The sequence below is a fragment of the Paenibacillus sp. 1_12 genome (genome assembly GCF_900114475.1).
Classification (GTDB): Bacteria; Bacillota; Bacilli; order Paenibacillales; family NBRC-103111; genus Paenibacillus_S.
On record NZ_FOTE01000016.1, the window covers coordinates 1 to 57,671 of the forward strand.

A 57,671-nucleotide genomic window follows, 5' to 3' on the forward strand; every position below is an offset into this window, starting at 1 on the left:
TCTCCGTACTCACTGGTTACTCTCTTCTTACTCTTTCCATTACGGCTGTTTGATGTTGTTTTGTTCTCTACTTCATGCTTTTGGTAGCCTAAATGCGTATCCATTTCCGCTTCCAGCATCTCTTGAATCGTCTCGGCAAATAGATTCTTTAATGCGTTTTGGGCATCTTGAGCTGTTACCAACTTATTTTCCTTGATAAATTCGCGGAGCTGCTGCTTTGTCCATAATCCCATGTGTTCTCCCCAACCTTTCCTATACTTCCATTTTAATAGGTTTAGGAGTTTACACAAACTATTTTACAGACTCTTTTTATTGAACTAAGGGAGCTTAGTTAAATAAGGGAGAACTATAATAAGAAAACTCACCATTATTGCGGCGAGTTTTGTTTTTTTATATATGCCAATAACAAATTCAAAACACGGTACACCTTGTTAGCACCTTATTCGCAGTTATGGTCATTCCATTGCACTTTTCATTGCCATGTACATATTTTCTACGTGCTTGTCAACATCATCCCGCGACATGCGTAAGCGATCCACGGAAGTACCATATCCAATTTCCTTTTTACCCTCTTCTAGTCCTTTGTAAATTCCATCTGCGAAGGCATCTAGTGGTTCTCCATGCACATGCAACCCCGCTCCACCTAAATCTGTATTCACTGCTGGAGGAGCAACTTCAATTACTTCTACAGACGTTTCAGACAGTTGATGTCTTAGACTCATTGTAAATGAATGAATCGCCGCTTTTGTTGCTGAATATATCGGAGCAATCACAAACGGTGTAAAAGCTAACCCGGATATCACGTTAATGATAGCAGCCTCTTCTTTTGTTGCAAAATATGGAGCGAACAGCATAGAGAGATGGAAAGGTGCTTCAATGTTGGTTGTGATTTCTTTACAAAAATAACTCCAATTGTTTTTCGCATCGGCTTTAAACACATTAAAGCGTTGTTGAATCCCTGCATTATTAACTAATACATTCACTATTGCAATGCAAATCATGTTTGATGATTTCCATTTCGCGCTGCACAATAGCCGGATCGAATACATCGAGAGACGATGATTGTTGGCCTCGAGTGAACGTCCCTACATCATAATTAACGCCTTTACAGTATTAGCCCAACTCTTATAGAGCCTGGATAAATAATTTGCCATGCAGACGCTCTTCGGGATAAAATATGAGCATTAGTTGGACAGCGTATACTGCACCGTCCAAAAAGCAGTATGGGATTATTAAAAGGTCGGTAGGTTATTATCGTATCACAGCAAGGTCCGGTTTGAGTAATTTAACGGGGAGTCGATGCCATGAGAGGGATACATTTAAGCATTAAAAACAAATTGATCATTTATTTCCTGATCTCTATTCTTTTGCCAACAACAATTATTTCGATTATTTTTTATACCCGATCTTCTGAAATCATCACAGATAAGATCAATTTATCGATTGTCAAAAACTTAAGCTCCGTGGAGTCCATTCTGCTGCAAAAGCTGGATTCGATCAATGATTTTTCCGTATTGATGGCGCTTAACCCTGAGCTGCAGCATATTATAAGCTCACCTCAGCCGGACAATGCGGATGGTATTATTGATGAGATTGTGAAACTGGACCGAATATTGGATAGCTATTATTTGTCAGATTTTTCGGCATTGACGAAGACAGCGCTCTATCCCAAATTATTTGTAGTAAACCGACCTCAGTATAAAGACGTAAATATTACAGATAAGGTTTTTGACATCAGCGCTGTAGAGAATCAAAAATGGTATTCGCAGCTTCCGAATCAGTTGACGATTGTTGGGATCGATCACATCACGATGTTTGGGAAAAAGATTCAAACGATGAAGATAGCCAAGAAATTAGTAGCGCTAAGAGCTGCTGATATGGCACCGTATGCAGCGCTGTTGACTACTGATATCGACGCAAACTTTTTCGTTGACCTGTTAAAAAATTATAAAATTACACCTGGAAGCTCAATATCATTGCTTAATGCTGATGGAGATGTGCTTCTTAGCAGTGATGTATCCTCTCACGGCCCCCACTCGGTTAAGGATTCGGAAGTGATCCGAAAGCTGGTAAAAGACATGCATGACCAAGCTGAACAATCTCATATGGATCACATAGATGGTAAACCGATGCTCATCTCAACTAATTATATCGTACCGCTGAAGTGGACAATTCTTTCCTTAACACCATTGAATGAAGTTAATATTGAACAAAAAAAACTGAACCAAATCATGGTTTTCGTCATTGTGATCTGTATGTTATTTGCCTTACTTACGGCGTTGGTCCTTTCAGGCAATATATCCAAGCCCATACTGGCCTTGGTAAAATCGATGTCTACCATTGAGCACGGTAATTTTGATATTAAACTAAGATATCGCAAGAAGGATGAGTTCGGTATTTTGTTTGAACAATACAAGCAGATGATGGAGAAGATCAAAGATCTGGTCGAAAGATTGTATGTGAGCGAGGTGAGTAAGAAGGAAGCGGAATTACAAGCTAAGGACGCGGAGCTGAAGGCCTTACAGGCGCAGATTAATCCGCACTTTTTGTACAATGCCTTGGATTCAATTAATTTATATGCAATGAGATACAATGTTCCTAATATTAGTGATATGGTTAGTTCGTTATCCAACTTTTTTAGGTATGGTCTTAGCAAAGGGAAGAGCATTATCACGCTTAATGATGAAAAAAAGCATGTGGAGAGCTATCTGGAAATTCAAAAAATGCGTTTTGGCGGCAAGCTGAACTATACTTTGGACTTTCCCAATGATATTCTGCAATGTCTGACAGTTAAATTAATTTTACAACCACTGGTTGAAAATTCAATTATACATGGTATTCAAAAGGTGGATGGTGAGGGCTGGATACGTTTAAGCGTCGTCAAGCAGGGGGAGAAGCTGCAAATCAGTATTTCCGATAACGGTGCAGGCGCTAATGTGGAAGAGATGCATGAAATGCTGGACTTTGAAAGCCATACGTCCAAATCGTTTGGTACGAGAAATGTAAACGAGCGGATTAAACGACTATTTGGGATGAAATATGGTGTGCGTTTTTATATCAATGAGGACGGCGGTTTAACGTCGGTAGTAGAAATTCCAATTTTATGGACAATGGAGGGTTACCATGTTGAGGATGGTATTAGCTGATGATGATTTTATTGTAAGAGAAACCTTGAGGGAGGTTATTCCCTGGGAGGAATACGGAATTACGATTGTAGGAGAAGCCGAGCATGGACAGCAAGCTTTTGATCTGTGCAGTGAATTAGCTCCCGATATTTTGTTTACGGATATCAAGATGCCTTTTATGGATGGCTTGGAAGTGGCTATGAATTTGAAGGAAGCAGGCAGCAGAACCAAAATTATCATTATAAGCGGCATCCAGGATTTTAATTATGCCAAAACCGCATTGGAAATTAACGCTGAAGGCTATATTCTCAAACCGATCAAGATCAATGATATTCGTGAGGTGATCACGAAGGTTGTAAGCAATATCGATATGGAACGTAACATGCACCACAAGATTGAACAGCTCAAGCAGCAGTTGAATGGAAATTCCAGACTCATGAAAGAAAAGTTTTTAAGGGATTTGCTGTTAGGCATTACCTTTAATGGACAGGAGATCCGAGATAAGCTGGATTACTTTCAATTACCGCTGCAAGCCGATAACTGCTTGATGGTTGCCGTTATGCAAATGGACAACTATTTGAAGCAAATAGAAAACAAGAAAGAAGCAGAGAAACAGCTAATGAGTTTTTCCATTCAAAATATTACAGACGAGATCTTTCGGAATTATGATGCTGGTATCGTTCATTGCTTGAATGAGAACGAGTTTGTGCTAATCTTCAATGAAAAGTCGCAGCACGACGATAAACATATCCAAATCTGTGAGGAAATTATCCAGTCCTTATTTAAATATTTGAAAATCTCCGTCTCTATTGGAACCGGCAATCAGGTGGGAAGCATTGACCGCGTGTACGGTTCTTATAAAAATGCGGTTCATGCTGTGCAGCATAAATTTTATACGGGCCTGCGCTCCATCATTCGCATTGAAGACATTACCAATCCGTGGCATGCCAATCGTGAGCTGGATTCCATGGATTATACGAACTTGTTCGAAGCGGAGAACCGATTAATCGGCTTTATGATGCTCGGTGATACGAATGGCGGTTTACAGCTGCTTGATACGATTTTTAATGGGTTTCTGAACTCCGATGTGGAGTCTATCCGAGGCTTTTGCATGGAATTAATCAGTGGAACCTACCGAAAAGTATATGAAATGGGCGAGGATTTGGAGCGAATTCTTCCTAACCGCAATCTGGTTCTGTTTAATATATTAAAGGCAGAACATATCCAGGAAATGAAGCTGCTCATGACCTCAATTTTTGTTGAGGCAGCCAATTATTACACACACAAGTATAACCAGAAGCATCTGGATCTTGTGAACAAAATCAAAGCTATTATTAAAAGGCAGTATACGCAAAACTTGAGTCTATCGGAAATCGCTGATGAGGTTTTTATGTCGGTTACTTATATTTGTTCGGTTTTCAAAAGAGAAACGGGTGAGACAATCAATGAGTATTTGAACCAGGTCAGGATGGAGGAAGCAGGACGTTTATTAAAAACAACCAAAATGAAAATATGGGAAATCGCAGAAGGGCTCGGCTACGATAACCACAATTACTTTAGTACGGCATTTAAGAAATATACGGGACTCCAACCCCAGCAATACCGGAATGAGCATAAGTAATTAGAGTAGTCCTTAAGATATTAGAGTCTTTATCATAAGTTAATGCACTGACTTTAGAGCATCATTCCATTATGATCAATAGTGTAATCACAGCTTATTGTCTAAGCGCTTACACAAGGCTGGATTATCTATAAATAGAATAGGGCGGTGTTAGAATGGGCTTGAACATGGGCAAATGGACAGGCATGGTATTAATGACAGCCATGGGTACGACGTTGCTGGCAGGCTGCAGCTCCACTCCAGAGAAAACTACAGGAGCATCGGGTGTTACTGGCACACCGGATAACAAAGTAGTGACGATACGCTTGTGGCACAACGATAAGAGCGAATTTATGAAACGCAAAATGGATGAATTTAACGCTACGATTGGCAAAGAGCAGGGAATCAACCTGGAGTTTCGCGCGATGGGTAATGATTATGCGGATGCCCTGAAGGTTGCGTTGGCCGCAGATCAGGGACCTGAGCTGTATAAGTTCGTGGGAACGGTTAAGGACCCGTTCATCAATGCAGGCTGGATGCTTCCGCTTGAGGATTTTGCCAAAGCTCCTGAGTTTCTAAAGGACTATAAAGATATGATTATTCCGGAATATAACACGTACAAAGGGAAAACCTATTCGGTTCCATTCGTAGTGATTACGACCAAAATGCTATATAACAAGCGGTTATTTGAAAAAGCGGGTATCAAAGAAGTTCCGCAAACCTGGGATGAGGTTGTTTCGGCTGCGAAAAAAATTACAGCTGCAGGTGAAGGTAAGGAATATGGCTTTGGTACACATCTCAAGGATGTAGGCGCGATGGGCGGCAAATGGTCGAATGCCGTGATGTTCGCTCCATCGGTTGGACATATGGGATACGACTTCCAGAAGGGTCAATACCGATTTATCGATTTCAAACCGATTCTGGAAAAGATTGTTCAGATGAAGCAGGATAAGAGCATTTTTCCAGGAGCTGAGGGGATGGCGATTGATAATTTGCGAGCTCAGTTTGCTGAGGGACGAATTGGTATGATGATGGGCGCGAGCTGGGAAGTCACTAACTTAACTGACGCCTTAAAGCCAAAGGATGATTGGGGCGTTGCGCATGTACCGGTGTTGGACACAGCTAAGCGCTATAAAGAATATGCCCAAATCGGCGATTATCTGGTCTTTGGAGCAGCTGCCAAAAAAAATCCGGAAAAAAGCTTTATTGTTTATGAATATGTACACAGCAAGAAGTTCCAAAGGGATATGCACGAAGAAGGCGTAGATTTTATGGCAAATGCCAAAGCAATCGAAGGAGCAAAAACACCTGATAAGAAGGGTTGGAAGGAGTTTTCTGATTTAAGCACCTCCTATTTTACCAAAACACCACCGGATGGAGCGATCAAGCTGGAGGGTGATACGTATCAGAATACGATTGGCAAGATTTTATCAGGCTCCGTAACGGATATCGGTAAAGAACTGGAAGGTCTTGACAAACGATACAACGACGCTTTGACGCGGGCGATCAAGGAAGGTTTTGATCTCGGTCCATTCAAGGACGGAGCTTGGGACACCAGATTGAAACCATGACAGATGTTTGGCAGGAAAGGAGCAGCTTATGAAGACCGCAACACTGAAATACCGCCAAAAGGATGAGCATTCCATCGTGGGCAGGATGCTCGGTAAAGATTCGTTTCAAGCTTATCTGATGCTGCTGCCGATGCTGATCGGGTTTGCATTCTTTACAATTTATCCCATGCTATGGCTGATGAAATGGGCATTTTATGATTATGATGGCATAACGACGGCCAAATTCATCGGAATAGATAATTTTATAAGAGCTTTTACACGAGATCCCAAATATTGGGAGGCGCTGCTAAATACATTCATAATAGTTTTTGCCAAACTAGCGATTGAATTTCCGTTGGCCTTGTTCCTGGCGGTGCTGCTTAATAAAGGGACGCGAATCAATTCGATGTTTCGTACCGCTTTCTTTATGCCGACGATTATTAGTACAGCGGTCATCGGTCTGATTTTCTTCCTCATGTTCGAGCCTTACCAAGGTATCGTGAACCAGGTGTTTATCAAAACTGGACTCATGGACACCTCGATTGAATGGTTTGGTACGAAGGCACTTGCTAACACCATCATTGTCATTGCCAGTGTTTGGCACAATTTCGGAATTAATATGGTGTTTTTTCTAATGGGTATGCAGACGATACCTAACGAATTGTATGAATGTGCTGAAATCGATGGGGTAACCCGGTGGCAAAAGTTCATCTATATTACGCTGCCGATGCTGGCGCCTATCATGAAAGTCTTATTGATGCTGGCGATCATTGGAAGTATGAAGATGGCCGACTTGGTACTCGTACTTACGAACGGACAGCCTGGGGGACAGACGGAAGTGGTCATGACCTATGTATTCAAATACTTCTTCTCCTACGGAGTATCCGATTCGATGAATCAGTTCGGTTATGCGTCTTCGCTTTCAGTCATTACGGCCATGGTGCTTGCTGTGATAACCGGATTATATTATAAGCTGACCAAAAATGATTAAACCGTTTATTAGGAACCGAGGAGGTGCAATTGCTTCACATGAATAACCATAAGGCCATCTCTTCCACGATACTGTATACGGGGCTAAGTATACTCTTTGTTCTGACGTTATTTCCTATTTTGTATACGATGCTCTCATCCTTCAAGACCAACCTGGAGGTGATGTCCTCGGGCAGTTTGCTTCCAACCAGCTTCAGTGTTAAAAACTATGTCGATGCTTGGAAGCTGGGACATTTCGATTTGTATACGTGGAATAGTATTTATATGACATTTTTCATTGTAGTGGGCACTATTGTAACTTCGACCATGGGTGGATATGTGTTTTCCAGAGGGAAATTTCCCGGTAAAAATTTGATTTTTGTCATTCTCGTATCTACGATGTTCATTTCTGCAGGTACCCTGTATCTGTATCCACAGCTGATCGTTGCCAAATTATTCCATCTCAACACTTCGCTGTGGGGAGTTATCATTATTAACATATTGGGCTTTAACATTACTCAGCTGTACATTGCCCGCAAATATATCGATACGATTTCTCCGGAAATTGATGAAGCAGCCAAGATGGACGGATGCAGTTTTTTCAGAATATTTTGGAATATGATATTTCCTCTGATCAAGCCTTTGATTGCAACGATTGGCCTATTATCCTTCATGAATGCATGGAACGATTATTTGCTTCCTATGGTATTCACAATTGGCAACCCGAATAATTCGCCACTTGTGGTCGGTGTCGTTGCACTTAAGAGTCGAGGAGAAACGGTAAGCTCGTGGAATTTGATGCTGGCTGGAACGACCATGTCGATCATCCCTATGCTGGTCGTATATTTGTTCTTGAATCGTTTCTTTATAGCAGGATTGACGAGTGGAGCTATTAAAGGCTAGTAAACCATACAATAATGATAGAAATGGGAGGAAAAATATAATGGCAGCAACAATAACAGGGATTATTCCCGCACTGGTGACACCCTTCGACAAGTATGGCAATTTGGTAAAGAATTCAGCTGAAAAGCTGTTGGAAAAGTATGTAGAGGAACGCGCAGATGGCCTATACATGCTGGGTTACACAGGCGAAGGCAGGCTGATGTCGGTAGCTGAGAGAAAAGAGTGGACAGAGATCGTGCTTGGTATCAATAACGGAAGGATACCGGTTATTGTACATGTCGGCTATTCCAATGAAGAAGAAGCCCTGGATTTAACCCGCCATGCAACAGAAGCAGGAGCATTTGCTGTGTCTTCGGTACCTTTATCCAACTCAGCTACGCTGCAGGAAAATGTGTTGTATTTTAAAAACCTCGCTGAAGCTTCCGATCTTCCTTTTTATATTTACTGGAATCAGGAGATTATTGATAATGAGACAGGAAAACGTGCAACTGCGCTGAAGCTTGTGGAAACGATGTCACAGGTCAGGAATTTTGCCGGTATTAAATATACGGACAGCAACTTCTACTACTTGGAGCGCATCAGAAAATATATGCCGGAGCTGAATCTGCTGACCGGTGTCGATACAATGGTTCAAGCAGGAGCGCTGTTAGGTGCCGATGGAGCGATAGGTGCGCTGCAAAGTGTGACCTGCGGACATATGCGCGTTATGTGGGATGAATACAAGGCAGGTAATCTGGAAAAAGCACAAAAGCTGCAAATACAGGCAAACAACGTTTATGAAATGCTGGATCGTCCAGATGTTGGCGTGATTCCTGGTATTAAAGTGATTATGGAGCACGAAGGAATTCCTGGCTTGCCTAAATTGCCAACACCACCGCTTACTGATCCTGTTATTATTAAGCAATTATTAGACGTGTATGAAAGCAATATAGTAAATAAAGTGACAGCCAACTCGTAATTCGATGCTGGAGTTTCGTATCGATTATATATCAGCAGCAGGAGGAATTTATGAAGCCGCAACCGTTAGCACATTGGGGATTGAACACGAGCAGACTCGTATTTGGATGTATGGGATTGGGCGGGGATTGGACTAATGGGCCTATCACCAATGAACATGTACATCAAGCTGAACAAGTAACCGAGGCCGCTTTAGAAGCAGGCATTAGCATGTTTGACCATGCAGACATTTATCGGAGTGGCAAGGCTGAGCTCGTATTCGGGCAAATGCTGAAAGCTCGTCCTTCCTTACGGGATAACATGATTATTCAGTCCAAATGCGGCATTCGCTTCGCGGACGGTGATGTTCCGGGACGTTATGATTTTTCAAAACAATATATTCAGAATTCCGTTGATGGAATTTTGAAGCGTCTCGGAATCGAGACCTTGGATATACTGCTGCTGCACCGTCCAGATCCGTTGATGGATCCAGACGAAGTCGCCGAAGTGATCGAATTCTTGTATACGTCAGGTAAAGTTAAACGATTTGGTGTATCCAACATGAGCGAAGGGCAAATTCGTTTCCTACAGCAGGCTTCTTCACAACCGTTCATCATCAATCAACTCGAAATAAGCCTTGGGCATCTGCACTTCCTTGATCAGGGGGTTCACATCAATCAGGAAGCTGGAACCAGCGTCAATTTCACTGATGGATTGTTGGAGCATTGCCATACAGAGCACATTCAGGTTCAAGCCTGGAGTCCGCTGGCCAAGGGTATATTTTCCGGGCAGCCTGTAGACGGAGCGTCGGAAGCTGTTCGTCAAACCGCAGCGTTAGTGGCAAAGCTAGCACAGCAGAAGGAAACGTCACAGGAGGCGATTGTACTTGGCTGGCTCATGAGGCATCCATCTCGAATCCAGCCTGTCATCGGTACAACTAACTTGCAGAGGATTCTTGCCTGCCGTGATGCCGAACGTCAAGCAGAACTGATGACACGGGAAGAATGGTATCAGCTCTATGTCAGTGCCCGTGGTGTAAAATTACCTTAATAAGAGAGGAACTAACTATGAATATCACTAAAGGTGTATGGCCGACAATGGTTACTCCATTCAAGGCAACCAAACAAATAGATTACGATGGGTTGGAGCGGTTGATCGAATGGTATATAGCGAAAGGCGTACATGGATTGTTTGCTGTGTGCCTATCCAGCGAAATGTATCATCTCTCGTTAGCCGAACGTGTGCAGCTAGCGAGGTTTGTGAAGGAACAAGCAGGTAGTAGAGTACCGGTTGTCGCATCAGGCCATATTTCTTATTCGATAGAGGACCAAATCGAGGAAATCAAACAAATATCGGCTACGGGTGTGGATGCCTTCGTATTAAATGTGAATCGTTTGGCTACCGCCTATGAATCTGAAGAGGTTTTTAAACAAAATGTCGAAACCATCCTGACTAACGTGCCACATATTAAGTTTGGACTTTACGAATGCCCGGTTCCATACAAACGCTCCTTAACACCCGAATTACTGAAATGGTGTGCGGATACGAACCGATTTTATTTCCTGAAGGATACTGAAGGTGTTCCAGCGCATATGAAAGCCAAGCTGGAGGCTGTGAAAGGCTCACAGCTGCAAATCTTTAATGCAGAATCGGCAACACTATTAAGTTCCTTAGAGCAAGGTGCATCAGGTTATAGTGGAATTATGGCCAACTTCCATCCTGATTTATATGTCAGACTGTTTGATCTTTACGCAACGAATCCGGAGCAAGCAAAACGATTGCAAAATTATATCGGAATGTCCTCCGCCATGGGACGTGTGCTCTATCCGGCAGGCACCAAATATTATCTGCAATTGGAAGGCTTGGAAATTTTAATGGATGGACGTACGATCAGTAAGGAACTTTTTAATGTATATATGAAGCAGGAGATTGAACAATTAAGATTGTCAGATAATGAATTGCGAAATCAGATTAAATCGCTATCACAATGAATGCAAAATGTTCTTGAGCCGGTTCATACCTTTGGGTATGACTGGCTCTATTTGTCTAGAGGGGAAATTTGAGAATATTTACAAATAATTAACAATATGAACTGGCAAATTCACTTCTGCTTTGACATATTCAATGATAAAATATATGAATTAATCGAATGAGCAGCTTCGAATTAAGAGGAGCAATCAGCCTATTGAAGCTATGGGGTATAGTCTGAACTTGGGAAGGATGGGTATGTTATCAGAGTAGATACGCCCGAGATTGCATAAATGCAAGGTTAGGTTCGAAAATCAAACAAAAAGCTATTCAAAAATAATCATTCAAAAGAAGGTTGTGGACAGTGCAACAAATACTAATGAAACTCACAACGAAACAGAAAAAAGGGCTTTTCGTATGTGCTATGCTTATTCTGGGTGTATACATAGTACTAACAATTTATTTCGGCTTGTTTATGTCAAATGCTCGGGAACAATCGTCTATCAATCACAAAAACCGTATGGACGCCACTCGGGTTGAGACTAAATATCCTCCACAAAAATCTGGGTTTAATGAGGTAAAGCTTGGCTCTTACGTGGAAAACATACGTAATGCTACCATTGCTGATTCGTCATTTTCTGCTGATCTCTACATATGGTTCGCATGGGAAGGCAACAAAGATCTTAATCCAGGCGAGACGTTCCAAGTTATAGGCGGTAGAATGGATTCAAAGGAGCTTTCAAGTGAGCATCATTTAGATGACGGCAGGAATTACCAACGCTATAAAATTACTGTTACCATGGATAAGGTTTACGATACAAAGCGTTTCTCACTTGAAGATCATATGCTTAATATTTATATTGAAGATAAAAAAAATGACGGCGCTGTGATCAACTATGTTGTGGATAAAAATTCAGCCATTAGCTCCAGAGTCAACATTCCCGGTTATCGTGTCACTAATTTTCAAGAAGTGGTTAAACCGCACGAGTACAAATCCACTTTCAGTTCTCCCAACGCAAACGGTTTAAACCGGGTATTCTCTCAATATGCGATAGCCATTTCAATTAATAGAACCGACTGGGGCTTTTATTTAAAAATATTTATGCCGTACTTGTTATCTGTTGCCTTGGGTTTAATTGTGTTATGGACCAAATCCAACCTTATCGACGCAAGAACCGGCCTAGGCGGTGCTTCATTCTTTGGCGTAGTTGCCAACGCCTATGTTGTAAGTTCTTACGTTCCGCCCAATGGAGGCACATTCGGACTCCTGGATGTTCTTACTATAACATCATTAGTTTCAGTCTTTTTAATCGTGGCAGCATCCATTTTGTCTTATAACCTATATACCAAACAAGAAAAGCATGAATTATCGATAGCATTAGATAAAGTAGTGTTTTTCTGCATTGCATTTGGCTATTTATTGTTATCCATTGTTCTACCCTTCTGTGCATATTCAAATGTTTAACTTATTTGTGCTTGCGGATATTTTGGATTTCTAGGAATCAGAGTCCTCCAACCATCAAAAAAGGCCAACCGGGTCATATCGTCGGTTGGCTTTTTACTATTATTTTGCTCATTTTGAATAACCTCTTAATCGTGATCGTTATAAAGCTGGGATTTTAGTCGAATGCAACCGTAATCGATATTTTGTTTACAAGTGTTTCGATGTCGATCATATGAATAGGATCAGCTGTCACGGCCATCGTTAGTATGCTTGATGAGACTAAGTGATCGTTAGCTTTTCACTACTTTTGTTACGTAATTTATGTACTAAGATAAGCACTACCGGGATGATAACTGCAATCGTTAGATCCCAGAAAGGCCAATACTTAAGTAAGGTTTGATTGTAATATGCAATATTGGGGGCAATTTCGTAGGAGATTCCGAATAACAAAAAGAGCATGGGCCATGTCACGACATGTTGGTCCTTAAGCTTAAACAATTGAGCCGTCCCCAAGGAAAACGAATAACTATAAAGCACTGATTTGAAAAATCCGGATAACATCCATATGACAGCTTGAATAGCCTCAATACGCTCTAAAAAATGGCCAATGCTGATTTTCTTGGCGAGTGCGTAAGCTGGATACATTTGATGAGAGGTTAAGTAATCTCCCAGAACTAATAGACAGGCGAGTACAATCGTCAGGATTGCGACTCCCCCCAATACAGAAGCGATAAGCCAGTCTCTACGCATATGCGAGCTGCGCTTAACACTTGGTAGAACCATGAGAAAGAAGCATAATTCAGCATACGGATACATAGCCACATAAAGCGTACCATTAATGACAGGTTTGATGCCTTCTGCAAGAACAGGCATTAAGTTTATAGAATGAAATTTTGGAACAAGAAAAACAATTAACAGCACAAATGACAAGACGAACCATGGAAAAACAATTTCAGCTGCTCTGCCAATCGTTTCAATTCCATTATGAACACCCCAAATCAGAATCAAGATCAATAGGAGAATGACAGCCTTGAGTGGCGTATTCGGTAATAACTGCGTTGTCATGAAATCACCGATTTCTCTAATCATCGCTGATGTATTAAGAAGATAGTGAATAAGCAAAATGATGGAAACGAATGTGCCCACCCAACTGCCCAGCAAGAGTCTTGCATATTGAATGACAGTTAAATCGGGATAAAGCGTACTTACGTAAAAAAAGAGAGACATAATCAGTAAACCTATGGAAAGTCCAAGCAGTGCACATATCCACCCATCCTGCTTGGCGGCTGTGGCGGTGATGGATGGAAGAATGAGAATAGAATCTCCGATGACGGAGAAAATGACCAAAATAGCCATTTGTTGAACGCTAATTTTTCCATTGGTAAACATATCATCACCTATTTGGCTGTAAATGTATTGAAAAACCAGTCAGATACTGGTTTGTAAATGACCTTCAAATAGATCAAAGGATCGGACAAGCTGATCAAAAGCATGGGCAAGATACATATGGCAGCTCCAGCAACAAGGAGTGATACATTGACGATTGCTTCTTTATACCATCCCTTTTTGAGTAACGATGGCACTTTTATTACACCAATAACAATGGCCAATGCTACAACGACAAGACTGCCAATCATACTGCCACTTCCCTCTTAACGCATAATATCTTTAATGAAGGAATCTGATGTTGATCCGTTATTCCAGAGACGAACCTCCGACTTGTAATTCACTTTCACATGGGAAAATTCTTCATCCCATTTTGAAGATAATTTTTTCCAGTATTGGGGTTGATACTGGTAAATCGTATGACCGAAACCAAAAACGTCGGTTTTAAATTTGGTTTGCATCACATGTACGCATTCTTTCATCTGCTCAACAAACTTTTTTTCCAATTTATCTTGCAGCATGAAGTAGGTGGAGGGATCTTTTAAATCTAATTCACAAGCCACTTCGGCTATGTTCGCTTGGCTCTTCATGTGGATATCTATCACGGGCTCTCCGTTCTCGATGCGGCTTTTCACCTTCGTGTGGGAGCGTACCGTTTCAATGACAATATTGCCGCCGTCGGGACAATGGAGGAGACTAGCCGTGCTTTTCATTTTGTCCATGATATAATTATAGCCCTTGCTCTGAGGCTCATTTAGCCAACCCACAAGCCGATCTTTTTTGAATAAGGCCAATCCAGAAAATGTAAGTTTAACACTCGGATCGATTTCTTCGATATTTTCTTTTCTTCCACCTTTATCAGAGTTACCCTTAATCATGACCCCTGTTAAAACAGGATTGCTAGCTTCTGTAACAAGTTGGCTAATGAGCTCATCAAGAGTGAAGGTCGTCGTAGGCGCCCACATTTTGGATGATGTTTCCAGGGAAGAGAATAGGTTCATACTCGGAATCTTCTCCATGGGGGTTAGTACACGAAGTACGTTATCTGCATTCGTGTTCTTAGCGATAAGCACATAGAAGTCGGTACGCATCTCTGGATCACGAGAGAGCAGGTCCAGTACTTTACCAATCCCTTCGCGAGCAAGCTCCTCACTCAGAATAAGCACACGAATGTGAGAGCCGTATATCAATCTAGGACTCGTATCCGTTATTTTACGAAGTGCCTGATATACAGTAGGCGCGGTTGCTTGATATAGATTAACAGGGGATCTGCCAGAGGAAGATGTTTTTGAGGCCGCCACCTCGCTTGGATCAACAACTTGAACAGAGACGCGGTATTGGTCACCTTCTTTATCGATGGCTGTACCTAGCTCAATAGCAAGTGTATTCAGTTCACGGCGGTTCCAACAGCCCGATAACATCAGGGTCAACACCCCACCGATCAAGCAAACGATCCATATTCGACTCATAGCAGGCCTTCCCTCATTAGGTTTCAGACTTTGGTTTCTGTCGGTACTTATTTTTAGTGTTAATACAATGAGGTCTTGTGAACATCATAGGCCATGGAAGCCTGAATAATGTATCTTTTTGATCTTTGATATTAAGCGGGGCAAATGAACTCATATACGGAAAACTAAATGAACGCAATTTACACAGATGCAGAATAAGTCCGATAACACCAATCATAATGCCATATACACCAAACGAAGCCGCAAGTGCCATGAATACAAAACGGAGCATTCGCACTGTAATGGACATGCTGCTCGCTGGAATTACATAGCTTGAGATCGCTGTGATCGATACGATAATGACCATCACTGCGGAGATTATACCTGCCTGTACGGCCGATTGCCCAATAACGAGCGTGCCAACGATGGAGACCGCCTGTCCAACCGTACGTGGCATCCTCACTCCGGCTTCTCGCAAAATCTCATAGGTGATTTCCATCAACATGGCCTCTATAAATGCAGGAAATGGAACGCCTTCACGTTGAGCCGCTAAGTTGATCAGAAGGTTTGTCGGCAGCATTTCTTGGTGGAAGGTTGAGATTGCAATATAAAACGAAGGAGCAAACATGGTTATGAAAAATGAAATATAACGCAAAAGTCGTAGAAGGGTGGCGATATCAAAACGTTGGTAATAATCTTCTGAAGATTGGAAAAAGTGAACAAATAAAGCGGGAACAAGCAGCACGAACGGTGTACCATCGACGAGAATAGCTACTCTTCCTTCGAGTAGTCCTGCAGCTATCGTATCAGGACGTTCGCTGTTAAATACTGTAGCAAACGGTGTTAAAGTACGATCTTGAATAAATTCCTCAATGTACCCACTTTCCAAAATACCATCAATATCGATTTGGTTTAGCCGTATTCGCACTTCATTTACAATCGTATCACTAGCTATATTCTGGATGTACATCATGGATACTTGCGTCTTGGTCACCCGACCTATCTTCTGGGACTCAAGCCAAAGGTTAGGATTTCTAATCTTTCGCCTGATGAGGGAAGTATTCGTACGGATATTCTCAGTGAACGATTCCATGGGTCCACGGACGACAGATTGGGTCTGAGGTTCGCTGACGCTTCTTTCTTCTTGGCCCTGTACGCCAATGCGAATCCCTTCCGCGTAACCATCGACAAGGATGATCGCATCACCTAACAGAAGCTGCGTGAGCAAGGTTTCCAAAGTAGTGACAACAGCAGTATCACTAGCGGTCAGTACCTCATCCTTCAAATAGTGCAACTTGTTTTCTTGGGACTCAAAGAGAACTACAGAATCGCTTTGTTTCTGACGCATGATCGGATTGGTAATCATATCATGCAAAAAATGGCTATCAACCATGCCTTCCATGTAAAATAGTGTCAGCTTCAAACCATCGAACATAGTCATATCTTTGATTATTAAATCCAAGCTGTAACCTAGGGCTTGGCACACCGAAGCGCGATTGATGTCTAACTGCGTTTGTAAGGAAACATCATACTCTGTTGTTTGAGATGCAATAGCCATGATATTTCCTCCAATTCCATCTATTCCTAAAGGTATTTTATCCATTCTTTGCGACAATATGCAGAAGTAATGCTTCGGATTTAGTTGTTAAACATTACAATCAAAGCCGCCAAATAGATGGCCGGATCGAGTAGCTACTCATAAATCTTCATCTTAGTCCTTGTCTTGCTTGCGGCTGCGCCGAATTAGAGAAATTACGATGATCAGAAGAAGAGGAAAAACATAGGCGATATTATTGATTAATGGCCAAGTTATATTCACGATTTCTTCAAGTGCAGCTTCTTTGGTATAGGTGGTGAGAGATAGAAGTAGGCAGACAAAAGCAACAGGAAGGACCAGCAGTCGTTCATTCTCCAATCTAAGCATTTGCGCCAAAACTCGCATGAGAATAAACAATAGGATGGCGGCCTTGAAATAAAAGCCTACAATGAGCGAGATGCCGATAATGGATTCGATCCTTTCAATAATTTCCTGAATGAAGATTAAACGTGCAAGCTGGTATAACGAATATTTGAGGTCGCCGGATAGTGGCCCCAGTACCATAATGCTGAATATGATCGAGGCCAACAGAGTCATTGCATTGACAATGATCGCCAGATACAGGTGCTTACCTACTTTTGGTGTGTCCTTTTTCCGAATGTAAGGCAAAATCATGGCAAAAACCACAAGTTCAGAATAAGGAAATCCATAAGCAATGTATGCAGCATTAAGGATAGGTCCGATCCCATCTGGCATGACAGGAAGGAGGTATTCCGGATGATATAGGTTGCCAACCAGCAACCAAATCACAACGATGAATCCAAACATTAGAGCTAATAAGACACTAGCCATACGTGCCATTACTTCAATTCCAGCAAGGGCTGTCAAAGCTATCGTCACAAAAAACAGAGTGCTTATTGCGTAAGTGGGTGTTTCTTTTAACATCGTGCTTTTAAAGAAGGTTACGATCTCAATTACTATACCTGCTACATTCCAGAACATGACAGCGGTGAATGGAATGAGCAATAGAGTGGTCAATGTGTTCCCCAACATTAAACGACTGCATTCAATAAGTGATTGACCCGGAAATTGTCGATATAGATAAAGAATGCCAGCAAGCAGGAGAATTCCCATTGCAAAAGCGATCAGAAGAGAAATCCATGCGCCATTGCCAGCAATGTTAGTAAGAGGTGCAGGAATGATAACGATGGAAGCACCAGTTAAGAAGAAGAGAAATAGCATACTCATCTGCACAGAGCTAACACTTTCTTGTTTACTCATGGGTTCCTCCCGATTCAAGGTTCTTTATGAGGACTTTGCAGGGTTAAGCCAATGGACGATTTGCTTAGCTGGTTCGGTAAGTAAATTGAAGAGGGTGTCAAGATTAGGCCAATGCTTAGCGGTAACGAATAAAAAACCGAGATAGAGAATACACACCAGCATCGCTGCATAGACAATCCGATCACGGGGACATGCGCTCTTGAACTTTGGAATGTCGGAAATAAGCATTGCGGTAGCAATAATCAAGGTACAAACTAATTTAGCAGACATGGCTATTTCTCCTTTGTGCCAAATGGAGTTCCTACGTTCATGCCGGTACTCAATACTTCAGTATCAACCTCAACATGAAACCGACTTTGGGCAAATCGCTTGTCCCACGTAGGCTCCAAGCGTTTCCAGAGCTTTGAATTTTTTCTGTAAATCTGATTTCCGATTCCGATGATATCCAGCTTCTGCCGCTTGAATATCCCTATCGCATGTAGAATTTCTTGTTCGACCTGTTCGCTGATTCTATCTTCATAGCGCTCTATTTCTTTTTTTGATTCTAAACGGGAGCATCGTAGTTCTCCTACAGTTCCTTTGATTTCAATCTTTACATTGATCGTCGTCTCATTTTCAGTTACATTGGGAATTATTTTACTGTTAAAAGAGAGTACTTCCAGTGATTCTTTGTTATGAACCTGACCATCTGCACTCCCTACACAAGGGAATTCAAGTATCCCATAATTGTATTTATCGGTCAGCATGATTAACGCTTCTGTGTCCTTATCCTTAAGTATGTCGACCAGTTTACCTTCTTTGATAATCGCGACTCCAGATACAACCGCTTCACTGGGCGAGATGCCTTTATGAATATAAGGAATGGCTGAGGTTTTGGAGGGGCTCTTTAATTGAATAGCTAGCTCATACAATGGGATGCTAGAGGTTTTGGCGGAATAAAGGGCACCGTTGGTCTCCATTTTTTTGAATTGCTGACCAATGGTTTGCTCAATAAAAGGTTGGATTTTTAAAAAATCGCTGGCTGATCCTTCTGTAACTAAGGGGAGAACCGTTCCACGAGGTTCGTGATCTCTTGAGAAATAATCAAGGACTTCCCTTATGTTTTGGGTTCTGGCCAACTGTTCTCCGAGCAGAATAACGCGCATATGATCCCACTTGGGCTTGCGTCCGAACTTCATGGGGATGTCCCGAATGGCTTCAAACATGGTTTCCCCGCTCGTTTGAATATTGATGCCCTTCTTTGCAGAGTTATCCCCACCTTCCATTCCCATTTTGCTTGAAGGATTGTAGAAATGGGTTGTTAAATGGAATAGATTGTCCTTGGTCATGTCAATGGCGACCGCTTGGACATATCCGTATTCATCCAGTTCATTATTATCCCAGCAACCGGTGATCAGAGCAAGGAACAGGAAGGAAAAGATAATGGAGGCAATTGGCTTCACTGCATCTTCTTCCCCTCTGAGGTCTTTTTGTTCAAATGTCGATTCCGAGGTGAATGAAGCAGCATCCGTCGTGGTAAGACGATTAATGCATCCCGCAACCGATTGATGTCCAGTGGCGTTATACTAGCCAGGTAAGGCTGCCCCAATGAGCGTAAGGTTGCTAAATGGAGGTATATCAGGATGAAGCCAATCATGATGCCAAGTCCTCCAAATGTTGCTGCAAGAATCATTAATGGAAACCGCATGATTCTAATCGCTATTGCCATGTTGTATTGAGGCAATGCAAAGGAAGCAATACCCGTTAAGGCAACGACAATGACCATAACTGGGGAAGCAATCTGGGATTGAATGGCCGCCTGCCCGATGACCAATGCCCCTACAATACTCACGGCGGAGCCAATGGGGCGGGGCAAACGAACTCCCGCTTCCCTCAGCAATTCAAAAAAAAACTCCATGATGAGCGCCTCCACCAAAGCAGGGAAGGGAATTCCCTCCCGTGTGTTCAATATGGCTAGAAGTAAGACAGTCGGGATAAGCTCAGAATGGAAGTTGGACAAGGCGATATAGGTACTAGGAAGCATCAGCGCGATAACAAATGCGGCCATCCGAATGATTCGAATTAATGATGAAAATATTGTTCGATAATAATAATCTTCACTTGTAATAAAAAACTCCATGAAATTACCCGGACAGATTAATGTGGAGGGGCTCCCATTTACCATAGCGATTATCTTACCGTCTAACAGAGCTGATATCGTGTTATCTGGGCGTTCCGTATATCGAACCTGTGGAAAGGGGGAGTAGGCGGAATCTTCAATCCACTCTTCAAGGTACGAAGCCTCGAGAATTTCTTCCTTGTCCATTTGTGCAAGACGATTTTTAAAATTAAGTAACGTTTCGGGCTTCACGGCTCCTTCCAAATAACCGTACGCTACTTCTCTTTGGCTCTGCTCACCTGCTGAAAAAAACTCGAATTTAAGCTTTGGAGATTTAAGCAAGCTTCGTATTACGCCGATATTGCGATCAAGATTCTCGATGAAGCTTACATGAGGGCCTTGTACACTAGGCTCAGTAATAGGTTCGGCAGCCTGTCGCTTTTCAACATCCAAGGCCATATAACTTAACGCTTTATCCCATTCGTTAAAAAAGATGACTACTGTGCCGTCTAGAATACTTTTTATGGCTTGATCGAAATTTTCTATAATTTCAGCAGACGGAGAGGTAACTCCATCATTTTCAAAAAAAAGAATCACATCTTCAATGGTTACAGTCATGGCAGGCCCGATTTCGTGCGAAACGAGATTTTGCAGCGTCTCTTTTAGATAATTAGTATGATTAGTTTTAACCAGCGTTTCAAAATAAACAGTAAAAGCAGTTTGCTCTAACTCAGGGCCGTAGCTCCAATGGAAGATCTTTAGATCCTCACAATTAGCAAAAGAATCTTCTATCAGGCTTAAGTTATCTTCCAAACAGGAAGAAATGATGTTGGTTGTGAGAGGTCCAGTTGTAAGGTCCGGTTGAGCAAGTGGAGTGGACGGATCGCTAGGTGATGGATTCTGGTCAATTGGATGTTTCCGCATGCTGCTCTCCTTACGGGAAAAGATGATGACAGTATTAACATCATTGACACGAATTGGGTATCATATTCAATTCGAAATGGATGTAAGGACATTCAGTCGAAGAGTCTACTTAATTCCTTGACCTATGGAATCAAATACGATGAGTTTTCTTTATCCGACTGTGCGGTACAAATAAAACTGTATCAGCCCCAATATGGCAGGAGCCAAAAAACCAGTAAAACTACTTAAGTCCCCACCTGATGAAAGGTGAGGACTTATTCTACGTTTACGGTTTAAACTTTATATTGAAATGAGATCCCTCGATAGTTCGTTAAGCCGCTCGCAGCCATGTTCTGTGACCAACACCATATCCTCAATCATGATTGAACCTATGCCGTATCCATAGTAGGGGGTTTCCAAGCATATGACCATGCCCGGACGAAAGACGGCTGACTCGGACGGACTGATGAAAGGGGCTTCTTCTGCCGCTAGACTTAAGCCCGCACTGTGTCCAAGATGTCCTCTGTTGTAATTCTCCAATCCAGAACGGCGAATTACATCCATGACCTCATGAAAGACGCTGTTCATAGGCACTCCCGGCGCTATGAGCTCAAGGAGACGATCATGTCCTATCCTTAGCGCGTCGTAGATGCGCTTCACGGTATCCGAAGGATCACCGAGTACAAAGGTACGTGCAATGTCCGATCCATACCCCGCGACATCGACCCCTACATCAAACTTAATGACATCCCCAGGCTCACTCGGACGCGTATCGAAGTTATGAGCAGGAGCGAAATTGGCTCCGACAGAAATCATATGAAAGCGGGCCGTAGAGAAGTCAGGACGCTTCATTAACCCCTTTCGAAAAGCTTCTACGATTTCCGCGGCAGAGCTGCCGACTCCAATGGTACGAACCGCCTCCGTAATGCCTGCCTCGGCATAGGCACAGCCCTTACGGAGTTGGGTTATTTCCCATGGAGACTTTACCGCTCGCAGCTCGGTAAAGATAGCACTCGCTTCCATCAACTCCAACGTACCGGCTGATTTCTTTAAGGACAAGGCTGAGCCATGCCGCATGGCACTTAACTCCACAGCTACCTTACCGCGTGTAACTCCATGCTCGGCAAGCACTTGCATCAACAGGCTGAACATTTCCTCAGCTTGGGGCGAGACCGGACGTTTTCCTTGATATTGCCCGCCTTTAAGACCCAATGGGTCATCCACGTCTACCCAAGTGGGATAGGCCCTGATCTCACTTTGAGGCAGATCGCTCACCACTCCTGCCGCCTCGAATTCATTCATGATCAAGATCGTCTTACGACTTGGATCTCGAAACAGGACTGCTAACGCGACTTCATTCATACGTAACGTATACATGAAGGTACTCGGATGACCGGAGAGGTAATAGAAGTTCTCACAGCTTGAGGCGACAATAGCTTCAAGCTCTTGATTTTCCATGATCAATCGTGCTCGCTCAGCTATATATTTTAAATGTTCTGGATCTATGGGGATCAAAGCGTTCAACTCCTTATGCATTCGATTAATGATCCATTTGTCTTAGAAACTTACGTGCTCGATCGGTTTGCGGCTGATCGAAGAACTGCTTCGGAGTTCCTTCTTCCTGAATGACGCCTTCGCTCATAAAGATAACCCGGTTCGATACCTCCCGGGCAAACTTCATTTCGTGAGTAACGACGATCATGGTCATACCTTCTAGTGCTAGCTGCTTCATTACAGCCAGTACTTCGCCTGTTAATTCAGGGTCTAGAGCTGATGTTGGCTCGTCAAATAACATAATCTGAGGATTCATAGCCAGTGAACGGGCAATGGCTACCCGCTGCTGCTGGCCGCCGGAGAGCCGGGAAGGATGCTCATGAATTTTATCCAGTAGTCCCACCTTAGCTAGTAAAGATTCGGCAAGCTGGATAGCCTGCGCCTTGGGCATTTTTTTCACAGTCATTGGAGGCATAATAATATTTTCAAGGACAGTCATATGTGGAAATAGATTAAATGATTGAAAAACCATACCTGTTAATGTGCGAATATCCCGTAAAGCTTGTTTTTTTGATGGCAAGTTACCGGTCGCGTCCCACTTCACGCTGCCGACTCGAACTGACCCTTTAGTAGGCTCTTCCAGCCCGTTCATGCAGCGGAGGAGTGTGCTTTTTCCTGAACCGCTTGGCCCTAAGAGGACCACAATTTCTTGAGGACGGATGTGCAGATTAATATCTTTTAATACCAACAAGTCGTCGAACTGTTTGCTCAGATTTATACATTCAATCATGGTTCACACGCCCTTAATAAGCCTTGGCTAGTTTGTTTTCAATGCGGTTAAGAATGTTGGAAAAAACCATGCTCATGATCCAATACATAAGTGCAATTGCTAGATAAAAAGGCATGCTTACATAATATTGGGCCATCAGCAGTTGGGCAGACCGAAGTAATTCAGTGACTGTCACCAAGGAAACCAAGGAGGTCTCTTTGAGCATGCCTATAAAAGTATTGCCCATGGGAGGAATCGCCACTCGGGCTGCTTGTGGAAGAACAACCTTCCATAAAGCTTGCCAAGGAGAAAGTCCCAGAGAGAAGGCCGCTTCCGTCTGTCCTTTACTCACTGATAGGATGGCACCGCGAAATGTTTCGGATAAATAGGCGCCAATGTTGATACTCAGCGAAATATAGGCCGCTGTGAGCGGCCCGAGTTTAATCCCATAATCAGGTAAACCATAATAAATAATAAAGATCTGAACGATGATTGGGGTTCCGCGGATGATCGAAACATATCCTTTGGCCAAGCTAGTGATAAACCAATTTCCCTTCAACCGCGCGATTGCTACAAGCAAGGCGATAAAAAATCCAAAGAACATCGAGACGACCGTGATATTCAAGGTGTAGTAGGCTCCCTTTAATAGATAGCCTAAGTTTTCAAGTACCAGTTCCATTCGTGCTGCCTCCCGAGGTCAAACCGCTTAAATATTCGGTTCCACATCAAACCATTTTTTGAAAATTGTCGTAAACGTTCCGTCTGTCTTCATTTCAGCTAATGCTTTATTAATCGCTTCGACCAGCTCTGGGTTATTTTTGCGAACCGCTACACCTGCGAAGTCTTCCTTAATCGGTTGCCCGACCGCTTTAATTTTGAATTTGTTTTTTTCGATTAAAGGCTTGATAGCAAATACGTTGTTAATGGTGGCATCAATTCTTCCGATGTTTAAATCCGTCAAGGACGTAACCACGTCGTTATAGGTGGCGATTTCAAACTTGCCGACTTTCGGCATAGCAACATCACGTAAATATTTTTCGTCATTCGTACCGAGACCAACACCAATCTTCTTGTCTTTGAAATCTTCAATGGATTGGATCGTTGTGTTGTCGCTCTTTACGACTACGTTAACTGCATTCTTAACATATGGATTGGAGAAGTCCATTGTTTTCTTGCGATCTTCTGTAATCGTAACTTGGCTGATAAGTGCGTCATATTTATCCTTCTGCAATCCTTCGATTAAGCCCGAGAATTCCCCAGTAGTAAATTCGACTTGAACACCTAACCTTTTAGCCACTTCTTTGGCAACATCCGCATCGAAACCATCCACTTCTTTCTTTTCATTCAAAAAGTTGTAAGGTGCATAAGTTCCCATTAATCCGACTCGGATTTTACCTGATTTCTTGATTTGTTCCAACAGGTTCGAAGGTGCTGCTGTTTCCGCGTTTGGATTACCGCTGGCAGCAGGTTTAGGTGATTCGACTGGCTTCTGCCCGCATCCTACTAAAGCTAAGGCGACTACACTGATCAAGGAAACGGATTTAAATAATTGTTTGAATTTAATGGACATTCTCTACACCCCTATATCGTTTTTATATTTGTTATCTTGCTTCTAAATGCCTACATTATCCCATCAACCCGCGGAATTCGAACCTTGCCGTTTCTTCAGCTATTTCTGAAGGGGTATACGTCGATTTATAATCTACGTCATGCATAGGGCCGAACAGCCATTTGGTCAACACGCCTGTAATTAATGAGACAAGAATGGTTACACGAAGCGATAAGTCGATCGTACTGGGCAGCATCTGTAATTCGATAGCTCGGTTTACATTGTTCTTGAAAGCTTCCTCGAACGTGAGCCATGTTTGGGATACAGCATCCTGCACGAGCGGGTCTGCGCCTTGACCTTTGATCAGCAGTAAAGCCATTAAATATCGATTCTGATCAGCGAATTCGAACAGATCCGTCAACAACCGAGCAGACGATCTTACCATGTCATCTACCGATCCCGCATGTTTGCGATAACCTTGTTCAATGACTTGGTGTAACTTTTCTTTACCATCCTCGATAAGCTGGATAGCAAGCTTTTCTTTACTTTCGAAGTACCAGTAAAAGGTTCCTTGTGAAACGCCTGCGGATTTGACCACATCCGAGACCTTGGTATTGTGATACCCTTTGCGTGCAAATAGCTCCAGTGCTAAGGACATTAATTCTTGCTTGCGGTCTTGTTCTTGATCCGATATGGATGGCATGTTCAATATCCCCACTCTATTAACTGACGAGTCAGTTAAGGTTAATTCCGATTGGTTTACTATAATTTAAAGATTGCGTTGTTGTCAAGATATAGTGGAAAATAATCAATTAACATTTTCGCGGCTTCCATATCCGTTTGATGAGCTTATCCGAGTCCTTAATATCGCTCTTCGTATTGACATAAGCGGATTGCACGATGGGCGCGGTGCAAAGCTCCTGAAAGCTTTGCTTTACGTTTTTAATGAACGCGATAGCTGCCGTGGTGTGGTACAACTCGCATTTTAAAGGATGAATAAATAGGTGAAATCCGTTTCGAACAGGGAGCGGATTTTTAGTGTTTTCCTGATTTTCCGCGGTACGACGGGCTTTTTTTGTTTGAAAAAAAGTCTAATTGCGGAAATGTTGACGTTCCACTAGGATGTGATTACTGCTGGTGCACAAAGCTGATGAGAAAGGGGGTGTAAGATGAAAATGAATCAAGATATGACGTCTGGAATGAGACCGGCCGCCCCAAAGACGATTAAGAAAAGTCGCTCAAGGGTATGGTCGATTCTTATGCGGGATAAGTTTTTATATTTGCTGGCGCTGCCAGGTATCCTGTTTATCATTGTTTTCAAATATGTTCCCATGTGGGGGATTGTGATCGCTTTCCAGGATTATTCTCCGTATCGGGGTGTGATGAACAGCGCGTGGGTGGGATTCGAGCATTTCAACCGGTTTTTCTCCAACCCGGACTTTATGCTGCTGTTTCGTAATACGATGGCGATTAATATTTTGAATTTGGTGTTTTACTTCCCGCTGCCGATTCTGGTGGCCCTGCTGCTCAATGAGGTGGTAGGTAATAAATTCAAAAAGACAGTGCAATCGATCGTCTATCTGCCGCATTTCCTGTCGTGGGTTATTATAGTCGGGATAACTATCCTGATGCTGTCCAGAAGCGACGGAGTTATTAATAATATGATCGTGGCGCTCGGTTTGCCCAAGGTTGATTTCCTGACCAATCCTAATTTGTTCTGGGGATTGTTAACGGTACAATCGATCTGGAAGGAAGCGGGCTGGGGAACAATCATATTTTTGGCGGCAATGGCGGGGCTTGACCCTCAGCTGTATGAAGCGGCTCGAATGGACGGTGCCAAGCGACTGCGTCAAATGTGGCATATTACGCTGCCAGGTATTCGCAATGTGATCTTGATCCTCTTGATCTTGCGAATCGGCAATATAATGGATGTCGGATTTGAACAGGTGTATTTGATGAAAAATGGTGCCGTTTCCGAGGTAGGGGATGTATTTGATACGTATGTGTATCGTCTCGGAATTCAGCAGGGGCAGTTCAGCTTTAGTACGGCGGTTGGTTTGTTCAAGTCGGGGATAGGGCTTGTGCTCGTGTTAATCGCGAACAGTCTGACGCGGCGGTTTGGTGAAGAGGGCGTTTACTAGGTCTTTCGTTTATTAGTGGGCGCTTATCCAGTAAGGCAGGGGGATACTATGAGGAAAAGCAAGGAAGATCTCCTTTTTCCGATATTTAATTATGTGTTGTTAACCTTGATTAGTCTGATTACGATCTTTCCGCTCTATTATGTATTTGTCGTTTCGTTCACAGATCCTTCTGAATATGTAAAGGGCGGGATGCAGTTTTTCCCTAGCAAATGGACGTTGGTCTCCTATAAATATTTGCTATCCACGCCAGCCTTTATGAATGCAACGTTGGTCAGCGGCTTTCTGGCAACCGTAGGAACTGCATGCAGTCTCATTGTGACAGCGGCTCTAGCGTATACTCTTTCTCGTAAAAGAATGCTGGCGCGACGGCTCATTATGCTGCTTGTGTTATTCACGACACTGTTCAATCCAGGACTGATCCCTCCATATTTGCTGGTAAGAGATTTGCATTTAATTAATAGCTTGTGGTCGTTGATTATTCCGGTATTGACCAGCGGCTGGTATATTCTGCTGATGAAGGGCTTCTTCGACAGCATCCCGGACAGTCTGGAGGAAGCTGCACTGATTGACGGCTGCAATGATATCGGCGTCTGGTTCAAAATTATTTTACCATTGTCGCTTCCGGCGATGGCGGCATTCGGTCTCTTTTATGCGGTCGGGTATTGGAATACGTTTTTCTCGGCGGTATTGTATATGAGTGATGCGTCCAAATGGCCGCTTCAGGTGTTACTGCAAAATATGTTAATTGATTCCTCAACAGCAGCGGGTGGTGCGGCAGCTCAGGAAATGATGAATGAGCAGACGATTCCTCCGGAAACATTGAAAATGGCAGCAGTTGTGATTGCAACGGTACCGATCCTGCTCGTTTATCCTCTTTTACAAAAGCATTTTGCCAAGGGTGTTATGGTTGGTTCAGTTAAGGGATAAGATAGCCAAAGAAATATGGGAGGGTTTATAGAGTGAAACAACAACAGCATGTTATAGTTAAAGGATCGACGCTGCTTCTAGCAGCAAGTATTGCCTTGACGGGCTGCGGTGTAGAGGGCGGCAAGACTGAGTCACAGGGAGCTGCCACACCAAGCAAGCCGACAGACGTGTCGATTATGACCAACTTCAGCACACCGGAACCACCTGGTGCAGATAATGTGATCGTACAGGAAATTGGCAAGCGCACGAATACGAAATTGAATATTCAATGGGTGTCTCCCAACAACTATACAGAGAAAACGAAGGTAACGTTGGCCTCCGGTGATATTCCAGATTTGATGTTTGTCGATCCGTTCGATCCGCTGGTGCTGCAAATGGCCAGAGACGGGGCATTCTGGGAAATTACGCCTGATATGATCAAAAGCTATCCGAACCTTGCAGCTTACCCCAAAGAGGTATGGACCAACTCGAAGCTGCAGGACGGCAAAAATTACGGTATTCCGGCCGTGCGTCCTTTAGGTGGTTGGTCGTATCCGAATATTCGTAAAGACTGGCTCGATAAGCTGGGACTCAAAGTGCCAGAAACCATTGATGAGCTGTTCCAGACCATGAAAGCTTTTACCTTTAACGATCCAGATGGCAATGGCAAACAGGATACGTACGGACTAGCGGGCAATGTTGGAACGTTCCTGTTTGAGCCGCTGTTCAACTCAACACAGGGCAAATGGAAGATGAAGGATGGCAAGCTGACCCACATTTATCTGGAAACAGAAACTCGCGATGCGATCGCTTTTCAGAAAAAGCTGTACGACGAGAAGGTCATTCCCGAGGATTTTGCTGTACTAAAAACGAGTCAGTTCGAGGATATGGCGAAAGCTAATAAAGCGGGTATTTGGACCGATACGGTAGAAGCTTCATGGCGTCCAACGGAAGAGCTAAGAAAGACGATTCCGAACGCGGACATGATGCCGATTACGTACCTGATCAGCCCAAGCGGCAAAAAAATGGTGTACCAGTTCCGTGGCCTGAACGGGATTTATGTCATTCCGAAAAAAGTATCTGATGCGAAGCTGAAAACGATTTTGCAGCTGATGGATTACGGCTCCTCCGAGGAAGGTGCGAACCTGGCCTGGTACGGACTTAAAGATGTGCATTATATTGAAAAAGACGGCATTAAGACAGCAACCGATCAGGCGAAAAAGGATATCGTTTCGCAAAGTGCACTCGGCAAAATCTTCAGCCGTGACGAGAAATATTTGTGGGCGTATCGTACGGGCATGCCGAACGATATCTTTGAGCGCAACAAAAAAATTATCGACGAACGTGCCAAATACGCGATACCGGATATCGGCTATGGCTTGTACTCGGAAACGGCGATCAAGCTGGGTGCGGAATTTGACAAGAAAACCGAGGATCTGAAGGTCAAGATCATTATGGGCAAAGAACCTCTTACCGCTTGGGATGATTGGGCGCAAAAGCTGTCCAAGGACGCAGATTTCCTGAAAATTATTAAAGAAACAAACGATTCCTATCAATCGAGAATGGCCAATAAATAGGAAAAGCATCGTACCATCCTCATTAAGCGTGCTGGATTATTTATTGTCATATGATATGACCAGGCTCATGGGAGGCATCTCTCATGGGCCTTACCCCTACTAGAATACAGGTGAATGGATGATTCGAATCAAGTGGCACAAACGAACAGATACCCGAACCTACCGAGGTCACGTTTTCCAGCGGAGTCTGATCCTGATTTTACTGGTTACGATCATTCCAACCATACTCATATCAGTCAGCAGCTACTATATAGGGGTTCGGTATATTGAACGTGAGGTTGAAAGAACCCACAGCCTGCAGCAGGAATACACCATCAAACAGGTTAATGATGCTTTGAGCCATCTTCAGGTCAGCATGAACCAGTGGGCGCTTAATCCGATTATGAGCGAGAAGTTGCGAGGGATCGATTTTAAGGACAATTATGCGCTGACGATGGAATTCTATCAATCACTGACCGTTATGAACAATAGCAGTGCATTGATTGATCAGGTTTATGTATATCTGGAGAATCCGTCCAGACTCGTATCTGACAGCCAAGGCATTCGCAAGCTCAGTACGGAGGAAACGGAGCTGTACCGCAAATTGATGACGAGCAAGGAACGGCTCTTCTGGCGGAGCTTGGACGCCGCGGGAAAACCGGGTATGTTTGTTATACACAAGCTTCCGGTCATCGGTGAGCCGTTCGGCGCGATTCTTGTCCGTTTGAATGAAAAGCAGCTTATGAACATCGCAGGTTTTGATGAAAGCCTAGGCGGGACGATCTTTATCCGTAATCTGGAGGGCTACTTTTTATCCCGTGACCATTTTTCCCCCAGAATCAAAAGTTTGAATGAGGCGATTGAGCAGGAAATTCAAACGAGAACGGAGCTTTCTTCTTTTCGCTGGAGCTGGAACAACGAGCCTTTTTTTGTATCAACCTCTACGATTCCATTAACCTCCTGGCAGTTGGTTTCGGCGGTCCCGTTATCTGAATTCGTAAAGCCCATTGTGATCGTGTCCAGGCTTATACTGGGAGTCGGGATAGTGGGGTTTATCCTGATTTTGTTTAGCTCGTGGTATGCTTCAGTTCGACTTTATCAGCCGATCCATCGCCTGGTCCGTACCTTCATCTCGCCTTCAGGTTTTGAGCCGCTGCTCGTTCCCAAAGATGAGATTACCTACATTGAGGATCAATGGCGGCATCTGAACAGCGAAAGCCATATGCTGCAATCGCGGCTGGAGGCGCATTACTCGACTTTGAAGATCGGCTTCTTGCTGCAGCTGGTACAGGGCCACTTGTTACTGCTAAACGAGGACGAGATCAGACAACGTCTGGAGCAGTATGGCTGGGAAACGGAAAATAAGCGGTTTGTCGTTGTTGTCGTGCAGCTGCTTGGATTTCAACAACTCAAAGGAGCATTTCGTGATGATGAGCAGCCTCTGGTTACTTTTGCGGCAGCGAACATCATTGAAGAGCTGACCCAGCATGACGATGTGTGTGTGATGAATCTGCACGATCTGTCCGTGGGCTTGTTCATTATGTTTCCTGACCGTATCTCCTCTTCGGAAATATCGAACCGTTTGAATGAAATGGCTGCTGAAATCGGTCAAAGTCTGCATCGGATTCTGAAGATGGACACGGTCGTAGGTTTAGGAAAAACAATGTCCTCCATCAGTCAGGTACCGAATGCGTGGGCAGAGGTGCAGCAAGCACTGCGGCACAGAAAGCTGCATGAATCCAATCAAATTATAGATTTAAATGAACCAATGAATGAGGATAACAGCGCAGCCAAATACCCGTTTACGGTTGAAAATGATCTGATCCATTCACTGTTTATCGGCCTTGGCGATGATAGCCGCAGGTTGCTGAATGTCTTTTTTCAGGAACTGAAAAAAAATTCGGAGCTGGAGCTCTTCCTGCAGCAGGGCAGTCTCAAGCTGCTCGGTTCGATTCAATCCTCGATTATGCAGTCGGGAATTATTCAGGCAGGCTCTTTGTATGATTGGGGCCAGCTGTTCGCTGAACTGTTGGCGCTGAAAGATATTGACGCGATGTGCACCTGGTTTGACGATAAAATCATTCAGCCGCTCATTACTGAGCTTGCGCATAACCAGAACCATAAAGCCCGACAACTGATCGAAATTTCGATCGGCATGATACGTACCGAATACCATACGGATATTTCACTTGATCTGTGTGCGGATCGACTCGGGCTTGCTGCGTCCAGCTTGAGTAAAATGTTTTTCCAGGTAACCGGCTTGCACTTTGTCGATTATATTACCAAGGTCCGATTGGATCATGCCAAGCACTTCCTGATGCATTCCGATCTAAAAATGCAGGAAATCGCCGTACAGATTGGCTACCAGCCCGCTTATTTCAATCGAATTTTCAAGAAAATGGAAGGGATGACTCCAAAGGACTTCCGCGAGCTTCACAAAGTTTAAAGATGAATGACATGTTAATACATCCTATGAGAATTGCAGTGAAGGGAGCTTTTTGACATTGAAGGTTATGGAGCAGCTTAGTCAGATACAGCATCACATAGAATCGATTGAGGTTTACCGTTATGACGTGGATGTGCAGCGTAATTTTAGTCATGGTTCGTGGAGTAACCGTATCCACGGTTTTATCCGTATCACATCCGCAGGGCAATCCGGTTGGGGAGAAAATATTATTGCTGTGAATCAGGATCAGCTGGATTTGCAAGCTTGGCTGGAGTCGTTTCAACCCTTGATCGGCATGCGCATCTCAGATGGCATTGCATGGCTGATGAGCCATTTGCAGCAGAATGGGTCCAAAGCGACCGAAATGCTGGAGACGGCTTTGGTCGATCTGGCCGGAAAGCTGCTGGGCCTGCCAGCCGTTGTCTTGTTGGGTCTGGAAAGGACAGAGGCTGTACCCGGATTGTATTGTATTCTGGAGAACGACACGGAAGTCGTGAAGGAGAAGGCGCTGTTGTCACTTGAGCAAGGCTATCGTACGCATCTCAAGGTGAAGCTGTTTGGGGATATCGAGTTGGATAAGGCGGTCATTCAAGCCGCTAGATCGGTCATTGGAGAGGAAGCCTTTCTTGTTGGCGATGTTAATGATGGATACCGCAAGAAGCAAAGCACTGACAGTCTGGATGGGCTTACGGCTGCGATGCTTCAGCTGTATGCGATTGGATTGAACGCATGTGAAGACCCGGCGAGCCTGACGACTGAACAGTGGATAGAGCTGCAAAATCGGGTCGGTGGGCTGCAGCTTCTTCCAGATGCGCCGCTGCGTCCAGCTGTCACAGCGATTCAAACGGCTGCTCCGGGTATGGGTGGCATCTACAATATCCATCCGGGCTGCGCAGGCTCATTGATTCATGCCGTTGATTTAGCAAGAACGATTCAGGGCTTCGGCGCCAAGCTGATGATCGGCGATGACAGCTTGGTCGGACCTGCTTGCACGGTGTGGCAGCAGCTGGCGATTGGATTAGGTGCAGATTGGGTCGAGGCGTTGGAAAAGCCTGGTGAGTCCGAGGAATTCGAGTCCTGTGTTCTGACACAGGCTACCTCGCGCAGTGGCGATGGCCGAGTGTGCGTAACAGAGCCTGCGGCGGGCTTCGGCTTGTATATCGATCAGGAGCGGCTGTTGGCAGTATGTAAGGATTACTATCGAATTACTCAAGAGCTAACGGTATAGCAGTAACCTACCAGCATGTAACGAAGCGAAGCGTGGTCACCTCCTTGAGGAAGACCCTCCATTTACTATTTTCAATATAACCCCATTTCAAGAGATCCAATGAACTTCATCACCATTGGATTCGTACGGCATATGCCTGTCAGAGTCGAATTTATCGTAAAATATGCATTCCTTAAAATAGAGATCATATATCGCTTACCCATATGAACAACCCGCTCCTTAGAACCGAGAGAAGCGGGTTGTTTTCGTCCGTCAAGAAAGACGGGCGGATTGAGATCAACAACAACCGCTGTAGTTAATCCAAGTAGGAGAACGCAATCGCAGTTATAGGTTTGGCCGTATTCGAGCAAACCTTTAGATGATCAATTAAATCGGTATTTGATTCTATCCAATTCAATTTTGATCCCAGTTTTTTAAAGGAAGATTGCTGTGAATCTTGGTAGCATTACAAGACTAGACAGCCTATCATACCCATCCCTCCATACCCATCAGTTATACCTTTATGACCAGCGGTGGAACACTCTTATAGCCTGTACAAATTTGCTAAGTCCCCTTAAAATCAGTGTGAGCCTTGTACCAATTGCATCCTCCGCTAATCCATACATATTTATCCTGCATGTACGAATACACTTGTACTCGAAAAGAAACCGCATTATCAGATTCTTGTTCGGACTCGATATTAGAGGATTCAATAATCGTAGAGGGTAACTCATTAACCCAAGATGGATCTGTTGCTTGCAGATTTGATGCGATTGTTTGCTCCGTTAATACAGATGAAAATATTGTATTCATAGAACAATTAATCCTTTCAATCAGTTGAATTGAACGGGTATAACCATGGTTTAATGAGACTCTATCTAGATTAATTAGTAAACAAACAGGCTGGACTGCATATCAGAAAACCGTAATAGATTTGGCTGTAAAAGTTGTTGGATGTTGTAACTTGCATTCCGAAATGTAGGTTATGCTGAAATCGAAATATTATGCTTCCTGAAGACGACAGTAAAGATTTCGTGTAGCAGCTCGTGGATACACCCATCAAGCCAAATAATGGGATGTTAACTGATGTCATCAGTTGAAGTAATATAAGTGCTTTGATACACTGAGAGAACAGAACTGTTCATCCATACTATTAGAGATTGGTTAGGTGTTTGAATTGTTGACATCGTCGCGTAAAACTGCACGGCAGCGCATCCTTGAAGTGGCTTGCGATTTGTTTTATCACAAAGGTATACGTTCTGTAGGTGTAGATACAATTGTTGAGAAATCTGGAGTGGGCAAGGCGACTCTTTATCGCCATTTTCCAACCAAAGATGATTTGATTGCCGCTTATCTCGAGGAATGGGAAAAACATGATTGGACACAATTTGATGAGAAAATTGCGAAGTATGAGGGATCCCCAAAAGAGCAATTGTTGGCTTTTATTGATACAATTACGAACACAATGAAGGATCCCGGTTATCGTGGTTGTGCTTTTTTAAACGCTCTTGCGGAATTTCCCGAAGAGAGTCATTGTGTCAAGCGATTGACTGTTGAATACAACTGTTCATTGCGATTACGCTTGAATCGATTGACCCAGCAGGCAGGTGCGCAAGATGAAAATTTGACGGATCAACTTATGCTTGTGATCACTGGAGCACTATCGTTAGCTCATGCACTGGGCTCTGCCGGTCCAGCATCCCAACTTAAAGCACTCGCAACACATTTGATCGATTTGCAAGTAGCTTGAAGCCTTGATTGTGAGAGAAAAACGTATACCCCCCTTAGAATAAGCATTGGATTTAATGTTTATTCTAAGGGGGGTATTTTTTTAAAGGATAAATTCTTGTGTCTCTTGACACAGAACAAAACAGTATTGTATTTTAAAATACAGAACAGAACTGTTCTGTTCTGTTTTAAAGATGTTTCAGCTCCAATGTTCAAAAAACGGTTAAAGGGAGAATTATGTCAGAAAATATTTCTGCGGCGCAGGCGGGCACCATTTCACTAGGTGATTTGACTGTCAACCGAATTGGCTTGGGCACAAACCGCATCACCAACACACCAGATGCACACAATTTGCTTAAACGAGCTCTAGAACTGGGCATCAATTTTATTGACACAGCACATATCTACGGTGAGGGAGAGAGCGAGGAAGGCATTGGTAACGCAATTGCACCATACGGCAACGGCCTATTTGTGGCCACAAAAGGTGGTGCGAATGAGGCTGCCCCCCAACAATTACGACGCGAGTTGGAAGAAAGTTTGAAGAGACTCAAAACAGACCGAATTGACCTTTATCAACTCCACCGTGTAGATGCTAATATTCCACTGGAAGTGACGATGCAGGCGATTAAAAGCTTTCAAGATGAAGGGCTTATTAGGCACATCGGCTTGTCTGAGGTAACGGTTGAGCAGCTTCAACAGGCTATGCAAGTAGCATCGATAGTGAGCGTCCAGAACGAATACAATTGTGGTCAATCGCAAACATGAAGCACTTGTGGACTTTTGTACCGAACAACAGATTGTCTTCATTCCTTGGTTTCCGTTGGGTGGCTTGTTTGGCGACACTGCCAAGGTAGAACAACGGGTGGCAAATATCGCCCACAAATTGGATGTCCCAATCCGGCAGGTGGCATTAAAATGGCTGCACCAACGCTCCCCTATAATTCTACCAATTCCCGGGACACTTTCTCCTGCTCACTTGGAAGACAATCTACGTGCAGCCACTCTCGAACTAAGCGAGGAAGATTATTCAGCTCTAACAAACCAGTTTTAGTACGGCTGACATGTTCGTATACATAGCAGAATATGGTGGACGGAGGAGATTCCGACCAAAAAATGTTTATTTCGCAAATGAATCTGTTAATTATCGTCTAATGCAATTAATCGATCCTCAAGCTGATCATTATGGAGTTAAGTGGTAGTTTAGCAACTTAATAGCACCATAGTTTATAGAACTTCTTCTCCCAGCCCTAGTAGAAGAGACCGATTTTATCCATTTTCATCCTCAGTGGTGCAATGCTCGTCTTGTGCCACTGAGGATGACTAACGGGCAGATTTCGATTGCCATTAAAGAATTGTACATTGCGTTACCAAATGGAACGGATGGCGTCAACGATTTGTTTGCTTTGCGCTCGTCCGGCGATTGCAACAGCACTACAGAGTGTTGGATCATACGGATTGGGTCCGATGGCTTTGATACTTTGCTCATCAGGTGTGACAAGAACTACATTCGCATTTGCGCTCATTGCTGAAGCATCCTCCGCAGCTCCCGGAATTGAACCGAAACCTTTTGGCATTGGAGATAAAATCACTACCCGTTCGTAATTATCAGCTAACCTTGCATTCGTCGTAGAAACCATGCCCCCATCAATCCATGCTTCCCCGTTAATATGCACAAGTGGCCAGACTCCTGGTACCGCTCCGCTCGCTGATACAGCGTCTATAAGAGAAACGCCTGATGATTCGTTGAAGACGTGCAACTTTCCAGTATCAGCATGGATGGCAGTTACTTGTAACTTTTGAGGCCAATCTGTTGTGACGAGCCGAGCTTCGACAACAGAACTGCGTAGATTACTGGATACCGGATCCGGATTTTTCTTGGCAATCTTTCCGAACTCCGCACCGACATTGTCCGGATTGCTTCCTCCTGTTTTAAATGCATGATACCATGCTTTGACCAAATCCTCGGATACAGATGCCGCAATCTCGGATTCATTCGGTTGTATCTGTAACGAAAATAGCTTGTTCATATCATATCCACTGGCCACGGCCACTCCGACGAAGGCGCCGGCCGACGTTCCGATAATAGTGTCGGCGCTATATAGGTCAATGTCAGCTTCAAGCAAGCCTGTCAGAATGCCTACCTCCCAGGCGATGCCCGTTACACCGCCACCGCCCAGAACCAGAGCTCGTGTCAATAATTTATGATTATGCAATGTCATGTTCATTTCCTCCTATTGATAATAAATTGGTTTTTGCATATAGTATAAACTATAAAGCACACTTTAATGTCAAGCCTTACTTAGAAGAGGGGTGCCAATGAAAATCAAAGATTTGGCAGAGAAAACTGGTCTGACTGCTCCCACAATTCGCTTTTATGAAAAAGAAGGATTGTTGGATTCTCGTCACGTTCGACGTGAAAATAATAACTATCGCGATTATAACGAGGAGACCGTTGATCAACTGCTGCTGATCAGAAAGCTTCAATCCGCTGGGTTTACAATAACAGAACTTAGAGTGATAACTCAGGTAGGTGGGCTAGATGAGTTTTCGCTGCCAAAGAAAATTGAGTTTCTCTGCCAAAAAATGAAAGAGATAGACAAAAAAAAAGCGGAATTAGAGCAGATTCAAAACCTTCTCTCAAAGATGTTGGCAAACAAAATGGCGTTATTGGAATCCAATCGTTGAAAAAATTAGCCATTAAGCAAACGAGGAACGTTAGTTCAATAAGGACAGCGGCAGTCTAATATTTTATTTTTCAAGTCTTGGTCCGCCGCTGTTTCATTTTTATGGTCAGTCTAAAACCGCTTATGTTATAATTTCTAAATCAAAAATTGAATAGATGCTGATTGTACATAGGTGCAATCAGCGTTATTGCCATCTATCAATCGCGATAGTTCCAGCCAAAGCAAAAGCGGTATGAAGAAGTAAACTTAATGGAGGGAGAGCGAATTGTTTACAATAAAGGAAGCATCGGAAAAATTAAATTGCCCCGCACATACGATACGATTTTATGATAAAGAAGGACTATTGCCGAATATTCGCAGGGACGACAAAGGCAACCGTTTGTTTGATAAAAAGGATTTGGACTGGATTCGATTAATGACTTGTTTTCGCGCAACGGGAATGAGCATAGCGGGTATAAGAGAAATTGTCGAGCTTGCCATGCAGGGAGAAGAGACGATTGCCCAAAGAAGAGCCATATTGGTAGCGCATCAATCAGAAATCGTAAAAAAGCAGCAGGTGCTGAACGAGGCTTTTGAAGCGGTGAGTCAAAAGCTGGAGGTGTATAATAACATCCAAAACGGTAACCCGGAGGATAGCTTTCTCGAGTATATTGGGAAGTTGGATGCACCAACGAATAATGAAGGTTTCAAGTAAATACGAGCGAAAAACTAGCGAAGCCCTGATCCATCATTTCTTTCGAGAGAAATAATGGATCAGGGCTTCGCTAATATTTTATGTAAAGCTATTGACTTAAAGTGAACTTTAATAGTTATAATTTAAATGATTTATGCTAAATAATCTGTAAGGATGAGGAGGAAACGATAATGAATGTGTACGATAAGATTTATATAGATGGACAATTCGTTAAACCGTTGGGTACGGAAGAGCTGGAACTGATCAATCCCGTAAACAAGCAAGTAGTCAGTAAAGTCGTGCTCGGAAATGTTGAGGACACGTTCAAAGCAATAGAGGCTGCTAAAGCTGCATTCAAAACGTACTCTAAGACGAGCGTTGAGGAACGCGTGGAAATACTTTCGCGGCTGCATGAATCGCTGTCGCAACGATTCGATAGTTTGACGGAGGCGACCGTTACGGAATACGGTGCACCGATTACAGTGGCTAAAATGCTGACCCAGCTTGCGATCAACGCCTTTTCACATATGAAGGAAACAGTTGAATCGTATCCCTTTATACGAGCGGCCGGCACAGCAAAGGTTCGGATGGAGCCGATTGGCGTCGTGGGAGTCATTACGCCTTGGAATGCGAATGCCACGCATCTTGCCAATAAAATTGCGCCGTCGCTTGCAGCGGGCTGCACCGTGGTTGTCAAACCGAGCGAGTTTAGCGCGGCACAAACGGAACTATTTATGGAAGCCGTCCATGCGGCCAATATCCCTGCTGGCGTTATCAATATCGTTAATGGCAAGGGAGAAGTAGTCGGCGAAGAGTTGACTCGCCATCCGGATGTTACCGGCATCACGTTTACAGGTTCCACAGCAATTGGAAAACGAATCGCGGTAGGCGCGGCGGCTAACTTAAAAAGGGTTACGCTCGAGCTTGGAGGAAAATCGCCTACCGTCATTTTGGATGACGCCGACTTCACGAAAGCCGTTCCACTTGCGGTAAGGGCCGGATTCATCAACAGCGGTCAGGCTTGCCTTGCCGGTACTCGGGTGCTTGTTCCAGAAAAGCGTCTAGAGGAGGCTAAACGTTTAATGGCTGCAACCGTCGAGGCGTTAAAAGTGGGGGACCTCTGGAACGAAGCAGCGGTTATTGGGCCAATGGGAATCAGAAGCAGTTCGAAAGAGTTCAGCGCTATATTAACCAGGCGATCGAAGAAGGAGCTGAAGTGGTTGTCGGCGGTGCAGGCAGTCCTGAAGGGCTCGATGACGGTTACTATGTTAAGCCAACGGTGTTTTCCAATGTAACCAATGATATGACTATTGCGCAGGAAGAAGTATTTGGTCCCGTCCTATCGATCATTACCTATAAAACGGAAGAAGAGGCTATTGAAATTGCGAACGATACACCGTATGGCTTGCAAGCATTCGTCTTTTCCGGAAGCAAGGAGCGGGGCAATCGGGTCGCCGAGCAGATCGTGGCTTGACGGATATCAGTCAACGGCTTGCACGACGAACCGAAAGCGCCGTTCGGAGGGTTTAAAAGCTCCGGTATAGGCAGGGATCACGGTACGTATGGAATCGAAGAATATTTGGAGCCTAAGGCGATTCTGGGTCACAATGCCGTTATGTAACGATGAGAAAGTAGTAACCAAACGAATGAAATTATTAATTCTCGTCGTTATAGTCGCTTTAGTCACATTTTTGATACAGAAGTATTACCCTCCGCTTGGCGGCCAAAGCTCGGCGGAAAGCCAGAGAAGAATTCAGGCTTCCCCGCAGTTTATCGACGGGAAGTTTCGCAATCAAATTACAACGCCGATGGATTACAGTTTAAAAGATACCACAGATGCGTTGATTAAATCGATAAAAGGGACTCCGAACAGCAGACCGAAGGGGATCATGCCGATCGATTCTTTTGATTCGAAAGCTTTCACGGAAAATAAGGAAGATCAAGTGATCTGGTTTGGTCATTCCACGCTATTGATGAAAGTAAATGGGGTGAAGCTGTTAATAGACCCCGTATTCAGCGATTATGCTTCTCCTGTTCCGTTCTTTGGGCCCAAGCGTTACAGCGACAAGCTGCCGGCAGAGATAGAGGATTTGATTGAAATAGACGCTGTTATTATATCTCATGATCATTACGACCATCTGGACTATGGATCGATTCGCAAGTTGAAAGGAAAAGTGAAGCAGTTTATAGTTCCCTTAGGGGTTGCCGGGCATCTGACGAAGTGGGGAGTCGAATCTGAACGCATTAAAGAGCTTGATTGGTGGGATGAGGAGTCCGTTGTGGGACTAACGTTAATCAGCACGCCGGCAAGACATTTCTCTGGCCGGGGCAATAGCAGCGGCGGGTCTACCTTATGGAGTTCCTGGGTCATAGTTAGTGATCAATCGAAAATATATTATAGCGGGGACAGCGGATACGGACCGCATTTCAAGGAGATTGGCGATAAATACGGACCGTTTGATCTCACGCTTATCGAAACGGGTCAATATGATGAAAAGTGGGCAAATATTCATATGACACCTGAAGAGTCATTGCAAGCTAACCTGGATGTGCAAGGTAAATTAATGATCCCTATACACTGGGGAGCTTTTACGTTAGCGTTGCACAGTTGGACAGACCCTATAGAGCGGGCAAAACGAGCGGCTGAACAACGGAACGCAGCCTTGGCGACGCCTAGGATAGGCGAAACCGTAACGATAGGAGCTACGAATTACCCCTCCGCAGCCTGGTGGGAATAGCATAGAGGCGATTCGCATGGGATTGATTTTTTATCCAAAAAGCAGCACTTGACTTAAAGTCGACTTTAAGAGTTAAGATCATTCTCGAGCGATGCTCAAAACACTATCGGGAGTGAATACAGATGAATAAAACGATTTTGATTACAGGCACGTCAACAGGCTTCGGCAAGGAATTGGTCCTTCAATTCGCCAAGCGTCATTGGAATGTAGTAGCTGCCATGCGAGATACGCAGAAAGCCGCTCCTGAATTTGACCAATACCCTAACATACAGGTGATGGCTTTAGATATTACGAATCAGGAAAAGGTTCATCAGGTTGTTGATACGGTAACGAGTCAATATGGGCGAATTGATGTTTTGCTCAATAATGCGGGGTACGCTCAGGCGGGTGTATTTGAAGAAGTAACGGTCGAACAAGCTCGCAGGCAATATGAAACGAATGTATTTGGCGTCATGGGTACGATTCAAGCCGTACTTCCGCAGATGAGGAAAAATCGTTCTGGACATATCATCAATATATCGTCTATGGGCGGCGTACAAAGTTTGCCGACCTTGTCCATTTATTGCAGTTCAAAAGCGGCTCTTGAAAATCTTAGCGAAGGACTGGCTGCCGAAGTGAAGGAGCTCGGGATCAACATCACGCTTGTTGAACCGGCAGGCTTCAAAACAGGCTTTCAAGGAAATACGCAAGAAGTTAAAAGCGATATACCCGATTATCAAGCGACATATGATTGGTACAATGAGCTTGCCAAAACCGCGCCTTACGGCGATGTAGAAAAAGCAATGTCTGCGGTCGCCGATATTGCCGGCACAGACAATCCGCCAAGAAGACTGGCTTTGGGGAGCATGGGACTCGTAATGGCTCGCACACAGCTCAATTCCATGCTGGAGGAATATGAAAAGTGGGAGCACATTACCGCAAGCGCAGATTAACTTTAAGCTAAACATTGCTGTTAAGGCAAAGAAATTGCCTTTTTCAAAAAAGGTGCACCTCGTTATAAGACGAGTAGGTACACCTGACGAGCTTAAGGGTCTGGAAAAAATGGGTATTGCCAGTACGGAGATCAATAGTCATATTTCTCTTTCATTAGAAACGCCTGTCAAGAGCTAAAATAGCTTCTGGCAGGCGTTTCGCATGCTGTATAAGGCTTGCAAACTATAATATCCATAAATTTGTCGCTATAATCTATTCCTGCCGTGGCTTTGTTGAAGGATCTTGCACTAACATACTCAACATAGAGGTAAAGTTCTTGTCATTTATGACATCAAGTTCTTGTCAGCCGACAATTGTCCGGCAACACCAACATATGCGCATAATCGCGGTGATAATAAAGGTCACAAGGTGACATATATAAGGTCTATAATGGGTGGTAGATCAACGAAAGGAGTAACAAATCATGAAACGGAGAATAATTTTAGATTTAGCTGTTACATTAGATGGTTTTATTGAAGGGAAAAATGGGGAAGTTGATTGGTGCATTATGGACTCTGAGATGGGGTTTATTAATTTCTTAAATCAAATTGATACTATTTTATATGGAAGAAAAAGTTATAATTTATGGGGGCAATTTACTCCAGAAATTGAAGATACTGACCTTGCTTCAAAAAAGTAGACACAGAGAAAGCCTCGGTGACACCCATTAGTCCAATGTCTACTGATCAATCCCTACCTTAAAAGGCGGGATGTAATCGTTAGAGGAATGCGTTCTCCGACGGTTGTAGAATAGCTCGATATATTCAAATACAGCTTTTTTAGCCTCTGCACGAGTCTTAAATGTATAATCATTGAGCCATTCCATCTTAAGCTTACCCCAAAAAGATTCCATCGGAGCGTTATCGTAACAGTTCCCTTTTCGGCTCATGCTGCATATAAATTCATGCTTCTTGAGAAGCTGCTGGTAGCCTTTGCTGGCATATTGCACACCCCGATCAGAGTGTACGATGAGTCCCTTCGATGCACCTGTACGGCCAATTGCTTGCTTTAATGCCGCACAGACAAGCTCTGTCTTCATTCGACTATCCATGGCCCAACCCACAAGTTTACGACCGTGCAAATCCAAAACGCCAGCGAGATACAGCCAGCCTTCAGCTGTTGAGATATAAGTAATATCACTCAACCATTTCTCATTGGGTTTACTCGTTTTAAAGTTCTGATTCACGATATTATCCGCTACCGGCAGATTATGGCTCGAGTTTGTGGTCGCTTTATATTTCTTTACGACCTTGGATCGAATTCCATTGGCTTGCATTAATCGAGCGACACGGCCTCGGCTAGCTTTCTGCTCAGATGGTAAATTCTTTGTGATCTGTGGAGATCCATAGATCCGTCGACTACTGCTGTGAATGGCTTTAATCGTATCTAATAACGCTCGGTTTGCCACACTACGCTTGCTCTCTGGTCGATGGATGTGAGCATAGTAGCCGCTTCTTGAGACCTCTAAGACCTGGCACATCTTCGCAATCCGAAATTCGAAGCGATGTTCATGGATGAACGTGAACGTTATGATTTCAGATTTTTCGCGAAGTAGGCCGCCGCCTTTTTTAAAATTTCATTCTCTTCTTTCAGATCGGCTAACTGCTTACGAAGCTTACGCATTTCGTCATCTTCGGCCTTGAGATTACCGCTGCCTGGAAACGAACTTTCTCCATCGCGTTTATATGTTCTTACCCAGTCTCGGACTGTTGTATAGTGAACATCAAGTTCCGTGGCTGCATCTCCGACACTGGTTTCTTTAGCCAAGATTCTCAGTACGACCTGCTCCTTAAATGCCTTATCAAACTTTTTCCGCTGCCCCATAGTAAATCCCTCCACTTTTATTATAAAGGTTTTCTATGTGTCTATCTATTCGGGGCAGGGTCATACTGAAACCGAAAAAGAAATATGGGGATTAGTTCATAGTAAAGAAAAATATGTATTTTCCAGAACTCAAAAGGGGACTGATAATAAAGCATTAGTTATAAATGATAATATTCTTGAAGAAGTAAATAAATTAAAGAATAATCCTGGTAAAGACATCTGGCTATATGGCGGAGCGAGTCTTATTACAACTTTTATCAATTTAGGGCTTGTTGATGAATTTAGATTATCTGTTCACCCTGTTATTTTGGGAGAAGGAAAACCGTTGTTTATTGATATTAAACAGAGGTTGAATTTAAAAATGGTTAATACAAAAACGTTCTCCTCTGGTGTTGTGCAACTAATCTATCATATGAACGGCAAATAATATTGGCCGCTGTTTTCTCACCTAACGGGCAGAAGAGTGTAGTGGAACGGCTATTTATTATCGCTCTCTATTTTGCCAGAGTAATACATCCGCTTCACCACACCTATAATAAGATGAGACTAGAAATCTAAAGAGGTGAGCCAATGGCAGTCGTAAAAGCCAGGAAACAGGATATTGATATGTTGGCAAGGTTGCTTCGAGCTGAAGCTGAGACCGAAGGCGAAATGGGCATGCTCCTTGTTGGAAATGTTGGCATTAACCGAATAAGAGCGAATTGCTCGGATTTTAAAGGAGTCCGGACAATTCCCCAAATGATCAACCAGCCGCATGCGTTCGAAGCGTTGCAACATGGTTTGTACTATCAAAACGCAAGAGAGAGGGAACGCCGTCTGGCGCAACGGTCTGTGAATGGGGAGCGGAATTGGCCAGGCAAATTCTCCCTATGGTATTTCCGACCAGGAACGTTCGAAAATCCCGGACCATGTCCGCCAACTTGGTATAATCAGCCGCTCGCAGGACGATGGCAGAAGCACTGTTTTTATGAACCGACCGCGGAAGAATGTGAAAATGTATATAATACGTTTTAATTTTATAAACGAAAAGAGCTCAGGATCTCTTAACCTGACTTGTCACAGCCATGTGTCGGTTGACAAGAAATTTATCTCATTAAGTGCCGCGTAAATCGCGGCTTCTTTGGGTTTAGTGGAATAAAGTTGTGAGAACTATTACAAAGGGGACTCCTAGAAAAAGGCGAGAAGTTCTTATTAGCTGCCCAAGCTCAAATCGAAAAATTAATTCCACGTGATTTAGAAGGGAAGTTCTACGCTCCTAGAGAGAATCCATTATGTCTTACATACTTGCATTTGTCGTATATTTATTCGACTAAGGGACCAACCTGTTCTTTGAAGATCAGCACGTGGTTACAGGCATGCAGGAGGCATTTGTGACTTATCAGGGGCTTCCTGTCTGGGCACAGTATACGAATGCGACGCATCAATTTGTGATATGGACAGCGCTTGAGAGTGAAGGACTTGACACCAGTCTGCAGCATTACAATCCGCTGATTGACGAAGAAGGTCAAGACGGAATGGAAATTCGGAGAACTGGCAGCTCGTAGTCCAAATTCCATTTGGGACACTCACCGCACCTCCGAGAGATAAAAAATTTAAACCGCTCAAGGAGCGATTGCAAGTGTTCAAATAAAGCAAAGCGTACCGGGCTATAGGGGCCTGGTACGCTTTTTTTAAAAGTAAGTATGGCAAGATATCAAAATTTACGGCGTATAAAATTTTTCAGTATAATAAATATTCATGTCCCCGCCAAATGCGACTCCTACACCGAGACGCTCTTTATTACTTAATAGATTATTGCGATGGCCTTCCGAGTTCATCCAGCTATGATGGGCGAATATGGCGCTCGTCTGACTGCGGCTAAATTTTCTGATGCAGTACGAAATTTCAAACCATCATCTTTAATTCGATCAGAAAAACTTTTACCTTCCGGGGTTATATGCGAATAATAATTTCTGGCGGCCATATCTCTGCTATGCTTGCGGGCTGTGCCGGCGATGGTATCGTTCCATACTAGAATGGACTTTCCGAGCTTGGTACGGTGTGCATTTGCCAGATCGAACGCTTCCCGTTCGTAGGCTGTGATTAAAGCAGGGCTTTCTTTTGGATAAAATGCTTCCAGGGCGAGCTCATTGGGCTTGGCGACTGCTTGTACTCCAGTTACAACATTATTCTGGAACTTATCATAAAAGAAGGTCACGTAGACGCCGTCAATTTCATAGGTGCCACTTTCATCCTTTCCATAAATGATTGTAAATCGGGTATCGCCCTTTTTTATCGATTCCAGGGGATTACCGTATTGTTTAATCACCTCGGATTTGGCAGACCCGTCTTTGATGCCCTTATTATTGGACCAGTTGGTAGAAAGGGAATAGAGGGCAACGACCTTATTATCACTGATCCCGATCTGCGCATAGCTGGAGTAATCCTGATTATATACATACCAGGTAAAGCCATATTCACTCGCATCCTTACGAGCTGGTTGACCCAACTTGCTAAGGGTTGCTTCCAATGTGTCTCCAATATGCACATCCTTCAAGGTAACGACTGCGGAGGCAGAGACTGAACTCGCGGGTGCAGTTGGGCTGACAGGTCCGTTCGGTGCTGCTGGAGCAGGGACGGTTGGAGTAGGAACGGCAGCAACCTTCCTTGCTGAAAGCTGGAACTGCATTTGCTTCAGATTACGTATGAACTGTACAGCCTCGGCACGAGATAGCTTATCGGCAGCCCGGTAGCCTTCAACTGTCGCAGCTGTTTTGCCTTTGGACAAGCCTTGATTGAGTAAAAAGGATATGGCGTCGTTTAAGCTCACGGTTCCTTTTTGTGTAACGGCAATGATCAAAGCTACATGACCCCGGTTAAATTGGTCACGGTTGCTGTCAGACAGTACTGGCCACTTCTAAGCCGCTGCTATGTCGTAGTAAGGTGTATACCAAAGCAGTCCAGCAGCGGCGTTCAGAAATTTGATCTCAGGATAAGCCCGAAGCAGCATAGCGAGAAACTCGGGTTCAGAGACCGGGTTATCCGGGTGAAAGGTACCATCGGCATAGCCATCTACAACTTTATTAAGTACAGCCCAGTCGATTGCATCTGTGCCCCAGTGTCGTACGGTATCGCTGAAGGTAACGGTATTGGCAGCATGAGTAATCTGAGTTGAGGTTAGGGGTACGAATAACACGGTGACAATGATCATATAGGGAAGCCAACAACTTAATTTTTTCATGGTTTGAACCCTCCTTAAAGTTTTGCGCAGCAAAACTGGCATTTAAGCATAACGAAGCGCTTACACCTATATATTTCGTGATAGTTTTATTATATAAATCTAGAAAGTGGATGTCTGCGCAATCTTTTCAGCCAGCAGCTTTGTAGACGATACGCCGCTTGTTAATGTAATTAAGGTAGAGCCTGATAATTATCATGGGGTTGTTGTTGTGATGGACTTTCGTGGGGAATCAAGTGCTTGCAATTGTCGGATGACAAGAACATATATGCTTAAAAGTTGCATAGTTGCGGCTTTTTTTATTTTATGGGATCAAGTTCTTGTCAAAACCCAATGACAAGAACTTGATCCCATTCCCGACAGACCGGTTCATGACTTTTTTGCTACGCAAATGGAAGGATAGCTTAAGGATATCGAAAAGGGAATTTGATGGGATTACCCAGAATATAATAATCATTTCTCAACTAACGCGCAGAATAGCATATTCCCCAGGCAAAAAAAACTCAAGCATATTTACGCTTGAGTGAATCAATCCCGACTTGCATCGTAAATCTTCTGTGCCAAATAAGCCGGTCTTGTGCGTGTATCCGTAAAGTGGTCCCCATCGCCAACGATCAGGCGGAACAGACCCAGTCGTATTGACATGTGGGGATTCCAACCGTAGCCTTCCCCTTGAGGCAATACATTATCTTGGTAGAAATATACATAGCTTTTGGGGGTTTGTAGAGCGTAGAACGCTTTAAGATCCAGTTTCTCGAAAAGCGGTTTAGCCGGCTCCGGAGCTACACTTGTATAAAAAAGTTTAGCATCCTCGGTGGTGGCCGTATTTACGAACAAAACTCGAAACAAATCAAACGGAAGCATGATTGTGTCGTCATTCGACATGGCTCTAAGCTGTTCAAAACCTTTTCTCGTTTGAGGCGGTAACTCATCAACAACCGATTCTCCGTCTTTTAATACGAACGCATCCCAGAAGACCAAACGTTTAATACGATCAGGTACCTGCTCAGCAACTTTTTGGATGACTGTTCCACCAAAGCTGTGCCCAACGAGAATAAAATCGTACAGGTTCAGGTGTCTAATATAATCAACGACTGATTTTGTAATCATTGCATGAGTGACATTTTTATTTGGATCAGTTCCATGGCCTGCGTATTCTGGAGTGTAGACTATGTTCCCTTGACTGCGCAGTACCGCAGCCACACCATCCCAAAAGTGAGCATCAGCCCAGGAACCATGCACGAGGACAAAAGTAAGCCGTTGAGAATGCCGAAAACTTCCTTCCGATTCTATGGGATAATGCCACCCAAACCATCCTGCTTCGGAATAAGGGTTATAATATTGTCCCTGCGGTACAGACCGGTAATAAGGATTTGGAATTTGATTTTTCCCCGAATGATAAGGAAACACGAACAACATCCTCTCAGAAACGATATAATTGAGCGTATGCCTAAGGCTTCGAAAAGATACACTCTTTCTCCTGTTATGGAATGAGAATACGATAACATTAAGTATGAAACCATTGAACAAGTTCTGGAAAGAATAAATAGCGAGGATTAAACTAACGGATAACTAGAGCTCAATACGTAACCGGGACGAGGCTGCCGACACAAACGGGAGCCTTCGCTCGCCTAACGGGCAGGATAATAACAATCATATATAGAAATAAATGGTGAATAGACGTAATAGGGGGATATAATGTTGTCAGTCGAGGTAGGAATAGGATGCTTTGTTTTCTGCAAAAAGCTATTAGCACTCACACCCAAGTAGAGGAATTTTTAATAACATCTCCAGAGAGTTAGAGAATGATTAATGTGATATACTAGGCTACTGCATGAAGGATGTTTCATTGTGCAAACGAGGAACTATAATTGAGGGTCTTGCTTCGCGGTAACTCCTCTTTTGCTTATTAAAGTAACGGGCAGGATAATGGAAATAAGTTGTAGAAATTAGGGTGATGAAAAAAGAAAAATTCAAAAGCTGAGGTTGTGATTAGAGTTGAAAAAGTCTTTATTGTTTGTTCTGTCATTTTTTTTAATGCTTTCTTGTTCAATCCCTTCTGTATGGGCTGCTGATGAATTCGCATCCTACACATCACCGGAAGGAATTAAATTCAAAACCCAAAGTCAAAACTGGAATGAAGAATCCCTTAAACAACTTTACTCATTCTTGTTAAGAAATAAACACGGCGAAGAATTGAAAGCATTACGGAATGTAACAGTAATGAAAGGAGCTTGTACTTGGGCTGGTGACGAAGGCGATGCCGCTGGAGTGTATTACGCACCTGGTGATATTGAACTTTGTTATGGCGATATTAATACCTTAACCAGTGTCGATGATTCCTTCCGTATTCAAAGCGTTTTATGTCATGAGTATGGTCATCATTTTACCTACTACTACTTGAGAAAGATACGTATGTCGCCAGACAATATATCTTCTACCAGTGAGTGGGCAAAAGTTAGGCAAATTGACTATCAACCTAGCGTTGGATGGAATCAAAAAAAGGTTAAACACGCTTGGGCACCAGAAGAAATTATGGCAGAAGACTATATTTTGTTATTTGGTTCAACCGATCTTATAATGAAGTATGGAGTTCGTGAAGAAAATCAAGAAATCCTAAACGCGGCTTATATTCCGGAGCTTGGGAAGTATTGGGAAGACCTATCAGGTGTAAAATCTAATGTTCTTTCTAAGGCTGATCGTCCTCAATTAACAGCATTTCAAGTATTGAAAGATAATAAAGTACATGTAAACCATTTCACATTGGAAGAATACACATTTGATTATAAACCGGCTTCCGGATTGGGCACGGAATCTCTTAAATATTTCGTTCAAATTAGCCCTTATTATGGAAGTGCATACAACGGGGGAAATACAACTAAAAGTAATTTATATCCATATGGGACACCAATTAAGTTCGGTACTCAAAATATAGATTGGGATAAAAAGCATTTCGAGTTCACGGCAGATGCTTCTACTGGATATAATGCAGCAAGCATTGTAATCGTCGGACTAGATGAAAAAACAGGGACCTATTCAAGCTCCCCTCCCTATTATTATTCGTTTAAAGACCTTGTCAACCCTAAAGCTTATAACCGTTATTCCTATTCAGAGATGTCATTGTTTATAAACAACATAGAGGAAACATACTTTGCCACTCCTATCATTAAAGATGGAACAACATTGGTTCCCCTTCGTTATTTGTTCGAAAAATTCCACGCAACCGTTACGTGGGACAATGAAACCCAGACAGCAAAAGTAGCAAAAGACAACACCAATCTCGTCCTTACCATTAATTCAAACCTAGTCACGGTCAATGGAAAATCAACTCAGCTTGAAGTCCCGCCTCAACTTATTGATAATAAAACGATGGTTCCGCTGCGCTTTATAAGTGAACAACTTGGTGCAGAAGTGACCTGGGATGAAGTTGAGAAAAGCGTGCTTATCAAAACTAGATAATAAACCCCAATTAGATGCCTAATGGCACCTTTTTATCTTCATAGGTTGTCAGTTTAAAAATATTTTCTAGAATTAGCCTTCATATATCTTTATAAAAGCCTTAATTTGATGTGACGTTTATAAACATATATGAGGTAGACAAACTAATAAGCGATAAATCCAAGTTCGAAGCCGATTATATTAATTACATGGGACATAGTGATGATGCTTATTACCTTACATATATCAGTAAACACAGTGGTGGACTATGGGAGGTAAAGGTGTTGAAAAAAGATTACTCTGTTTGGATTAAACTTAATGATGAGAATATTAAAAACAGTCAATGGTTACCTTATGGCTTCTTGTCTAAAAATTGCAAATAAGAAAAGTTCAGAGTAATAGCTGAAATTCCTCGTCGATAAGCTAAACGAAAAACGATAGTTCAATAAACTAACAGGCTGCCATGACAGCCTGTTTTTGCGCACGTATTGGCGAAAGATCCAATAAGACATCCCTGAATTGGCGGGTTTACTTGCCCAACTTTCCGCTTCTTTTATAAGCCTTTTCTATTCCTTTTTTTCGTTGATTAGAATCCACAACAAAGGCTACAATTCGAACATAAGAACCATAAAATAATGCAGTACATAATCCAACCATTTCATCAACTTCTCCATCTAATTCAGTGATTAATGTACAGCACGGTGGCAAACTCTTGATGACGTCGTGCTAAATGACTTCAGCTATTTCTCACATCCGTCAATAATGGATTAAAGCTCTTCTGCGCATATTCCATAGCATCGATATACTCTTGCTGTTTTGACCGCTTCATCATTTCTTCAGGACTAACGTCCTCTATTTTAGATGTTATCCACCATATATTACCAAATGGATCAACCACTCTTCCACCTCGTTCCCCCCATGCCTGGGTTATCACTTTCGTCATGGATGTAGCGCCGGCCTTTATGGCCTGAGCATAAAATTCATCGCTGTCACCCACGTACAGACGAATAAAACAAGGAAACGACGGCCATTCGGCAGGAGAATCGAACATTAGAATTTTTGAATCGCCGATGCGTACCTCTGCATGCCCTATGCTTCCGTCAGCATTGTATACCCGGCCAAGTTCCTGTGCATAAAATGCGGAAGCCAAAAAGGCAATCAATTTTTCTGTGCTTTTTGTAGTGATCCAAGGGGTAATGGTACGGTTCTCAGTTTGCAACATTTGGTTCTCGTTCATTCGGCCCAACCTCCAATGATTGAATTCGATTTGATTGTATCATGGAAAACTTGACAACATTATGTCATAGTTTTAAAGACAGAGGGAGTGATAGGATGAAGATCGACCGATTAATCTCCATTATTATGCTTCTCATGCAACGCAGAAAAATGGATGCTAAAGAGTTGGCCACAATTTTGGAAGTTACTACCCGTACGATTTACCGGGATGTTGAAGCTATCAATCTGGCGGGTATTCCGATCGTAACCTACCCTGGACGTCAGGGAGGCATTGGTATTCTGGAAGAATACAAAGTAGATAAAAAGCTTTTCACAAACAAGGACATTCGCACGATGCTTATTGGCTTGTTAGGCGTTCAATCTGTATTAAAAGACGAGCAATCCAAAAATGCCATTATCAAAGTTAAAGGTATGTTACCAAGTAATCAATTATCGTTGGTTGAAAGGCAAACGAAACAAATCGTCATTGACCTGACGCCGTGGTATGCAGACGCTCGTTTGGAGCAATTTCTAGAATGTGTGCAAAGAGCTTTGGATCAGCAGAAAATATTACATTTTGAATATTGCAACGCACAGGGAAGGTCGTCCAACCGGGAAGTCGAGCCGTACCGACTTATTCATAAGGGAAATCATTGGTACTTGCAAGGCTTTTGTCGGATAAAGCAGGAATTTCGAACATTTAGAGTTTACCGAATATCTAAAATTTCTCTATCAGACACAACATTTGTCCCGAGCAATTTTGAAATCGATGAGATGGATGCATCATTCTCCAAAGAAGTTTCATGGATAAACGTTCAAATCAGATTTAATGAGAATATTAAAAAGACGATAATAGATTTTTATGGTGAAGGTTGTATTGTTTCTTATACAGATGGCTGGTATATTGCAACAATTTCATTGGAAAATAATGAGCAAGGTTATGACTCCTTATTAAGGTTTACCAATCACTGTGAATGTTTGAGCCCTTCGCATATTAGAGAACATTTAATTGAAAAAGCGGCCAGTATTTTGTCTTTATATGGACGATAGACAGACAGCGCGGAGAATCGTATCACAAGTGACGGTAAAAATTTTTATACTTAATTTAGCATGAGTGCTTCCCGAAGGAGCGACATTCTGTGATGCACCGTGGTCGGTGGAGTCAGACTAACGGATGAGCTCTAACGCACCATAGTTCATCGACCCATTTTCATCATCTGTGGTGCAGACCTTGCGCGCATGTATGGCTAACGTGGCAGGATAATTTATCAATAATCATTTTTTATCAACCCATTCATTATCAATTTGTTATTATGTTTGAAAGGGGGATTAAAAAATGAGGATTGTAATCGCTACAGATCAATTTATCAATTCATTCGGGGAACGAGATTATCATATTTTAGAGACTTTAATACTAAAGAAATTTAAGGGATATGAAAAATACATACTGCGGAACCAAGATGATAGCAACATGGATAGCTTTCATAAAGGTACGGTAGCTCAATAAGAAATATTTATTTGGAGGAGATTCATATCGAAAGTTCTATTAAAGACAAATTTACAAAAGAAATTTTTTTAGAGGCAGCAGGTCGGTTTGGCATTAACTTTGCAGATACTATAGAACTTGACGGTTTTCAAAATTTTGTGTTTTTAGGTAAACGTGAATCAATAAATGTGATATTAAGGATTGCTCATAGCTCACATAGGAGTAAGGATATGACGCTTGCTGAGATCGAGTTTATTGCTTATCTAGCCGATTCCGGAATGACTGTATCGAAAGCCTTACTTTCTAATCAAGGTGAATATGTTGAAGTTATTGAACCAGATGATAACTGTTTTATTGCGACTGCTTTTGAATTCGCTCCCGGCAGAAGGGCTGAAATTTGCGTCGAAAGTGATATCTTTTATGAACGAATTGGCAGGTTTACTGGGAAAATGCATAAGCTATCAAAACAGTTTTCTCCTATTCAAAAAAGGTGCGATTGGTATGACAATGCAGCTATTTCAAAATTTCATAATTATGTACCTAATGAGATGCTTCAACAGAAACTTGAGTTAATAATAAGTCAAATTCAATCATTGTCAAGAGACAGAGATTCGTTTGGGCTTATTCATGGAGATATTAGTCCGGGGAATTACCTGAATCATGAAGATCACCCGAGCATCATTGACTTTGATCAATGCGAGTACAGTTGGTTTGCTTCTGAAATTGCAACATCGATATTTCATGAAACTCCAATTCCATTTATTATTACAGATGTAAATAAACGAAAGACAATAACAAAACGTTTTTTTTCAAACTTTTTTCAAGGATACTCCAAAGAAAATACATTAAGCCGTAGTTCACTAGATTCCATTCCACTATTTATTAATTTAAGACAAGCTATCGTTATTGGTCTTATATACCGTAGTTCTGATATGGGTAACTTTGATAATTGGAGAGATTGGAATAAGGAAGCATTAACATTTTATATTAATAATATAAAAAATGATATTCCGTATATTGACTTGGATTTCACAAGTCTATGATGTAAATATGAAAAAGCTTGTAATATCAGGGAGAATGTTAACGATACAAAAGGATCTCTAGTCCGTTAATAAGTAATGTGCCGCATTCCAAAAGGTTATATACCCTTACTATCATAGACTGATACTGCAGGCAAGGGCGATTTTACCGGCAACAAATGCGCACGTAAAAATGAATTTTTCACTCAGTGAACTTAATTTATAAACTGAACGTCAGAGAATAAGCAGGGATGAAGTGAAAAATGGAGGTATTATGAATAAACGAGAGCGAATTAAAACAATCTTTTTATATGGTGTTTTCATTTGTTACATAGTTTTTTTAATTAAATTATTGTTATTATCAAGAATTTCACTTTTGGAGATGTTTAATAGTCAAAGGACTTTAAATAGGTCAATCAATCTTATTCCTTTTTATAGTATAAAGGAATATATACTTGGCGGTTCTGCAACTATAAAAAAATTTGCTTTTAGTAATGTGGTTGGTAATATTGTTATTTTAATTCCTCTCGGTACTTATTTGTCATTATTCAAAAAGGACAAAAGAGTAATAACCAATCTGTTGTTTATATTCTTTGTGAGTTTATCTGTTGAAATCACTCAGGGGCTTTTAGGCATCGGAACATCAGACATTGATGACATCATTTTAAATTGTTTGGGTGGATGGATTGGTATTTTAGGGTATAAGTTTTTAGCGTTTATATTACGAGATGAGAAAAATGTACGTACAGTAATCACATTACTATCTGCTGTAGGGTTACCTGTTATATTATATTTATTATTTATGGTGCGTTTGAGGCTCTGAATTGCGCTAACGGATAACTAGAGATCAATAATCATTAAGAATAAAGAGAAGGCTGCCGGTGAACGACAGCCTTCATGATCCGCAAAATCAGGTCTTTCCAACTAATCAACAATATTCCGGGTATAGTATTCGATTATATCTTTGCGGCGAATAATACCGAGGAAGACGCCATCGGCGTTTACGACCGGAACGAAGTTCTGTTCGGCCGCCAGCGCCAGCATATCGTCCAAATCGGCACTGATCGCGACGCATTCGACTTTTATCCGTTTTTTGATGGAGACGACAGGAATTTCGTGCATAGTATCGAAGCCGAGGCCGGGTGTGGCTTTCAGCTTCCATAACAAATCTCCCTCGGATAGCGTTCCGAAATATAAGCCTTTGTCGTCCAAGATCGGAATGGCAGTATAGTGGCTCGCCTCCAATTTATCCATGGCTTCTTTCATATTAGAGGATGTCGTGAGGTAAGAGACCTCATTCTTGGGATATAGAAACGATTTGATGTCCATTGAATTACGCTCCTTTGTTATATTAAATCATATTTCGTCGCGTGGCGCATGTGGAAGTGACTGGGGCATGTCTAGCATTATCGAATAAAGGAAGCCAAAAGTTATGTCGAAAGACAAAAACATAGTCAGAATTAAGTCCGTGCAAATAGCGGGCTTTTTTAAATTATCGGATGAGAGAAGAGGTGAATGGAAAATTAGGGCCTTCTGTTCGTTAAACGGCGTTTGGTCCGAAGTTGCTTAGATCCTCACCAAATAAGTGATTTTATACATATGTCTTCTCACAACATGACCAGTAATTTCGTCAGCTCGTTTTTCGGAAAATTCCTTTAAGTAAACTAAATATTTTTATTGCTATTTTAGAAGAACCTTGAAAGAAGTCACTTAGATATTTTTGAACTAGGAACCTTACCAAACTAAAGAGTAGTGAAATAAATATTATAAACACAAATAGTTTTATTCCTGTTTCTATAAATTCCATGTAGATACAGCACCTCCTATTCAATTATCATTATATACTAATTCTAGTCGCTTGACGGTGACCGTTCCGTCTTTACAATGCCTTGATACGTGTAACCGACCATATCCGCGAATATTATTGTTGCGTTAAGCAAGTATCCAGACGAGAATACACAATTAGTAAGGAGTTTAATAACGAAGTCTATATCGGAAATAAAAGTTGCTTTAGAGCGATAGATCGGTATATTAAGAAAAAATTTCTAAAAAAGCATCTAATCTGTACACTTACTCTTCAGGAGTTAATAAAACAGGAAATAGGGGAGTTTCCAATTTGTCCATTTGCGTATGCTTATGTATTTTGGAAACAGACCCTATTGCAAACAGAAAGTTTCCATAAAGTTAATATAGGGGATGAAACAAATCCCAGAAAGTATTTAGGATTAGAATTAGCAACCACACTATTAGAAAAAACTATTTTTGATTTTCAAAAAAATTAATTGACTATACGAATCTCTTTGAAGTTGATAAAAGAGAATTGCTTCACTGGATCATAAATCGAATTACATCTGAGTTGTGTCTAAATTATTTCTATCAATGGCTTGAAATTGCAACAAAGGAAACAGAGCAAATACGTGTTCCTAATTGGAATCAAGTTCGTGTAATGCTAGAAAAAAGTATACCCAAAATAATTTTCAAACACTATCCAGATGTCGGTAACAAACAAGTCTTTGAAGTTATTTTGCAAAAAGAAGCTAGAAAGATAAATATCAATAATATTACTATCAATAGTGCGGGCCAAGGCACGGCTTCCGCTGCCTAAAACGCTGTGACGCCTAGTGCGCCATCCAGGAGCAGCGGTGCATCGACATCGGCATCAACACCTACACCTGATCCGACACCGACTGCTGAATCTACGCAACCTACTGTTGATGTCTTCAATAGGAGCTTGGTTAATACAGTAAACTTAGTTAAAGCTATCGAGTCCAAAGTAGCGGAAGCTAAGAAAGCTAAAGTCAAGATTGAGTGGACTGACATTCAAGGGCACTGGGCTAACAAGGTAATCGATACGTTCGTGAAACTGCGCGTTATCGAGGGTTATGGGGATGGTCAGTTTAAACCTGACGGCAATATCACTCGTGCGGAGTTTGTAACGGTGATCTCTCGCGTATTCGATATCAGCGGCGGTGCGAGTCATTCCGTTTCTCTGAGCGATATTAGCAGTCACTGGGCGTAAGACGCGATTAAGAAGCTTGTTAGTGCAGGGGTACTGGGTGGCTATGATGACGGAACATTCAAGCCTGATCAAACGATCAGCCGTGAAGAAATCGTCATTATTGTATCCCCAATTGTGAATTGGGATAATGTGAACAAAGATGCTTCCAAAGCCAAATTCACGGAAATGTCCAGCGTAAGCTCGTATGCAGCGAATGCAATTAAGGATGCAGCAGAAGCGGGGATTATCAATGGCAAGAATGCTGGAATATTTGATTCGCAGGGCATTGCCACTCGTGCAGAGGCTCTTATAGTAATTCTGAATACATTGAACCTCAACTCCCAAGTGAAAGCACTATTGGAGAGATTGAACTAAATCCTCACTGCAAAATAAGCTGATCTGTCTTTTACTTGGACAGAGCTGCTTATTTATTATTTGCAGAATAAACAAACGGTATGAGGTT

General features: G+C 42.7%; 54 protein-coding genes and 5 pseudogenes. 35 read left to right on the forward strand and 24 right to left on the reverse strand.

Annotation, left to right across the window (positions count from 1 at the left end; all coding sequences use genetic code 11):
• Window positions 1-233, reverse strand: a 233-nt coding sequence (locus BM210_RS25905; protein ID WP_177238000.1) for a transposase, incomplete at its 3' end; no start/stop codon positions are given.
• Between the two features lie 222 nt (window positions 234-455).
• Window positions 456-983, reverse strand: a pseudogene (locus BM210_RS25910) (SDR family NAD(P)-dependent oxidoreductase); the annotation flags it as partial.
• A gap of 321 nt (window positions 984-1,304) precedes the next feature.
• On the opposite strand from BM210_RS25910, the gene BM210_RS25915 reads away from it, so the two are divergent.
• The 9 genes from BM210_RS25915 (at window position 1,305) to BM210_RS25955 (ending at window position 12,516) form a co-directional block, all read left to right on the forward strand.
• A complete protein-coding gene (locus tag BM210_RS25915) occupies window positions 1,305-3,146 on the forward strand; it encodes a sensor histidine kinase (protein WP_091175041.1) in 1,842 nt (613 codons plus the stop codon).
• A complete protein-coding gene (locus BM210_RS25920) occupies window positions 3,124-4,746 on the forward strand; it encodes a response regulator (RefSeq protein WP_091175043.1) in 1,623 nt (540 codons plus the stop codon). The genes BM210_RS25915 and BM210_RS25920 overlap by 23 nt, the downstream gene beginning before the upstream one ends.
• A 155-nt stretch (window positions 4,747-4,901) precedes the next feature.
• Window positions 4,902-6,296, forward strand: coding sequence for an ABC transporter substrate-binding protein (locus BM210_RS25925; protein WP_091175045.1), 1,395 nt, complete (start codon window positions 4,902-4,904; stop codon window positions 6,294-6,296).
• A 28-nt stretch (window positions 6,297-6,324) separates the two neighbouring features.
• Window positions 6,325-7,266, forward strand: a complete 942-nt coding sequence (locus BM210_RS25930) for a carbohydrate ABC transporter permease (protein WP_218184972.1) — start codon at window positions 6,325-6,327, stop codon at window positions 7,264-7,266.
• 38 nt (window positions 7,267-7,304) lie between these two features.
• A complete protein-coding gene (locus BM210_RS25935; protein WP_091175046.1) occupies window positions 7,305-8,147 on the forward strand; it encodes a carbohydrate ABC transporter permease in 843 nt (280 codons plus the stop codon).
• Between the two features lie 40 nt (window positions 8,148-8,187).
• Window positions 8,188-9,105 (forward strand): dihydrodipicolinate synthase family protein, encoded by a 918-nt coding sequence (locus BM210_RS25940; protein ID WP_091175048.1) that lies wholly within the window; start codon window positions 8,188-8,190, stop codon window positions 9,103-9,105.
• A 50-nt stretch (window positions 9,106-9,155) separates the two neighbouring features.
• Window positions 9,156-10,133: an aldo/keto reductase gene (locus tag BM210_RS25945; protein WP_091175050.1), complete on the forward strand. Its 978-nt coding sequence runs from the start codon at window positions 9,156-9,158 to the stop codon at window positions 10,131-10,133.
• A 17-nt stretch (window positions 10,134-10,150) separates the two neighbouring features.
• On the forward strand, window positions 10,151-11,074 hold the full coding sequence (locus tag BM210_RS25950; protein WP_256224040.1) for a dihydrodipicolinate synthase family protein: 924 nt from the start codon (window positions 10,151-10,153) through the stop codon (window positions 11,072-11,074).
• Window positions 11,075-11,415: 341 nt separating this feature from the next.
• Window positions 11,416-12,516: a hypothetical protein gene (locus BM210_RS25955; protein ID WP_091175054.1), complete on the forward strand. Its 1,101-nt coding sequence runs from the start codon at window positions 11,416-11,418 to the stop codon at window positions 12,514-12,516.
• Between the two features lie 258 nt (window positions 12,517-12,774).
• Here the strand turns inward: BM210_RS25955 and BM210_RS25960 are convergent, their stop codons facing one another.
• The 13 genes from BM210_RS25960 to BM210_RS26020 all read right to left on the reverse strand — a co-directional run bounded on the left by BM210_RS25960 (window position 12,775) and on the right by BM210_RS26020 (window position 25,663).
• Window positions 12,775-13,884 (reverse strand): GerAB/ArcD/ProY family transporter, encoded by a 1,110-nt coding sequence (locus tag BM210_RS25960; RefSeq protein ID WP_091175055.1) that lies wholly within the window; start codon window positions 13,882-13,884, stop codon window positions 12,775-12,777.
• Window positions 13,885-13,892: 8 nt separating this feature from the next.
• Window positions 13,893-14,132, reverse strand: coding sequence for a hypothetical protein (locus BM210_RS25965; protein ID WP_091175056.1), 240 nt, complete (start codon window positions 14,130-14,132; stop codon window positions 13,893-13,895).
• Between the two features lie 15 nt (window positions 14,133-14,147).
• Window positions 14,148-15,350 carry a Ger(x)C family spore germination protein gene (locus BM210_RS25970; RefSeq protein WP_091175058.1) on the reverse strand — a complete coding sequence of 401 codons (1,203 nt, stop codon included), beginning with the start codon at window positions 15,348-15,350 and terminating at the stop codon, window positions 14,148-14,150.
• 16 nt (window positions 15,351-15,366) lie between these two features.
• Window positions 15,367-16,887 (reverse strand): spore germination protein, encoded by a 1,521-nt coding sequence (locus BM210_RS25975; protein ID WP_091175060.1) that lies wholly within the window; start codon window positions 16,885-16,887, stop codon window positions 15,367-15,369.
• Between the two features lie 153 nt (window positions 16,888-17,040).
• Entirely contained in the window at window positions 17,041-18,147 is a 1,107-nt protein-coding gene (locus BM210_RS25980) for a GerAB/ArcD/ProY family transporter (RefSeq protein ID WP_091175061.1), read from the reverse strand.
• Between the two features lie 24 nt (window positions 18,148-18,171).
• On the reverse strand, window positions 18,172-18,417 hold the full coding sequence (locus tag BM210_RS25985; protein ID WP_091175063.1) for a hypothetical protein: 246 nt from the start codon (window positions 18,415-18,417) through the stop codon (window positions 18,172-18,174).
• A gap of 2 nt (window positions 18,418-18,419) precedes the next feature.
• Window positions 18,420-19,589 (reverse strand): Ger(x)C family spore germination protein, encoded by a 1,170-nt coding sequence (locus BM210_RS25990; RefSeq protein ID WP_091175067.1) that lies wholly within the window; start codon window positions 19,587-19,589, stop codon window positions 18,420-18,422.
• Complete coding sequence (locus BM210_RS25995; RefSeq protein WP_091175069.1) at window positions 19,586-21,169, reverse strand: spore germination protein; 1,584 nt, start codon at window positions 21,167-21,169, stop codon at window positions 19,586-19,588. Before BM210_RS25995 ends, BM210_RS25990 begins: the two co-directional genes overlap by 4 nt.
• A gap of 279 nt (window positions 21,170-21,448) precedes the next feature.
• Window positions 21,449-22,663, reverse strand: coding sequence for a M24 family metallopeptidase (locus BM210_RS26000; RefSeq protein WP_256224041.1), 1,215 nt, complete (start codon window positions 22,661-22,663; stop codon window positions 21,449-21,451).
• 25 nt (window positions 22,664-22,688) lie between these two features.
• Entirely contained in the window at window positions 22,689-23,432 is a 744-nt protein-coding gene (locus BM210_RS26005) for an amino acid ABC transporter ATP-binding protein (protein ID WP_091175074.1), read from the reverse strand.
• 13 nt (window positions 23,433-23,445) lie between these two features.
• On the reverse strand, window positions 23,446-24,090 hold the full coding sequence (locus BM210_RS26010) for an amino acid ABC transporter permease (RefSeq protein ID WP_091175075.1): 645 nt from the start codon (window positions 24,088-24,090) through the stop codon (window positions 23,446-23,448).
• A 27-nt stretch (window positions 24,091-24,117) separates the two neighbouring features.
• Window positions 24,118-24,981 (reverse strand): transporter substrate-binding domain-containing protein, encoded by an 864-nt coding sequence (locus BM210_RS26015; RefSeq protein ID WP_091175077.1) that lies wholly within the window; start codon window positions 24,979-24,981, stop codon window positions 24,118-24,120.
• A 55-nt stretch (window positions 24,982-25,036) separates the two neighbouring features.
• Entirely contained in the window at window positions 25,037-25,663 is a 627-nt protein-coding gene (locus BM210_RS26020; RefSeq protein ID WP_256224042.1) for a TetR/AcrR family transcriptional regulator, read from the reverse strand.
• Between the two features lie 472 nt (window positions 25,664-26,135).
• Between BM210_RS26020 and BM210_RS26025 the strand changes: the two genes are divergently transcribed.
• The 5 genes from BM210_RS26025 to BM210_RS26045 all read left to right on the forward strand — a co-directional run bounded on the left by BM210_RS26025 (window position 26,136) and on the right by BM210_RS26045 (window position 33,237).
• On the forward strand, window positions 26,136-27,101 hold the full coding sequence (locus tag BM210_RS26025) for an ABC transporter permease (protein WP_256224060.1): 966 nt from the start codon (window positions 26,136-26,138) through the stop codon (window positions 27,099-27,101).
• A gap of 48 nt (window positions 27,102-27,149) precedes the next feature.
• Window positions 27,150-28,028: a carbohydrate ABC transporter permease gene (locus BM210_RS26030; protein WP_091175080.1), complete on the forward strand. Its 879-nt coding sequence runs from the start codon at window positions 27,150-27,152 to the stop codon at window positions 28,026-28,028.
• A 32-nt stretch (window positions 28,029-28,060) separates the two neighbouring features.
• Window positions 28,061-29,584, forward strand: coding sequence for an extracellular solute-binding protein (locus BM210_RS26035; protein WP_091175082.1), 1,524 nt, complete (start codon window positions 28,061-28,063; stop codon window positions 29,582-29,584).
• A gap of 118 nt (window positions 29,585-29,702) precedes the next feature.
• Entirely contained in the window at window positions 29,703-32,009 is a 2,307-nt protein-coding gene (locus BM210_RS26040) for a helix-turn-helix domain-containing protein (RefSeq protein ID WP_091175084.1), read from the forward strand.
• A gap of 67 nt (window positions 32,010-32,076) precedes the next feature.
• Window positions 32,077-33,237: an enolase C-terminal domain-like protein gene (locus BM210_RS26045; RefSeq protein WP_371263551.1), complete on the forward strand. Its 1,161-nt coding sequence runs from the start codon at window positions 32,077-32,079 to the stop codon at window positions 33,235-33,237.
• Window positions 33,238-33,780: 543 nt separating this feature from the next.
• Here the strand turns inward: BM210_RS26045 and BM210_RS26050 are convergent.
• Window positions 33,781-34,029, reverse strand: coding sequence for a hypothetical protein (locus tag BM210_RS26050; protein WP_091175088.1), 249 nt, complete (start codon window positions 34,027-34,029; stop codon window positions 33,781-33,783).
• A 355-nt stretch (window positions 34,030-34,384) separates the two neighbouring features.
• On the opposite strand from BM210_RS26050, the gene BM210_RS26055 reads away from it, so the two are divergent.
• The 3 genes from BM210_RS26055 to BM210_RS36310 all read left to right on the forward strand — a co-directional run bounded on the left by BM210_RS26055 (window position 34,385) and on the right by BM210_RS36310 (window position 35,995).
• Entirely contained in the window at window positions 34,385-34,966 is a 582-nt protein-coding gene (locus BM210_RS26055) for a TetR/AcrR family transcriptional regulator (protein WP_256224043.1), read from the forward strand.
• A 215-nt stretch (window positions 34,967-35,181) separates the two neighbouring features.
• Entirely contained in the window at window positions 35,182-35,709 is a 528-nt protein-coding gene (locus BM210_RS35425) for an aldo/keto reductase (protein WP_218184973.1), read from the forward strand.
• 7 nt (window positions 35,710-35,716) lie between these two features.
• Window positions 35,717-35,995 (forward strand): aldo/keto reductase, encoded by a 279-nt coding sequence (locus BM210_RS36310; RefSeq protein WP_371263552.1) that lies wholly within the window; start codon window positions 35,717-35,719, stop codon window positions 35,993-35,995.
• 313 nt (window positions 35,996-36,308) lie between these two features.
• Here BM210_RS36310 and BM210_RS26065 read toward each other — a convergent pair whose 3' ends face one another.
• Complete coding sequence (locus tag BM210_RS26065) at window positions 36,309-37,163, reverse strand: patatin-like phospholipase family protein (RefSeq protein WP_091175090.1); 855 nt, start codon at window positions 37,161-37,163, stop codon at window positions 36,309-36,311.
• Window positions 37,164-37,260: 97 nt separating this feature from the next.
• Here BM210_RS26065 and BM210_RS26070 point away from each other — a divergent pair, with 97 nt between their 5' ends.
• From BM210_RS26070 to BM210_RS26100, 6 genes and pseudogenes are all read left to right on the forward strand, one after another.
• Window positions 37,261-37,629: a MerR family transcriptional regulator gene (locus BM210_RS26070; RefSeq protein ID WP_091175092.1), complete on the forward strand. Its 369-nt coding sequence runs from the start codon at window positions 37,261-37,263 to the stop codon at window positions 37,627-37,629.
• Window positions 37,630-37,893: 264 nt separating this feature from the next.
• Window positions 37,894-38,322 (forward strand): MerR family transcriptional regulator, encoded by a 429-nt coding sequence (locus BM210_RS26075; protein ID WP_091175094.1) that lies wholly within the window; start codon window positions 37,894-37,896, stop codon window positions 38,320-38,322.
• Window positions 38,323-38,492: 170 nt separating this feature from the next.
• A pseudogene (locus BM210_RS26080) lies at window positions 38,493-39,922 on the forward strand (aldehyde dehydrogenase family protein).
• Window positions 39,864-41,039, forward strand: a complete 1,176-nt coding sequence (locus BM210_RS26085) for an MBL fold metallo-hydrolase (RefSeq protein WP_256224044.1) — start codon at window positions 39,864-39,866, stop codon at window positions 41,037-41,039. Before BM210_RS26080 ends, BM210_RS26085 begins: the two are co-directional and overlap by 59 nt.
• A 122-nt stretch (window positions 41,040-41,161) precedes the next feature.
• Window positions 41,162-41,971, forward strand: a complete 810-nt coding sequence (locus BM210_RS26090) for an SDR family NAD(P)-dependent oxidoreductase (protein WP_091175096.1) — start codon at window positions 41,162-41,164, stop codon at window positions 41,969-41,971.
• Between the two features lie 464 nt (window positions 41,972-42,435).
• Window positions 42,436-42,633: pseudogene (locus BM210_RS26100) on the forward strand (dihydrofolate reductase family protein); the annotation flags it as partial.
• A gap of 57 nt (window positions 42,634-42,690) precedes the next feature.
• On the opposite strand, the gene BM210_RS26105 reads toward BM210_RS26100, so the two are convergent.
• Window positions 42,691-43,835, reverse strand: a protein-coding gene (locus tag BM210_RS26105; protein WP_371263548.1) for an IS3 family transposase whose coding sequence is annotated in 2 segments (ribosomal slippage) — window positions 42,691-43,568 and window positions 43,568-43,835 — 1,146 coding nt in all. Because the reading frame shifts where the segments join, the coding sequence is not laid out codon by codon here.
• A gap of 67 nt (window positions 43,836-43,902) precedes the next feature.
• On the opposite strand from BM210_RS26105, the pseudogene BM210_RS26110 reads away from it, so the two are divergent.
• The 3 genes and pseudogenes from BM210_RS26110 to BM210_RS34970 form a co-directional block, all read left to right on the forward strand.
• Window positions 43,903-44,262 (forward strand): annotated as a pseudogene (locus tag BM210_RS26110) (dihydrofolate reductase family protein); the annotation flags it as partial.
• Window positions 44,263-44,405: 143 nt separating this feature from the next.
• A complete protein-coding gene (locus BM210_RS26115; RefSeq protein ID WP_091175099.1) occupies window positions 44,406-44,849 on the forward strand; it encodes a cell wall hydrolase in 444 nt (147 codons plus the stop codon).
• 341 nt (window positions 44,850-45,190) lie between these two features.
• Window positions 45,191-45,379 (forward strand): nitroreductase family protein, encoded by a 189-nt coding sequence (locus BM210_RS34970; RefSeq protein WP_177238002.1) that lies wholly within the window; start codon window positions 45,191-45,193, stop codon window positions 45,377-45,379.
• Between the two features lie 156 nt (window positions 45,380-45,535).
• Here the strand turns inward: BM210_RS34970 and BM210_RS35815 are convergent, their stop codons facing one another.
• The 4 genes from BM210_RS35815 to BM210_RS26130 form a co-directional block, all read right to left on the reverse strand.
• A complete protein-coding gene (locus BM210_RS35815) occupies window positions 45,536-45,652 on the reverse strand; it encodes a CAP domain-containing protein (RefSeq protein ID WP_256224046.1) in 117 nt (38 codons plus the stop codon).
• Window positions 45,649-46,674: a CAP domain-containing protein gene (locus tag BM210_RS26120; protein WP_091175101.1), complete on the reverse strand. Its 1,026-nt coding sequence runs from the start codon at window positions 46,672-46,674 to the stop codon at window positions 45,649-45,651. Before BM210_RS26120 ends, BM210_RS35815 begins: the two co-directional genes overlap by 4 nt.
• 57 nt (window positions 46,675-46,731) lie before the next feature.
• A complete protein-coding gene (locus BM210_RS26125) occupies window positions 46,732-47,055 on the reverse strand; it encodes an S-layer homology domain-containing protein (protein WP_177238003.1) in 324 nt (107 codons plus the stop codon).
• Window positions 47,056-47,580: 525 nt separating this feature from the next.
• Window positions 47,581-48,462, reverse strand: coding sequence for an alpha/beta fold hydrolase (locus BM210_RS26130; RefSeq protein ID WP_091175104.1), 882 nt, complete (start codon window positions 48,460-48,462; stop codon window positions 47,581-47,583).
• Between the two features lie 588 nt (window positions 48,463-49,050).
• Here BM210_RS26130 and BM210_RS26135 point away from each other — a divergent pair.
• Window positions 49,051-50,511, forward strand: coding sequence for a copper amine oxidase N-terminal domain-containing protein (locus tag BM210_RS26135; protein WP_091175106.1), 1,461 nt, complete (start codon window positions 49,051-49,053; stop codon window positions 50,509-50,511).
• Window positions 50,512-51,226: 715 nt separating this feature from the next.
• On the opposite strand, the gene BM210_RS26145 is transcribed toward BM210_RS26135, so the two are convergent.
• Window positions 51,227-51,727: a VOC family protein gene (locus BM210_RS26145; RefSeq protein WP_091175109.1), complete on the reverse strand. Its 501-nt coding sequence runs from the start codon at window positions 51,725-51,727 to the stop codon at window positions 51,227-51,229.
• A 95-nt stretch (window positions 51,728-51,822) separates the two neighbouring features.
• On the opposite strand from BM210_RS26145, the gene BM210_RS26150 reads away from it, so the two are divergent.
• The 4 genes from BM210_RS26150 to BM210_RS26160 all read left to right on the forward strand — a co-directional run bounded on the left by BM210_RS26150 (window position 51,823) and on the right by BM210_RS26160 (window position 55,033).
• Window positions 51,823-52,755, forward strand: coding sequence for a helix-turn-helix transcriptional regulator (locus tag BM210_RS26150; protein ID WP_177238005.1), 933 nt, complete (start codon window positions 51,823-51,825; stop codon window positions 52,753-52,755).
• Between the two features lie 286 nt (window positions 52,756-53,041).
• Window positions 53,042-53,212 (forward strand): hypothetical protein, encoded by a 171-nt coding sequence (locus BM210_RS34975; protein ID WP_177238006.1) that lies wholly within the window; start codon window positions 53,042-53,044, stop codon window positions 53,210-53,212.
• Window positions 53,213-53,223: 11 nt separating this feature from the next.
• Window positions 53,224-54,234, forward strand: coding sequence for a phosphotransferase enzyme family protein (locus BM210_RS26155; RefSeq protein ID WP_177238007.1), 1,011 nt, complete (start codon window positions 53,224-53,226; stop codon window positions 54,232-54,234).
• Between the two features lie 250 nt (window positions 54,235-54,484).
• The gene (locus BM210_RS26160; protein WP_091175114.1) at window positions 54,485-55,033 is read left to right on the forward strand and encodes a VanZ family protein; all 549 of its coding nucleotides are present in this window, start codon (window positions 54,485-54,487) and stop codon (window positions 55,031-55,033) included.
• Window positions 55,034-55,134: 101 nt separating this feature from the next.
• Here BM210_RS26160 and BM210_RS26165 read toward each other — a convergent pair whose 3' ends face one another.
• Entirely contained in the window at window positions 55,135-55,539 is a 405-nt protein-coding gene (locus BM210_RS26165) for a CBS domain-containing protein (protein ID WP_091175115.1), read from the reverse strand.
• A 991-nt stretch (window positions 55,540-56,530) separates the two neighbouring features.
• On the opposite strand from BM210_RS26165, the gene BM210_RS26175 reads away from it, so the two are divergent.
• The 4 genes and pseudogenes from BM210_RS26175 (at window position 56,531) to BM210_RS35830 (ending at window position 57,583) form a co-directional block, all read left to right on the forward strand.
• Window positions 56,531-56,815: a hypothetical protein gene (locus BM210_RS26175; protein ID WP_091175119.1), complete on the forward strand. Its 285-nt coding sequence runs from the start codon at window positions 56,531-56,533 to the stop codon at window positions 56,813-56,815.
• Between the two features lie 126 nt (window positions 56,816-56,941).
• Window positions 56,942-57,229: an S-layer homology domain-containing protein gene (locus tag BM210_RS35820; RefSeq protein WP_256224047.1), complete on the forward strand. Its 288-nt coding sequence runs from the start codon at window positions 56,942-56,944 to the stop codon at window positions 57,227-57,229.
• 6 nt (window positions 57,230-57,235) lie between these two features.
• A pseudogene (locus tag BM210_RS35825) lies at window positions 57,236-57,307 on the forward strand (S-layer homology domain-containing protein); the annotation flags it as partial.
• A 51-nt stretch (window positions 57,308-57,358) separates the two neighbouring features.
• Window positions 57,359-57,583, forward strand: a complete 225-nt coding sequence (locus BM210_RS35830; protein WP_256224048.1) for an S-layer homology domain-containing protein — start codon at window positions 57,359-57,361, stop codon at window positions 57,581-57,583.
• Window positions 57,584-57,671 lie beyond the last annotated feature (88 nt).

What these genes read in the sequence shown, in the direction of transcription:
- BM210_RS25915 (WP_091175041.1), top strand. Translation starts at nt 1,305, where the DNA reads ATGAGAGGGATACATTTAAGCATTAAAAACAAATTGATCATTTATTTC.
- BM210_RS25920 (WP_091175043.1), top strand. Translation starts at nt 3,124, where the DNA reads ATGTTGAGGATGGTATTAGCTGATGATGATTTTATTGTAAGAGAAACC.
- BM210_RS25925 (WP_091175045.1), top strand. Translation starts at nt 4,902, where the DNA reads ATGGGCTTGAACATGGGCAAATGGACAGGCATGGTATTAATGACAGCC.
- BM210_RS25930 (WP_218184972.1), top strand. Translation starts at nt 6,325, where the DNA reads ATGAAGACCGCAACACTGAAATACCGCCAAAAGGATGAGCATTCCATC.
- BM210_RS25935 (WP_091175046.1), top strand. Translation starts at nt 7,305, where the DNA reads ATGAATAACCATAAGGCCATCTCTTCCACGATACTGTATACGGGGCTA.
- BM210_RS25940 (WP_091175048.1), top strand. Translation starts at nt 8,188, where the DNA reads ATGGCAGCAACAATAACAGGGATTATTCCCGCACTGGTGACACCCTTC.
- BM210_RS25945 (WP_091175050.1), top strand. Translation starts at nt 9,156, where the DNA reads ATGAAGCCGCAACCGTTAGCACATTGGGGATTGAACACGAGCAGACTC.
- BM210_RS25950 (WP_256224040.1), top strand. Translation starts at nt 10,151, where the DNA reads ATGAATATCACTAAAGGTGTATGGCCGACAATGGTTACTCCATTCAAG.
- BM210_RS25960 (WP_091175055.1), bottom strand. Translation starts at nt 13,884, where the DNA reads ATGTTTACCAATGGAAAAATTAGCGTTCAACAAATGGCTATTTTGGTC.
- BM210_RS25965 (WP_091175056.1), bottom strand. Translation starts at nt 14,132, where the DNA reads ATGATTGGCAGTCTTGTCGTTGTAGCATTGGCCATTGTTATTGGTGTA.
- BM210_RS25970 (WP_091175058.1), bottom strand. Translation starts at nt 15,350, where the DNA reads ATGAGTCGAATATGGATCGTTTGCTTGATCGGTGGGGTGTTGACCCTG.
- BM210_RS25975 (WP_091175060.1), bottom strand. Translation starts at nt 16,887, where the DNA reads ATGGCTATTGCATCTCAAACAACAGAGTATGATGTTTCCTTACAAACG.
- BM210_RS25980 (WP_091175061.1), bottom strand. Translation starts at nt 18,147, where the DNA reads ATGAGTAAACAAGAAAGTGTTAGCTCTGTGCAGATGAGTATGCTATTT.
- BM210_RS25985 (WP_091175063.1), bottom strand. Translation starts at nt 18,417, where the DNA reads ATGTCTGCTAAATTAGTTTGTACCTTGATTATTGCTACCGCAATGCTT.
- BM210_RS25995 (WP_091175069.1), bottom strand. Translation starts at nt 21,169, where the DNA reads ATGCGGAAACATCCAATTGACCAGAATCCATCACCTAGCGATCCGTCC.
- BM210_RS26005 (WP_091175074.1), bottom strand. Translation starts at nt 23,432, where the DNA reads ATGATTGAATGTATAAATCTGAGCAAACAGTTCGACGACTTGTTGGTA.
- BM210_RS26010 (WP_091175075.1), bottom strand. Translation starts at nt 24,090, where the DNA reads ATGGAACTGGTACTTGAAAACTTAGGCTATCTATTAAAGGGAGCCTAC.
- BM210_RS26015 (WP_091175077.1), bottom strand. Translation starts at nt 24,981, where the DNA reads ATGTCCATTAAATTCAAACAATTATTTAAATCCGTTTCCTTGATCAGT.
- BM210_RS26020 (WP_256224042.1), bottom strand. Translation starts at nt 25,663, where the DNA reads ATGCCATCCATATCGGATCAAGAACAAGACCGCAAGCAAGAATTAATG.
- BM210_RS26025 (WP_256224060.1), top strand. Translation starts at nt 26,136, where the DNA reads ATGAATCAAGATATGACGTCTGGAATGAGACCGGCCGCCCCAAAGACG.
- BM210_RS26030 (WP_091175080.1), top strand. Translation starts at nt 27,150, where the DNA reads ATGAGGAAAAGCAAGGAAGATCTCCTTTTTCCGATATTTAATTATGTG.
- BM210_RS26040 (WP_091175084.1), top strand. Translation starts at nt 29,703, where the DNA reads ATGATTCGAATCAAGTGGCACAAACGAACAGATACCCGAACCTACCGA.
- BM210_RS26045 (WP_371263551.1), top strand. Translation starts at nt 32,077, where the DNA reads ATGGAGCAGCTTAGTCAGATACAGCATCACATAGAATCGATTGAGGTT.
- BM210_RS26050 (WP_091175088.1), bottom strand. Translation starts at nt 34,029, where the DNA reads ATGAATACAATATTTTCATCTGTATTAACGGAGCAAACAATCGCATCA.
- BM210_RS35425 (WP_218184973.1), top strand. Translation starts at nt 35,182, where the DNA reads ATGTCAGAAAATATTTCTGCGGCGCAGGCGGGCACCATTTCACTAGGT.
- BM210_RS26065 (WP_091175090.1), bottom strand. Translation starts at nt 37,163, where the DNA reads ATGACATTGCATAATCATAAATTATTGACACGAGCTCTGGTTCTGGGC.
- BM210_RS26070 (WP_091175092.1), top strand. Translation starts at nt 37,261, where the DNA reads ATGAAAATCAAAGATTTGGCAGAGAAAACTGGTCTGACTGCTCCCACA.
- BM210_RS26085 (WP_256224044.1), top strand. Translation starts at nt 39,864, where the DNA reads ATGGAATCGAAGAATATTTGGAGCCTAAGGCGATTCTGGGTCACAATG.
- BM210_RS26090 (WP_091175096.1), top strand. Translation starts at nt 41,162, where the DNA reads ATGAATAAAACGATTTTGATTACAGGCACGTCAACAGGCTTCGGCAAG.
- BM210_RS26115 (WP_091175099.1), top strand. Translation starts at nt 44,406, where the DNA reads ATGGCAGTCGTAAAAGCCAGGAAACAGGATATTGATATGTTGGCAAGG.
- BM210_RS34970 (WP_177238002.1), top strand. Translation starts at nt 45,191, where the DNA reads ATGCAGGAGGCATTTGTGACTTATCAGGGGCTTCCTGTCTGGGCACAG.
- BM210_RS35815 (WP_256224046.1), bottom strand. Translation starts at nt 45,652, where the DNA reads ATGAACTCGGAAGGCCATCGCAATAATCTATTAAGTAATAAAGAGCGT.
- BM210_RS26125 (WP_177238003.1), bottom strand. Translation starts at nt 47,055, where the DNA reads ATGAAAAAATTAAGTTGTTGGCTTCCCTATATGATCATTGTCACCGTG.
- BM210_RS26145 (WP_091175109.1), bottom strand. Translation starts at nt 51,727, where the DNA reads ATGAACGAGAACCAAATGTTGCAAACTGAGAACCGTACCATTACCCCT.
- BM210_RS26150 (WP_177238005.1), top strand. Translation starts at nt 51,823, where the DNA reads ATGAAGATCGACCGATTAATCTCCATTATTATGCTTCTCATGCAACGC.
- BM210_RS34975 (WP_177238006.1), top strand. Translation starts at nt 53,042, where the DNA reads ATGAGGATTGTAATCGCTACAGATCAATTTATCAATTCATTCGGGGAA.
- BM210_RS26160 (WP_091175114.1), top strand. Translation starts at nt 54,485, where the DNA reads ATGAATAAACGAGAGCGAATTAAAACAATCTTTTTATATGGTGTTTTC.
- BM210_RS26165 (WP_091175115.1), bottom strand. Translation starts at nt 55,539, where the DNA reads ATGGACATCAAATCGTTTCTATATCCCAAGAATGAGGTCTCTTACCTC.